The organism is Arsukibacterium sp. (assembly GCF_018402695.1).
Taxonomy (GTDB): domain Bacteria; phylum Pseudomonadota; class Gammaproteobacteria; order Enterobacterales; family Alteromonadaceae; genus Alishewanella.
In genome coordinates, this window is record NZ_JAGYIM010000008.1 from 115344 (window position 1) to 173014 (window position 57671).

The following is a 57671-nucleotide window of genomic DNA, read 5'->3' on the forward strand; positions in this document are numbered from 1 at the left end:
AGCAAGCGGAAGTCTTTACAGGCCAGCTCCCTCGCACCACTGTCAGAACAAGGGTCTACCCTATTTCCACTTAGCGGGTTTGTGTAAGCACCTTCCTGATCTGCGACAGCGAAATCGTAATAATACATAAACCGGGTAAATAAACCCACGTTATCACCGCTTACGGACAGCTCATGTAAGCCTTTAAACATACTGCTGAACATATCACCACGGTCATAGTTCAGGTTACCGGCATCACCGTTACTTGAATACGCTCCTGGCTGATCCCATATCTGAGAATTAGCATATACGCTATTGAAATTTGGGTTTCCATTACCATCCAGAACATAGCCATAGCCAGTCCAGTCAAACCGTGGATGATTTACTTTTGAAATGGTATTCCAGTCGCGGTCTTCAGTACGAATACTGCCACCGTAAGAAAAGGTTGAGTCAAATACAACCTGGAAATTGCCAACATTAAAGGTTGCTGCTTGTGCAGGCACAACGGACAATGCCAGCAATGCAGATGCAACCCCCAAGGCTAACGGACTTTTATAAAAAGTATTAGGCCTTCTATTCATCTTGTGATCTCCCCCCTGTCCCTGCAGGTATGTTTTGTGTCTTTTTAATTATTATGCTGAACCAACTGCTCGGAGCTCAGCTTGCATCACAGAAATAATTACATCATTTTAGGGTGTTAGCAAGGCTTCTTCTTGCGTAAATCTGTTGATTTTTATTCAATTTTTACTAATTACAGCGCCAGCTATATCAGATAAACACCGTTTCAGTTTAATCAATGTCTGAAGCGTGCGACAGCCATTTCATAAGCCAATGAAATTAAAGGTCAAACCAGATGAAACTGCAAGGCTTTGTTTTAATTCACCGTTTAAAGTAAATGCTCTAATTAATTTGTTCCAGGCTGCTAAAAGCCCCATTTTCAGTTAATGTCAGTCTGAATCGGCCGCGCAGGCCCAATGAAGAAAAATAAGGCTGAAAATGCCTTAAACCGAGTTGGATCCGCTCACCGGAGTCCGCTGTAACGACCACATAGCGGATTGTTCCCTGGTAATAGAGCAAACATTTCTCTCTTGCCAGGTAAGCGCTAAATAAATACTGACGTTTCATGACAAGCTTTTACTGATTTTCTCATACAAATCATTGCTTAAACTTGATTTAGCTTCCAGTTTCTTTAGTTCAGCAAGCATGTGTTCACGACGTTCATCGTTAAAACGCTGCCAGGCAAGTAAAGGCGTAATTAAGCGGGCAGCAACTTGTGGGTTTATTTCGTCCATTCGGGCGATGACTTCAGCCAGACAACGATAACCCCGGCCATCGGCACGATGAAACTGCTGAGGATTCCGCATACTAAAAGCACCAAATAAAGCCCGAACCCGATTCGGGTTTTTCCAGCTGAATAGCGGGTGCTTAGTAAGGTCAGTTAGACTGGTAAAAACCTCGTCGGCTGGATTGCTTGCCTGCAATGAAAAGTATTTGTCCATAACCTGGACCTCATGCTGCCATTTATTAGCAAAGTCAGCGGCAAATGCGTTAAAAACTGGCGACGCTGCATATTGCGCCGCCGCCAGCGCAGCCAGGGTGTCGGTCATATTGTCCGAGCATTGATAATGCTGTGTCAGATGCTCCGTCCCTTGCTTGGCGAGTGCCAGATAGCTTAAACAACGATTACGCAGCGCCCGGGCTCCTACGGCATTTTCACTGTAGTGATAGGTGGATATCTCGATTGACTGATAACAAAGCTGCCAGTCCTGCTCCAGCAATACAGCCAACTGTTGTCTGATAGTATGTAAACCACTGAGAATCGCATCCACCGGAATATGCTGGTGTTGCTCCGCCAGGGTGTCAAAATCTGGCAGGGTTAACAACTCGGCAGTCAACGCCTTATCAGCCAATGGCTGTCTTAGCCAATGCTGCATTAACACTAATAGCTCATCTGGAAGCTTGAGCGGGCGCTGCGGTTGTTCTGCGTGTTGACGTATAACATTCGACCAGAAAACCTGCATCGCATCCCATCTGGCAAAACCGTTGTCCGCTTTCTCTGCTATCAGCAATAATTGGGATAACTGATAATCTTGTTGTAGTTTTACCGGCGCTGAAAAATTCTCCCAGACCACTACCGGCTCACTTTGCACATCAGAAAAACTAAAATTGTCTTTAAACTGGCTTAGCGTAATCAGGTGCTGCTGGTCTACCCGCCCGTCGCTGCTGAGCAACTGAATCTGTAGCGGAATAAGCAGTGCTTGCTTGTCAGGTTGGCCAGCCGTTGCTGAGTGATGCTGGCATATTTCAAGGTGCAACATGGCTTGCTTGGCATCATAGCGCTGATTTAACGTTACTACCGGTGTGCCTGCCTGGCTATACCACAAACGAAACTGACTTAAATCAACATCGTTGGCCTCTTCCATTGCACTGACAAAGTGATCACAGGTAACCGCCTGGCCATCATAACGTTGCAGATAATGGGCTAAGCCACTGTTGAAACCGGGTTTCCCCAGTATGGTCTGCAACATTCTGATAACCTCTGCGCCTTTGTCATATACTGTGACAGTGTAGAAATTATTCATTTCCAACACGTGCTCTGGCCGGATTGGGTGCGCCATCGGACCGGCATCTTCAGCAAACTGCGCCGTACGGATGAGCTTGACTGCATCTATCCGGTTTAAGGTCGCTGAGCCCATATCAGCGCTGAACTCCTGATCCCGGAATACCGTTAGGCCCTCCTTCAGACTGAGTTGAAACCAGTCCCGGCAGGTTACCCGGTTGCCGGTCCAGTTATGAAAATACTCATGACCGATAATTGACTCGATATTAAAATAATCTTTATCGGTAGCAATGCTGTCATCTGCCAGCACATACTTACTGTTAAAAACATTCAACCCTTTGTTTTCCATTGCGCCCATGTTAAAAAAGTCAACGGCCACGATCATATAAATATCCAGATCATACTCCAGATTGTATCGGGTCTCATCCCAGCGCATCGCCCGTTTAAGTGCCGATATGGCAAAATGGCCTTTATCCTGCTGACCAGGTTCCACAAACAATTGCAGATTTACGACTCTGCCACTTTGCGTCGTAAAACTATCACGCAAACAATCAAAATTACCGGCTACTAAAGCAAACAAATAACAGGGCTTGGCAAAAGGATCATGCCAACTTACTCGGGTTCTGCCATCTGCTAAGGTTTCGGATGCGACTTTGTTGCCGTTGGCTAATAGATAAGGGTAGCGGTTCTGATCAGCAATGATATGAGTGGTATATACCGACAACACATCAGGCCGGTCGGGGAAATACATGATCCGGCGAAAGCCTTCAGCTTCACATTGGGTACAGAACACATCATTAGCCAGGTACAATCCTTCTAAAGCTGTGTTACCGGCGGGGTTCACCCCTGTCGTTATCTGCAAACTGAATTCTGCGGGGACCCTGGCAATAATCAGTTGTTCATCAGTAATCTGATATTGCTCAGCCTGAAGTTCCACACCATCTAACGCGATGTAATACAAATCCAGATGCTGGCCATCCAAGATCAGAGCTGCATCTTCAGTTTGCCGTTCTACTTGCATCAATGCGGTTACCCGGGTCGCTTCAGCGTCTAATTCAAAGCTCAACTCAATTTCCGGAATTAAAAAGTCCGGTTGCCGGTAATCGGCAAGCCGACGGCTACTGCGTGCTGAATTACTGCTCATATAGGCTCCTTGGTACCACTAAAATATTCTGGCTCTGAGAAAAAAGCCTGAAATTATTCAGGCCATTTATATTTCATTAATTTTTAACCACCTGGTTTTTTTGTAATCCGTCAGGGGGGGACAGCCGCAGAATTTTAATTCCTAAATAAGCATAGACAATAGACAACAGCGGGTTAATTAAGTTGAAAAAGGCGTAGAAGGCATAATCCAGTGGACTCACCCCAAGGACGCCATGCATGTAGGCACCACAGGTATTCCAGGGGATTAATGGGCTGGTAATAGTGCCACCATCTTCCAGTGAGCGCGATAAATTAACCGGCGCCAGGCCGCGACGTTCATATTCCTCTTTAAACATCCGGCCGGGCATAACAATTGACATATATTGATCGGCTGTCAGTAAATTGGTTACAAAGCAGGTTGCGATAGTGCTGGTGATTAACGAGCCAGTGCTGCGGGCAAAGAATAAAATAGACTCTACAAACTTGCGCAGCAAACCTATTTTTTCAATAGTGGCGCCAAACATCATGGCACAAAATACCAGCCAGATCGTATTAAGCATACTTGCCATACCGCCGCCGCTTAATAAATCATTAAGATTGCTGTCCCCTGTTTCCACCGCAAAACCGGCGTAAAAGGTATGCCAGACTAATTTGACGATGCCGACGACAGCTGACAGGTTTTGATCGACCAGTTGCGCCAGCAAGTCTTGCTGAAAAAAAACCGCCCAGACAGCACCCAGCACTGCGCCGATAAAAACGGTTGGAAAAGCTGGTACTTTTTTAATTGCCATCGCCAGTAAAACCAGCAGCGGTACCAAAGATACCAGACTGATTGCAAAATGCTGCTGCAATACGGTGCTAATTTGCTCAATCCGGGCAAAATCAGCGGATATATCACTGTTAAAGCCAATTATCGTAAATAGTATCAAAGCGAGAATATAACTGGGAACGGTCGTCCACAACATATGCCGGATATGTTCGAATAACTCGGCACCAGCCACTGCCGGTGCCAGATTGGTTGTTTCGCTTAGCGGCGAAAGCTTATCGCCAAAATAGGCACCAGAGACTATTGCGCCAGCTGTAATCGCGGGCGACAACCCCAGACCAGAAGCAACGCCAATCAAGGCAACCCCAATGGTCGCAGCTGTCGTCCAGGAGCTACCAATACTCATTGCCACGATACCGCATAGCAGACAACTGGCAGCATAAAACCAGGTCGGGTTTAATAATTGTAAACCGTAGTAAATCAACGTTGGTACTGTCCCCGACAACATCCAGGTGCCAATTAAAGCGCCCACTGAAAGTAATATCAGTACCGCGCCAAGCGACAGTGAAATACCGTTAACCATGGCCTGTTCCATTGCTTGCCACTGGTAACCGTTCTTCAGGCCGACAATAACAGCTACTGCTGTCGCGACAAACAACGCTATCTGGTTTGGACCATAGGATGAATCACTCCCGAACAGATACACTGAGGCCGACAGTAAAACGATCAGCACAATAAGGGGTAAGGCAGCATCCAGAAAACTGGGATGTTTTTCAGTCATTAATGTTGCTCCATGAGGCAAAGGCGCCTGCAGCGCCTATTATTGTTATTATTAATGGATAATTGTTGTTGCGGACACTTATAACGACCGATAAAACATCAGTAGAATAATCACCGGACAGACGAATTTGACATACCAGGGCCAGATCCGCCAGAACCAACTATGTTCAGCCGCAGAATCGCCTTTTTTCAGCTCAGCTAAAATGCTATTTCTATGCCATATCCAACCCGCAAAAATACACAACATCAAACCGAGTAATGGTTGACTATAGCGGGTAGTTAAAGCAATAACGAAACCAAAAAGCGTTTCAAAATTCAACAAGATAAGCACACTTATTGAAAATATAATGCCAGCAATAATCCATACCGCCTTATTGCGGGCAACTTTACGGTTCTCAACAACATAGGAAACCGGCACCTCAAGCATCGAAATTGATGATGTCAGTGCAGCTATAGACATTAACAGGAAAAATGCACACGCAACCACCAGACCCACGGCCCCCATAGTGGTAAACAGCGACGGTAAAACGGTAAAAATCAATGTATCTTCAGCGAGTAACTGGCCATTTTCGCCAAATATTTCAACTCCGTTGTGCAAAGCGACATACATTGACGGAATTATCAGTAAACCTGCCAGTACGGCCACGCCAATATCCACCAGCGCTACCGACGCACCTAACCTGGGCAGGTTCTCTTTATGGCTGACGTAGGAGCCATAAATTAACATCGTGCCCACCCCAAGTGACATAGAGAAAAAGGCCTGCCCCATCGCGCTTATTAATAAATCAGGATTGAGCGCTTGTGAGAAATCGGGAAGTAAGTAAACTCTCAGGCCGTCCATTGCACCATCCTGCGTCATCACATAACCGAACAACAGGAACATTAATGCAAATAAGGTTGGCATTAACCGTACTGACCAACGTTCAATACCATTAACGACGCCGCCGCTGACAATACCGACGGTTAGCAGCATAAACAATCCGCAAAACAGAATATTACGCGACAAGGAGGACGATATTAACCAGTTCGCCAGTTGATCCAATCCTGCCAGACTGGCCAGTGCTTCCAGGGTATAAGATAGCATCCAGCCGCCAACAATACCGTAAAAAGCCAGGATCAAGGATACAGTGGCAATCCCCCACATCCCAACGACTCTGCCTGCCCGGCCACGGGATATTTTCCCTAATGCATCAACAACATTCGATTCAGTTGCCCTGCCAATCAATAATTCAGCCATCAATACCGGATAGGCCAGCACAAAAGCCAGAATTAAATACATCAAAACAAAAGCGGCACCGCCATTACTGGCAACCTGAGACGGAAAGCCCCAGACATTCCCCAGCCCTACTGCAGAACCAGAAGCTGCAAGAATAAAGCCCAGCCTTGATGAAAATACACCCCGTGAAGTCATAGTTAACCTTTATAATTATTATTTATACCCGTTATCCTTGAAGTTGCAGCGGTGTTGGCTATGTGCACTCAACCCAATCGCATAGAACGCTATGCTCATGGGGCCGCACTGGCGTCCCAGTTCACTCACTTGCCGCCTACCTGCAACTTCAATGATTTTGGGCGTATTTGTTTTAGCCTAACAAAAAGCGGTATTCAATACCGCTTTTTGTTACATAACATCAACGCTTTATTATTTTTTAGCCAGTCGACTCACCATCAGTAAATCAGCAGTAATACTGGCAGCCTCTTCCAAAAATGGGTCCAGCTCTTCGATAAGCTCTGGCGCATCATCTACAGTTTCAACTTTTTCAAGCTCAAATCTGACTAACCGCTCATTAAGTCTGGCTAGTTGTTCTGCTTTTTCTTTATCACGCTCACTTACTCGAACGGCTTCTTTTAAAGAAACGGTCTTTTCATCCTGGCGCTCCTGATACTCCTCTATATCAGACAGCAGATAAGCAAACTCCTGCTCTTTGCTGATCCGCCTCTGATGTTTTTCCAACAGAACCGGTACCAGAGCCTGAATATCATTTACACTGGCATAGTTAGCCGGCGGTATAGAATCCCAGGGCAAAGCATGCTGCTCTTTACTTTCGCCCCATTCTGCCGGATCAATGGCCGTTGGAAAATGAATGTCTGGGATCACCCCTTGATGTTGAGTGCTGCCACCATTAATCCGGTAAAACTTGGCAATAGTGTACTGCACGCTACCCAAAGGCTCTTCAAACATATCGTATATCCGACCCAAACCACGGTGTTGCTGCACGGTACCTTTGCCAAAGGTTTGCTCACCCACTATTAAGGCACGTCCATAATCCTGTAAAGCGGCAGCAAAAATTTCAGACGCAGAGGCACTGTAGCGGTCAACTAACACAGTTAACGGGCCTTCATAGTAACTAACGCCGTCAGTATCGGGAGATTCAGTGACTTTACCGTCGCCTTGTCTGATTTGCACCACGGGGCCGCGGTCAATAAACAGACCAGTAAGCAAGGTAGCCTCCTGCAGAGAACCGCCACCATTACCGCGCAGATCAACAACAATGCCATCTACTTTCTGCTCTTTCAGTTCGACCAGAAGTTTCTTAACATCTTCAGCAAGATTATTATAAAAACCAGGGATACTGATAACGCCGATATTTTGTTCAAGCTCGTATAGTTTCGGGTTTAGCACTTCTGCTTTGGCGGCACGATCTTCCAGCCGGATTTTATCCCGAACTATTGTCACCACGTCTGCTTTGTTGGCTGCGATATCACTACCACTCAGCACCTGCAGCCTTACCGTGCTACCTTTCGGGCCTTTAATTAAATCAACGACATCATCCAGCCGCCAGCCGATAACATCAACAAATTCCTTGGCATCCTGTGCAACACCAATAATTTTGTCTTTTGGCTTCAACTTCTGAGTCTGGTCGGCCGGGCCACCAGGCACCAGGCTTTGAATAACAGTATAATCTTCGTCGGCACGCAATACCGCACCAATGCCTTCCAACGATAAATTCATTTCCTGTTGAAAGCGATCAGCATTACGCGGTGACAAATATGAGGTGTGAGCTTCAATAGCCCTGCCAAACGAATTCATAACCAACTGAAATACATCTTCGCTATTAGTCTGACTCAGCCGTTTTTGACTGTTGCGATAACGCTTAGTCAGGATCTCTCTGACTTCATCGTCAGTTTTACCGGTCAGCGTTAAATTTAATGCATCAAACTTGACCCGCTGGCGCCAGAGCTCATCCAATTCTGCCTGATCTGCGGGCCATTGGGCATCTTCCCGATCATACTGATAACTATCGTCTTTACTGAAATCAAAATCCTGGGACAATAAGTTAATAGCGAAATCAAATCGCTCAGCACGCCGCTCCAAGGTCTGATTAAACATATCGAATGCAAAATTCAAATTACCTTTGTTTAATCCGTCGTCAAACTCGTCACGATAACGTGAAAATGCCTCGACATCAGATTCCAATAAAACATTGCGGTAATAATCCAAATTCTTCAGATACATGTCAAAAATACGGCCAGACAACTCATCATTAAGTTGCACGGGCACATAATGGCTACGGGTAAACAGCGCTGTTATCCTTTTACTGGCCGTTGCATGATGAGAAGCCTGCGCCATCACAGGCAGTATCAAATTCTCTTCAGATTTTTCAGACTCGGCATGAACAGCCAAAGCCATCATCAAACTTGCCGCTAAAATGGATAATTTTTTCATAAGCTACTCTGCGTTTATCAGGCCTGGTACAAACTGTCCCGACGGGTTTTCACCACCATTCCAGACGTCAGCTGCACGGTTACATCGTCTTTATGCACTTCCAGTATGGTCGCTGTCATCGGTGACTGGCCTAACTTAACCAAAACACCAGCGCCTACCTTCAGATGCTCGTTAGCTATAGCCTGTAAAGCAGGCGCTTTTACCGCCGGGCTGACAGTTCCACTTACTGCTTTACTACTTAGCTTAGTGTCATTAGAGACCTTACTAGTCGTTTTGTTCGGCTTTTTTTTGTAAGCAGGTTTGTCGGAAGTTGGTTTGGCTTTCGCTTTCTGCTCAGCTATTCGTGCTTTACGCACCTCCGCCGCTTTCTGTTTGCTCTCTGTAAGAGTGCTAAGTGCATGATCAGCTTGCTGTTGATCAATCTGTTCACCTGCTTCTCCTTCAAGGTTTACGCGGGCAACGCCGGGCTGGATTGCTTCCAGATATCGCCAGCTTGACGTGTAGACCCGTAAAGCCTGTCTTAATTGCGTCTTACTAACCAGACTGTCCTGCTCCAACTTAGCAGCAAGATCCTGAAAAATACCAATTTTTAGTGGTTTAGCTTCACCTTTAACACTAAAGCACAAAGGAAATTGCTGAGCCAGATAAGCCAATACTTCTTTTACATTCGCCAGTTTACTGACTTCACTCTGGGTGGCCGGCGTTTCCTGCTCTGACGCAGTAGTTTCGGCCGTGGTTAAAGCTTCAGTGGAGGTTGTCATCAAAAGTTCACTCTTCTTCATCGTCTGCAATGACATCAGCATCACCTGCATTTGCAGTTTCTGCGTCATCAATGCCCAGTTCAATTTGTTGCCGCATATACACCAATGCCCAACCGGTTAATTCATGCTCATCGACATCAAGCAACACGGTGTCACCAGCTAATTGCTGCCAAAATTGCGGCATTATCCGTTCTATTTGTTCAGTTGCCAGATCCTCTGGTAAGGCGTCCCAGACCGCGTGAATAATGCTGTTAATTTTATCAGTGACCAGCTCTTCTTCACCATCCCAGTCACCAACTTCAGATTCATTTAACAAGTAGTCCTGAACGGTCAGCGCGTCTTTCATAATGGTCCGGCTAATCGCTGCTCAAACAGTTTGACCAGTGCGACTAAGTACTGCTGGTCAACATCGTCAAAACGCGCTAACTTAGGACTGTCTATATCAAGAACCGCAACAATTTCATTACCATATCTTACCGGTATCACAATTTCCGAATTGCTGGCAGCATCACAGGCTATGTGGCCGGCAAACTGGTGCACATCGGCAACCAACTGTACTTCGCCGCTGGCAACTGCCGTTCCGCAGACACCTTTACCCACCGGGATCCGCACACAGGCGACTTGCCCCTGAAACGGTCCCAATACTAATTCACCCGCACGCATAATGTAGAAACCTGCCCAGTTTAAGTCTGGCAGGCTGTTGTATAACAGAGCACTTAGGTTGGCCATATTGGCTATAACATCGGGTTCGTCGGCGATGAGGGCCTGCGCTTGCTGCAGCAGCAAGTCGTATTGAGTATGTTTTTCGCTAGACATCGGTTTACGGTTTCAACTTACCTAGTATCAAAGGCACTACATTACTTGGTTTGCCAGCTAATTTAAACCTTTTTAGTGTGAAAGACTGCCTGGACCAGTAGGAATTTTGTCCAGAATTTATGAAACTGGTTAGAAAACATCCAAACGATGATTTCAGGGCTTAAATTGCAGTGGGTTTGGCGGATAGTAGCACGCGCTGGTTTGCCGTTGATGCTCAAAAAAACGGGTGTCTTTATAGGGTAATTTCATAAAGCCACCTACTCCTTCCCCGCTAATCAAAGTTACTTTCGCCAGAATACTTTGCAGCAGCGCTGAAAATTCAGGCTCGGCAGTATTATCCAGCAAGCGATAATAACTATGTACTTTCATATATAGCGGAGTCACTTCAAAAATAATGCAACCGGTATGGCGAATGAGATTAAGCTTGGCAATATCATCCATAATGGCTTCAGGTAACACTAACTGTTCGTCGGGATCTTTGCCATCTTCAAAGTATGAATGTTGTTTGCTGGCTTCTTCCTGACTCAGTACCGGTGCTGCCTGATAAAGTATTTTTGCATCAGCCGGAACGACAAAGGGCTGATCAATCGTTTCCCGGCTAATATGGATGGTGTTTCGGGCATCAAACAAACACGCTTTAAAAACCCCCAACTTGCCTATCGCCCGACCAAGGTTCACTACATTATTAACCGCATGGCTAAAGGCTATCTTAAGGCTGGCATTATAAAGGTTTAAACTAGAGTCGATATACACCCCGCCAGCCTGCCAATGAATGGCTAAGCCACCCACAACCGGATAACGCGCTAACCGCCCCACCGCAGCAATGAATGCTTTCTCTGTCTCTCCCATCCCTTCCAGGTAATTCTTGTAATAGCGCTCCAACTGCACATCATCGACATAATGTAAGTCGGCGTCTTCCTGATGCTCCCGTAAAAACGATTTCCGAGACGAATAAACAACCGTATCAAGTTCCTGCACCTGGTCACTGCACCATACAGGTAGCATCGCAGCGTCTGGTAATAAACTGAGCGGCGGCAATACCAGTTGATTCAGGGTTGGCATTCTGCTGATAAAATAGTCACCTGCCTGCTGACGCAACGTCTGATCGTCGGCCAGCATACTATCGAGCATGGTGGCAAACTCAACTGGCAGGCCGAGACTTCGCGCCGGTATAGCCTGGCGGCCAAAACGGCACGACTGAGCTGACGCCAGTGCATACAGGGTGCTGGCTACCCCCTGCTCATCAAAGCGAGGACTGGACAACGCCCCGGCCCGCTGTTCTGGCCCGATAAAATAAACATCACCCATTCTTGCGTTAGAATGCTGTAAATCTGCGGACATCAGTTGCATTACATTGTTGGCCAGATACTGGCCCTGACTGTCCAGCTGGGCATGCACTGAAGAGCCCCAGTCGATCAGACTTATTTTGCCGGTTTGTTCATCAAAAACCAGGTTGGATGGCTTGATATCGCCATGAACTATCGGAGCACTATCGCCGTTAATCTGTTGCTGGCGCAAAAACAACAACAGCTCAGCTAACTGTAGCGCAATGTCGATAATTAACCTGACCGGCAACCGACCTACTTTCAGACTGTATTGCTCCAGATCTACGCCCTTAGCCCGGCCCATCATTAAAATGCCCTGTTTTTTTATCACCTGATAGGTAATGTACGATGGTATGGCGGGATGCTTCACCAGCGATAACATATAGGCTTCGTCAGCAAGGCGTTCCTGAATATGCTGGGCTAAATTAATTCTGGAGAATTTAAACACATAAGACACGCCATCCTGGCCAAAACCGGCAAAAGCGAAGCCATAGGCTCCTTTGCCAATAAGTTCTATCTGGCGATAACCTAGCTTTTCCAGCTCTTCAATGCATAGCGCTACCCAATCTTTGAGCTTTTTGGCATCATTGGCATTGAGTAAGTATACCGACTGCTCTTCCGGGATATAAAAATTACGTAATGCGCTCTTGTCAGATTTATCCGGCATAATTTTCCGTTAGAAAGCTGTCCGTTAAATAGCTGTACTGCAATCTGCAGCAAACGCTAAACATCAGGCGATAACACAACGCTGGTTTGCCCAGTGTCTGAGGCTGGCGACCCGCTCAGCCATCACCACTGACAGCGGTTGAGTTTCAGCCAGTTCGGCCAATAGGTGGTGCAAACTGAAACCGGCCCCGTCACTGTGCATCCGGTAACTGGCACTGACTACCGCCTGCTCCAGTTCGGCCCCGGAAAAGCCCTGAGCCAGGGCAGCACACTGGTCAAGTTCGGCATCGTTCAGGCTTAAGTTGCGACGGTGCAGATGCAGGCTCAACAGCGCTTTAATTTGCGGTTCATCAGGTAAATCAACAAAGAATATTTCGTCAAACCGGCCCTTTCGTAGTAGCTCCGGTGCCAGTTCTTCAATGTTATTGGCGGTGGCCACCAGAAAAACCGGTTTATCCCGTTCAGCCATCCAGGTCAGTAAGCTTCCCAATATTCGTCGGGTAACCCCGTTGTCATTGTCGCCACCGGCCAACCCTTTTTCAATTTCATCAATCCACAATACACAAGGCGCCATGGCATCTGCCTGGGACAGTGCCTGATTCAGATTTTTCTCTGTTTCACCAATGTATTTGTTATATAAAGCCGCCATGTCCAACCGCAGCAGCGGTATGCCCCAGTCACCGGCTATCGCTTTTGCGGTCAGACTTTTGCCAGTACCCTGTACACCGGTTAACAACATGCCTTTGGGGGTATCCTGACCATTATGTCTGAAAGCCTGTTGCCGCTGGTTTAACCAGCGTTTTAAATTTGGCAGACCAACCACTTCATCCAGGCTTTTCGTATCAAAGACCTGGCTTAAGGTACCGGCCGTTTGCAGCAAATTAAATTTGGCCCGATTAATTCTGGGAATATCAGCACGGGTAATAGCACCGTCATCTGCTATTGCCTTATAAGCTAAACGCTTAGCTTCATCAAACGTCAAGCCATGTAAATTTGTCACCAGAGCGCTGACGTCAGCCGGCGCCATTTCAGCCAATCGCCCATGCTCTCGGCTATATTTATCCGCCGCCTCACTAATCATCTGTCTAATTTGCTGCTCGCCCGGTAATGACAATTGAAAACGATAACTCAACCGCGCCAATTCCGGCGGTGTTTCCAACGCGTAACTCAGCAATATCAGGGTGTGTCCGAGACTGTCATGGGCCTGAGCGATCTCTTTAATAAAGCGAATATGCCGTGGTTCTGCCAAAAAGGGATGGAAGTCACATAGCACATAAATACCGGGAACACGGGTACCTTTAATCTGGGCCAGTAACTGCGCTGGCTCAGTATTGAATGCTTGCGGGCTGCTTTCCCGATCAGTTCGTTGCAAGCCATCTGTAATGGTCCATTGAAACACCGGCCGCATTAAATTCACCGCCAGGCGTTTTATTAACGCCAGAGCCCGCAGCTCTTCATAGGTTTCAATGATAATCAGCGGGCTTTTCGCCTGTACCAGTACTCTTAAATCTTCAAATTCGTACATCTTTCTTCCCTGTGCCGGCTGCACCGGCAACCATAAAAAAACCCACTACTATCGTGGGTTTTATCAGAAACAGTTAGGCTTGCCAACTGCTTAAATCATGTTAACCAGCATTGATGAAGGCTGCTCCAGATATTGCTTCCACAGATTAGTAAAGCGGGCAATGGTGCCACCATCGATAATCCGGTGATCACCTGACCAGCTTATCTGCATCAGTTGTCTGGCTTCCACTTCACCGTTGGCATTAAAGCGTGGCAAGTTTTGCACTTTACCCAGTGCCACTATTGCCACTTCCGGCTTATTAATAATCGGGGTGGCGACAGTACCGCCGATTGCACCAATATTAGAGATGGTAATAGTGCCGCCTTTCAAGTCAGCCGGGCTAACTCGGCCTTCACGGGCTGATTCTGTTAAACGGCCAAGCTCGCGGGCAATGTCCACAATCGATTTAGCCTGACAGCCTTTCACATTCGGCACCAGTAAACCGACTTTAGAATCGACCGCTACCCCAATATTATGCTCACTGAAATAGCGCAATTCAGTACAATCACTGTTTGGCTGGCTGTTCATTACCGGATAATCTTTAATTGCCAGCGACATTGCTTTCATGAAAAACGGCATCATGGTCAGCTTAACACCTTGTTTGGCATAACTGTCTTTCAGGCTTAAACGCAACGCAATTAACTCAGTTAAGTCAATCTCCTCACAATAGGTAAAATGCGGAATAGTCGCGACTGAATCGGCCATTTGCCGCGCCATTGCCGCCTTAATACCTTTAATAGGTTCAACTCTGTCTGCAGCCGCCAGCTGAGTGGACGATGCAGCCTGGGTTTCCGTTGTGGTAGCAGATTTCGATTTGCCAGCTTGTGCAGCAGAGCCATTGGCATAGGCCTTAACATCATCTTTATAAACCCGGCCTTTGTCACCCGAGCCCTGAACCTTCGACAGGTCGATACTTAGCTCACGGGCTAACCTGCGGACAGCCGGGCTGGCTAATGCCTTTCCGCTACTGATTACCGTATTATTATCGGACTTCGTCAGCGCGGTTTTGCTTTGTTCTGCACTTTCCGCCTGCGGCGCGGCAGCCGTTGCTTCGCCGTTTAACTGCATGGCAAATAACGGGGAGTGCACTTTGGCGATCTCGCCTTTGGCGTAATACAGTTTACTGACGACTCCGGAGTATTTGGCCGGAATTTGCACCAGGGCTTTGTCAGTCATCACATCACAAACCGGCTGATCTTCAGTGATGGTATCGCCTTCTGCCACCAGCCAGTCAACAATCTCACATTCAACAATACCTTCGCCAATATCCGGCAAAATAAAATCTTCGCTACGCGAAGCGGTAGCCGACTGAGAGCTTGAAGCGCTTTGGGCAGGCGCAGCTTGTGCTTTGTCAGCAGTGGGCTTGGCTTCATTCGCCGGCGTTGCGCCGTCGCTAATTTCCATCTCAAATAACGGCGCATGCACTTTGGCTATCTCACCTTTAGCGTAATACAGTTTGCTTACCACGCCGTTGTGCACAGCTGGAATTTGCACCAGGGCTTTGTCGGTCATCACATCACACACCGGCTGGTCTTCTTTGATGGTGTCACCTTCACTGACCAACCACTCGACAATTTCGCACTCGACAATACCTTCGCCAATATCCGGCAGTATAAAATCCTGTTTCATGCCATCTCCTTAGAAGTTAACCGAGCGCATAATGGCTTCGTAGGTTTTAAGATGATCGGCAACATATTCTTTTTCCAGTGCCAGCGGATACGGCGTATCTAAGCCACACACCCGCTCAATCGGGCTTTCCAGATACAGGAAACACATTTTCTGAATAGTGGCAGCAATTTCACCGGCAAAACCACCGGTTAACGGTGCTTCATGGTTAATCACCAACCGGCCGGTTTTCTGCACAGAAGCAGCAACAGTGTCAGCATCCCACGGCAAAATGCTGCGTAAGTCGATAACTTCACACGATACGCCCTGCTCTTTGGCCATTGCTACCGCCTTGTCAACTATTTCCATCTGCGCACCCCAGGCCAGCACGGTCACATCGTTGCCCTGCTGCACAACTTCAGCCTTACCCAGCTCAATTTCATAGTAATCTTCAGGCACTTCACCGGTTGATGCGCGATATAGTTTTTTCGGTTCAAAGAAAATAACCGGATCAGGGCTGGCTATCGACGCCAGCAACAAACCCTTAGCCTGATAGGGATCGCGCGGGATCACTACTTTCAGGCCCGGGGTATGGGCAAAATACGCTTCCGGCGACTGGCTATGGTAATGGCCACCGGCAATACCACCGCCATAAGGGCTGCGAAACACGATACCGCCCACATTAAACTCATTGCCTGAACGGTAGCGGAATTTGGCCGTTTCGTTGACGATTTGATCAAAGGCCGGAAAGATATAATCAGCAAACTGAATTTCAGCTACCGGTTTCATACCCTGAGCAGCCATACCGTTAGCAAAACCGGCAATACCCTGTTCAGTTAACGGTGTATTAAAACAGCGGGCTTTGCCATATTTTTCCTGTAGTTTGCTGGTAGCCCGGAATACGCCACCAAAATGGCCCACATCTTCGCCAAAACACACTACACTGTCATCTTTAGCCATGGCGATATCAAGCGCATTATTAATCGCTTGCAGCATATTCATTTTTGCCATTAGTCCATTCTCCCCGACGTCACCGGATACGCATCCGGGTACTTTCTGATATGTTGTTTTAATTCATCTAACTGTTGCTGCAATGCCGGGATCGGCTGTTGATACACATCAGAAATTAAATGTTCAATACCTGGCTTCGCCACTTTCTCTGCCACTTTCAGGGCATCAAGTATTTCAGTACGCAGCTGGTCTGTTTTGGCTTTATCTGCATCTTCATCAAGCCAGCCCTGTTTAACCAGCCATAAGCGGTAACGCGAAATAGGATCTGTTTTGCGCCACAGCTCTTCTTCTTCTTTTGAGCGGTAGCCGCTGGGATCATCTGAAGACGAGTGAGCACCTAACCGATAAGCCATTGCTTCAATTAATACCGGTTCGTTATGCTTAAGCGCATGTTCACGGGCTATTTTTGTAGCGTGATACACTGCCAGAATATCAGCTCCATCTACCCGGATTGCTTTCATGCCGTAACCTACCGCCCGACAAGCGATGCCATCGCCGACAAATTGCTCGTTGGCCGGGGTAGATATGGCGTAGCCATTGTTACGACAGAAAAACAGCACCGGGGCTTTATGCACAGCTGCCATATTTAAACCAGCATGAAAATCGCCTTCTGACGCAGCGCCCTCACCGAAATAACAAATAGTGGTGTTATTCAAACCTCGCAGCTTCTGGGCATAGGCATAGCCACTAGCCTGTGGGATTTGGGTGCCCAGAGGTGACGATATGGTCATATAGTAAATATCTTTACTACCATAATGTACCGGCATCTGGCGGCCTTTACCCAAGTCTTTCTCGTTGGAAAACAGCTGATTCATAAACTGTTCCAGGGTAAAACCACGGTAACGTAATGCGCCTTGTTCACGATATTGCGCCATGATCATATCCTGCTCGTCCAGTGCCGCAGCACTGCCAACCGTGGTCGCCTCTTCTCCCAGACATTGCATATAAAAGCTAATACGACCCTGGCGCTGCGCCGCCAGCATGCGTTCGTCCAGCACCCGGGTAAACACCATAGTGTCGTACATTTTCAGCGCAGTTTCTTTATCGAGGCTTGGTTTATCGGCACCGTCGTAAAGGTTGCCATCATCTTGCAAAATACGCAGAGTAGGGATTTTTAACGCATCACCGGCAGTAAAAGCTGCAGTATGCACCGTGGTGATGGTGGCGTTATTAGGGTTTGTCATAGCAATCTCTTGGGTTGTGGACACGTTGTGGACACGCTGTCGATTATCATTATTTGCGGGGAACTTTACCTTTACGTAAACTGCATTGCAACCGTGGCCAGGTACAAAAAAACCTGACCGCCGGCTAAGCTGTCAGGTTATATTTACTGTCTGTCAGCCCTGCATTGACGGGCAACACTGTCATTTACAGCAAATTATCAGCAACAGACGCCGGGACTACCATCAACATCGCTCGCTGGCCTATTGCGACGTTGGCATTAGGGAAAATAAGTGCCTCACCCTCCTGCTCTACCCGGTATTCAATATCACCATCAGTGGCTAGTAACGTGCCCGGCGGGTAACTGGTGAAATTTTCAATATCATCGGCAAAGTGTAATTTGAAGTCCTGAGTTTGCTTAACTATCGAGCGATACACCTTATACATGTTGAATTGTTCGTCATGATACGTGCCCGCTTTAACCGGCTCATTACGAATTAACGCCCTTAAACTGGTGTCTGCCTTTGCAAAACGTGCCCTGTCATTCTGACCAAACGGTTTTACCTTACCCAATTCAATGGTAAAGGAATTGGCACCGTGTTCATTCGACGCATAGTAGCTAAAAGTGGTTGCAGGTGTTTGCATTAATAACACAGTGTGAACATCACAGGCTGCCAGAAATGCAAACTCTGTTTTTTGCCAGGGCTTATCGTGCAAAAAAGGACACACCGCAAACTTCTCGAATCTCGAGCCGCGAATAGCGGTATGTAAATCATATAAACTACGGTTACGCGTATCAACTTTGGTTACGCGTTCCCCATGATAGAACTGGCTGACATACTGCTCCAACGCTTTAGCACGGCGCCGTTCAGCATTAATCATGCCCGCCCCTTTGCTATGATGACCAGAAAATAGCCGGTTCAGATTTTCAGCTATTTCGCGTGAGCCGGCATTAATAGCCGGCGGGTTTCCAAACAACACTAACAACCGTACTGATGGAGCTAAACGCCCTGTCAGAATGTCATGGACAATAGCAGCACAAATTTCTATAGGTGCAGTTTCATTGCCATGCACACCACATGATAAAACCACATCTTCATTTGTTGTTTCGGACGGTTCGAAATAAATTACCCCAGTGTCCCATACCTGTACTGTCGTTCCATTAGCCAGCTCGCACTGAAATGGCGCTAAACCATCCGGGTTTTCCAGGGTGAGTTTAAGAAAATCTGCAGCAGGTATAAGTTGCTGTATCATAGATGACTACTCCATGCGCTTGGCAAATAAAAACCTTTAATAGCGACGCCACTTTGCTCAAGGTTCTGATTGCTGATATTCGACGACCAGATTACGGCCTTTGGCTTTGGCCTGATACATTGCTTTGTCTGCATCAGCCAGTAATTGTTTTAAATCATAGCCACTTAATTCACTACCACTAACACCAAAACTGGCGCTCAGGCTGAACTGATGCTCATTGCTGCTAGACTCAATACTGACGATAGCATCCCGGCATATTTCAGCCAGCAAGGTGGCTTTATCAAGCTCACAACCGGGCATCATGATAACAAACTCCTCGCCACCAATTCGGCCAAATATATCATTTGAACGCATAAACTGCTTACAGGCCTGGACTATTTGCTGTAACGCCCAATCCCCGGTAGCGTGGCCAAATTGGTCATTAATCGCCTTAAAATGATCTAAATCGAACAATATCAATGCCACAGGTACTCGTTTAGCCTGGCAGTACTTCAGCGCCTGTTTCGCCTGGTTATTAAAATGGTAGCGGTTACTAATGCCGGTTAAATGATCGTATTCTGCCATAAGTTTAAAACGCTTGCGGCCGGTTAATCCCCGATAGGCCAGTATTAAGGTAATAAAGCCAAGCAGGGCAACCAATATTAACCATAGGCGACTGTTCTTCGCCTCTTCCTGATAAATACTTTGTTGTAAAAATAGCAGCTCGTTATCCCGATCTAGTAAGTTAATTCTTTGATTTTTCAATTCAATTTCTGATCTGACGGTGTGATATGCTGCTTGTTGAGACGCCTTGCCAGCATTAAATTCATTTTCAATTTCATGCTTTTTTTCGAGGTAGCTCAAAGCCATTTGGTATTTCTGCTCGGCTTTAGAAATTTTGTAAAGCGCATCATAAGCCTCTACTAAGGCAATGTTGTTTGGACTGCTTTGTGCTAGCTGCAGGGCATCGTTCGCCAACTGTAATGCCTGGTGATAGTTTTCATTTTGGTAATACGCTAATGCTGCAAGCGATTTCACTCTGGAAATCAAAATGGGGTAATTAGTTTGCTCAATTTCTTTGATATGTTGGTTATAAATTGCGAGCGTTGTATCGGTATCGTTATTGTTTATTAAGTCACGCATTTGTTCTGTTCTGACTAAGTTTGCCGGTATTGTTTCTCTGGCTTCAATACAAAGGTTTATGACTTCCAGTGACTCAGTCTCACTGACCGCGATATCAGGTTGTAAATATTTAGCGTCGAGGGCGGTAACTCTGATCCGACAAGCCAGTTTTGCTGGAATTGCCTGATAGTTGATGTAGCGTTCATAAAGTAACGTAAGGTCAAATCGTTCCAACTGATTGTAGGTGAACATTGCCAAAGCTATAACCTGCGCCAATAATTCGGGATCAGAAATAGAAGGTATACTGTTGACGAGCTTATCAAAGTAAGAAAATGCTAAAGTATGATTATTGGAAAGTAGCGAAACATTAACGGCTAAAATACGGGCTCTGATAATGTGTTCTGCATTCTCTGTGCTATCCAGTAATGGAATAAGTGTTGGAAGAACTTTGTCATATTGACCTTGTAAAGCGTGTTCGTAAGCTGTCAATAAGGTAAGGTATTCAATATCCGCTGTCTGGCTTAGCGGTAACAGCTTAATTTTTGCCAGCTCAGCTTTAAAGCGAGGTTGATCTTCCAGTTTTATTTTATCCAATTTCAACAACTGCTGACGTATTGTCAAATGCTGCTGGTCCCCGCTATCGTCCTCTGACGTGTTCAAATACTGCTCGCTAGCGAATGCAACAGTAGTTGACGCCAGTAGTATAAAAATTAAGTTGGTTAAAAATATCCTCACCCGTTCAGCCCTGACACACTTCACTACCCCTCTGTCTATACCGCCAGTTTTATATCAGTCTCTGTCGGCTCTGGCTCGTCCCCGGGTTGTTTAGATGGGTTTTCTGCAGGTTGTTCTGAAGGAGAAGGCTCTTCGGCAGGTAAAATCATACACACTATTTTGTTATTCGCGTGGAGCAATTGCGCCAGCTTAATGTCGTCTTGCTGAGTTATTGCTTGTTGCACCGCGGGGTCGAGATTTAGCGGGTTTAGCACTTTTTCTAACTGGGTATTGGCAAGATAACGCATCGCTGCGTCCTCACCTAAGCTTTGCAACAGCTGCAATACATTATTCATGCTGATCTTCCTGTAACCGTAATTTAATTGTTATTTTGCAATTTATAGCAATTACCCTGCTTACAATACACAAAGCCCAAAGCCGTAACCAGCTTTTTTACCGCCAGATTATTTGTCGCAATGTTACAGACAATATCATTGACTATTGCCACTCGCTGCAATTTTTGGCACAAGCCAGCAAAAGCAGCGTTGGCAAGCCCCAGACGCTGGGCAAACGGCAACAGCATAATGCCAATTTCAGCATCAAAACATCCTGACCATGGTGATGCGTTAATTGCGTTAAAGGTAACCGCCATTAATCCCTGTTTCACGTCAGATGGCGGGTCTTCAATAACCAGAAATAGCCGGCTACTATGCGCCAGTTCAGTTACTGCAGAGTTATTATGTTTTAGCGCCGCAGCAAAACTGGCATTAACCTGCACCTCAGTTAATGGCTCACCAATCCATTGCATCACTTGTTGATTACAAAAAAGCGATTGATAAAGCGCCTGATCAGCAGCTGCCAGTAAACGTACGCTAAAATTTGCTGTACTAAAACAAAGGTTTTTACTATTCAGGTCGTTGATAATGGTCATCTTCTGCTTGTAGCGCAGCCAGTTTATCCAGCATTTGCTGGTTGGCAATCATTGGGGTCGCTGGCGGGATCACCAGAGTGGTTTTAGGGTCCATCTCGGCACTAACCAGCTCAGACAGTGCAAGTCTGCTGATCCGTGGTTGTTGAATGGGTAAAGTTACCGCTTCGTACAAAATAACCTGATGGTTTAACGGGTAGTATTCAGCTAACACCTCAATAAGCAATTGCCGATAGCGGGCATCAGTGCTGCGCTTGGCGAGGCTGCGATCACCTGCTACCCCCACCTGCCATAAAATCAGGAAAGCTGCAGTATCAATACTACGTTTGTAAAACATAAACTGGCTGGTTTCAAAATGCTGGCAACCATAGCTGCCAGGGTCTATGGCTAGATCCGCTATCAGACAATCTTCGGCTGAAATCCCGGGCTCCATATGGGCGGCAAACCCTTCAGCTTTAGCCTCGGCAATCGCTTTATGTGGTACCCAGGCAAATACTCCGGGGTGGCCATAAAAAGCACCCACTACTTTTTTATTTTGTCTTACTTCGGCAAGTATAGCTGCCACCATCTGCAGATAACTGAGCATCCGCGATACGCCGCTCTGGTAATAGGGCTGCAAAGAGCGCACATCACTGTTCATCTGCGCCACCCATTGCTCGGTAATACCATCTGCTACCAGCAAAAACACCACATCTGCCTGCTCAATATAACTGCGGCTTAGTGGACTAATATGTGAGCCTAACGTGATGCCGGTACCCACACAAACTAAACTTCCCTGCTGTTCCAATTACTACTCCACTGTGTTTATTTTTCACGAATATAACCGTTATTTTTGCTCGGTTGTCTCACCATCAAATACCTGCAGCCACTGTTGGTTAAAGTAGTCATAGTCGTCGCTGTTGCTAAGGCCGTTACTATGCCATAACTGCAGTACCTCTGATAACTCCGGATCCGTTCGTATTTTCTTAATCACCTTGTTTATTTCAGTAATTTTACTTTTACCCCAATCTGTATTGGCACAACCAATTGCACCTGCTACCGGCTGCTGGTTATTCTCAGTAATTTCCAGGGTTACCATACTACGGTTATAAAGCAGCTGAAAATAATTGGCGACTATCGGATAGTCGATGGTGTAATCCAGGCGGCCGGAACTAATCATGTGCAAGATGGCAACAGCACCACCTGTTCCTGCTCTGGCAAGATAAGGGTCGTGATCATTTAGTAACGGTTGCAAGACACCATAACGACGGCCAACCGGATAACCTAGCCGGAAACGGGGGTCGTCAAGTAACTTTGCCAGAGAAACCGGCTCTCCGTATAGCGCCCGCAACGTTTTGGCTGTGGCCTCACTTGTTATAATATGATGAGGGTAGTAAACGTGCGTAGGTAAACTATAAAGGGCCCTCGGTTCACCGGCCGGTTTGTATATCATACAGGGGAAACAGACGGGTTCTTGATTGTCCAGCGCCTGAGCGATTCTCGGCTGCGGCATTTGCAAATAACTGGCTTGTTGTTCTGGCAGGTAACGATGTACCACTCTGGTTAAAACATCACAAATCCCCTGACGTTGATACTCACCGTGTAATACATGAAAAGGTGGCGCATCATTAATTGCCCAATGAATTAATGTATTCTCAACGTTATTTTGCCGATCTACTGAAATTACGCCCGTTTCACTGTGCTGTTGCGCCGCCAGGCATGCGCTAAAAAGCACCAGTAAAATTGCATTGCATCGTCTGAATAATAACCTCATCAGCGTAGACCTCGCATGAGTCATTGTTACTATCAGCGTAACGGTCAGCGGGCAGAATTGCCAATTAACAACCAATAAAAAACCCATCCTGAGATGGGCTTTAACCTTTAATAAGCCTATACAGCAGGCCTAGTTTGCTATTTTACAGGGCTTTAAATGCCAGACCCGGCTAACATAATCCTCAATTGAACGGTCAGAGGTAAACTTGCCTACTAACGCCGTGTTTAAAATGGCTTTTCTGGCCCAGCCAGCCTTATCACGATACCAACTGTCTATCTGAAGTTGTGCTTTGGCATAGGAGTCAAAGTCAGCCAGTACCAGATAAGGGTCACCTCCTTCGAGCAAGCTGTGCTTAATCGCCGCCAGTTCGCCGGGTTTACCAGGGGTAAAATAATCGGTCTCCAGCCAGTCTAATATGGCTTTAATTTCCGGATTATTGTGATAGTAGTCGTAGCTATGATACCCCTTAGCATGCAGTACTTTTACTTCATCCACCGTTAAACCAAAAATCGCAATATTGTCATTGCCGACTTCTTCCGCGATTTCAATATTGGCGCCATCAAGGGTTCCTACTGTCACGGCGCCGTTTAACGCCAGTTTCATATTACCGGTACCTGACGCCTCTTTACCTGCAGTAGATATCTGCTCAGACACATCTGCCGCCGGGATCATTTTCTCAGCCAGCGTGACCCGGTAATTTGGCATAAACACCACTTTTATCCGGTTTTTAACCCGCTTATCATTATTGATTTTGTCAGCAATTTTATTGATGGCATAGATAATTTCTTTTGCCAGTTTATAGCCAGGTGCAGCTTTCGCGCCGAAAATAAATACCCGGGGCACCATGTCATAATCCGGGTTTTGCAAAATACGTCGGTACAACGCCAGAATATGCAGTAAGTTAAGATGTTGGCGTTTATATTCATGCAAACGTTTAATCTGGATATCAAATATGGCCGCCGGGTCAATATCAATTTTAGTTAACTTCTTAACTTCTTTAGCAAAATCAGCTTTGTTCTGCTGCTTGATCGCCATAAAGTTATCCTGAACCTGCGCATCGTCGGCAAATTCAGCCAGTTTGCTAAGTAATTTCAGGTTTACCGGCCAGCCATCGCCCACTTTCTCATCCAGCAATTTCGACAATCGTGGATTACAGGCTTTAAGCCAACGTCGCGGTGTTACACCATTAGTTACATTGGTAAACTTGTCCGGCCACAGCGCGACCATTTCCGGAAATAAATCGGATTGCACCAGTTTAGAGTGGATCTCTGCCACACCGTTAACTTTAAACGACCCGACCACTGACAGATGGCCCATTCTGACCATCGGCTCATCGCCTTCTTCAATGATAGAAAGCTTGCGTTTTTTGGCGTTGTCACCCGGCCACAGCACGTCGACCTGCTCCACCAGAAAGCGGCGGTTGATTTCGTATATAATTTCAATGTGCCGCGGCAACACTTTTTCAAACAAGCGTACCGGCCATCTTTCCAGCGCTTCTGGCAGCAAAGTGTGGTTGGTGTAAGCAAATACCTGCTGGCACAGCGCCCAGGCGTCGTCCCAACTCATGTCAGCCCGATCAATTAAAATTCGCATCAACTCCGGAATCGCGACAGCCGGATGGGTATCGTTCAGCTGAATAACCACTTGCTCTGGAAATTTACTCCAGTCATCGCCATGGGCTCTTTTGTAACGGCGAATAATGTCTTTTAACGAGCAGGAACAGAAAAAATATTGCTGAATAAGCCGCAGCTCTTTACCCGCATCGGTTTCGTCGTTCGGATACAGCACTTTAGATATGGTTTCAGCTTCAATGTTCTGTCGCGCTGCATCAATATAACCACCGGAATTAAACACATCCCAGTTAAAAAAGTCACTGGCCCGGCTTTCCCATAAACGCAGCACATTAACTGAACTGCCATTGTAACCAACGACCGGAATATCCCAGGGCACGCCTTTGATGATCCGGCCCGGGTGCCAGACTTTTTTCATGGTACCTTGCAGATCATAAACTGTTTCAACATAGCCATAAACAGAGACTTCCTGCACTGACTCCGGCCGGCAAATTTCCCACGGATTACCATATTCGCGCCAGCTATCAGGCCGCTCTATCTGACGACCATCCTGAAAACTTTGCTTAAACAGGCCATGTTCGTAGTGAATGCCATAGCCAATTGCCGGATAATTCAAGGTTGCAAGTGAATCGATAAAACATGCTGCCAGGCGGCCAAGACCACCATTGCCTAATGCCATATCTTCTTCCTGATCTTCTAAATCAGCAATGTTCATTCCGAGCTCTGCCAGGGCTTGTTTCGCCTGATCATATAAACCAAGATTATGCAGGTTATTGCTGAACAAGCGGCCCATCAGGTATTCAAGACTAAAATAATGCAGCGCCCGGGTATCCTGTTGGTAGTGGGTGCGCTGTGTATTACGCAAGCCATCAAAAACCTGCTCGTTTACCGCAGCACAGGTAGCACGCCACCAGGCCTGACTACTGGCTTTATTTACGTCGGTCCCCAAACTGGAATGCAGGTGTTTAATTATATTTTGTTTAAGTTGTTCGGTAGATGCACCGCCAACAGCGGACTTAGGTGAGGTTGCTTTCTTCATTGCCAATCCTGAAATTTACTGAGCATATTATTTAAGCTAATCAACGCAGCTGAATCAGCTACTACTATTGATAAATGTAGAAATATTACGAAAACGATACCTCAATTTGCATCATTTGGCAAAATAAAGGCCTCCTATGTAATTAAATTACACAAATATGGCGGCCTTTTTAATCGTCAAATAGCGCTGAAAACCTTGTCAACAAAGGCTTTGGCATCTAGCTCCAGCTTTTGTAAGTGCGGCTGATCAACAAAACTCTCCAGATAAATTTTATACGCATTTTCAGTGCCGGAAGGCCGGGCAGCAAACCAGCCATTGCAGGTAACCACTTTTACACCGCCAATATCAGCCTGGTTGCCCGGTGCCTGGGTTAACACTGCCAGTATCGGGTCACCTGCCAGTTCAGTCTGCGTAACACTGGCCACATCCAGTGATTTAAGCGCTGTTTTCTGCTCCGCCGACGCCGGTGCATCCAACCGACGGTATAAGGGTGAGCCCAGTTCTCTGGTTAGGGCCTGATATTGTTTATATGGATCAACGCCGGTTTTTGCCAGCATTTCAGCGGCCAGCAATCCTAAAATGATACCGTCTTTATCGGTAGACCAAACTTTGCCGTCTAGCCTTAAAAAACTGGCCCCAGCGCTCTCTTCGCCACCAAAAGCAAGCGTGCCTTTATATAAACCCTCAACGAACCATTTAAAGCCTACGGGCACTTCACACAACTTACGGCCCCGTGCTGCCACCACTCTGTCTATCAAAGCGCTGGATACCAGGGTTTTGCCAATGGCCAGGCTGGCTGGCCAGTCTGGCCGGTTAGACAACAAGTAATTAATTGCCACAGCAAGATAGTGATTGGGGTTCATTAACCCGCCGCTACGGGTAACAATACCGTGACGGTCAAAGTCAGGGTCGTTACCAATGGCGATATCAAACTGGTCTTTTAACTGAATTAAATTAGCCATCGCACACGCCGAGGAGCAATCCATCCGGATCTGGCCGTCTTTATCCAGCGGCATAAAAGCAAAAGCCGGGTCAACTTTGTCATTAACAACAGTAATATCCAGACCATACTTTTCAGCGATTCGCGGCCAGTAACCAATTCCAGAGCCGCCGAGTGGATCAACGCCAATCCGGATCCCAGCTTTAGCAATAGCCGCCATGTCAATAACGTTCTCTAAATCATCGACATAATGCTGAATGTAATCAATGTGCTGACAGTAGCCTGACTGAATAGCCAGACTATAGGGCATCATTTTCACGCCATCTAAGTCTTTAGCCAGTAACTCGTTGGCGCGTTGCTCAATCCAGTTGGTTACATCAGTGTCTGCTGGCCCGCCATGAGGCGGGTTATATTTAATGCCGCCATCTTCCGGCGGATTGTGTGATGGGGTAATAACAATACCATCAGCGAGTTTACCTTCAGCACCGTCGTTCTGGGTAAGAATGGCATGCGAAATAACCGGTGTTGGTGTGTAACCTAAATCTTGCTGAATACATACCTGGATTTTATTAGCAATTAATACTTCCAGCGCCGACGCAAACGCTGCTTCCGACAAGGCGTGTGTATCTTTGCCAAGAAACAACGGGCCGTTAATGCTATTCGCTTTGCGATAGTCGGCAATAGCCTGACAAATTGCCAGTACATGAGGTTCATTAAACGAACATTTTAGCGCACTTCCCCGGTGACCAGACGTACCAAAGCTAACTTTATGCTCGGGGTGCTGATGCACATCGGGCTCAAGTACGTAGTAAGCCGTCATTAACCGACTGATGTTGGGAATTCGATTGTTAGGCACTTGTTGGCCCGCCAGGGGATGTAAAGACATATTCATTCCTTATAATAAATCGCGGATCCGCTCAGCGTCCTGCTCACTATACCCCAGTTTGATGGCAGTTTCGGTAAGCATCATTTTTTTTCTGGTGGTATTGGAATTTGTAATCACCCAGAAACCGGTATTTGGAATTTGTTTCGGATTGGTGCTACTGCCGGCTTCGGACAACGCTTCAGCGGATGTCGCAAAATACAGGCGGTTGCGACCTTTAATATCCAGTACCTTAGTAAATTGCTTCTTGTGGACTCGGGCTAATACCGACAATAAATATAAAAAGCGCCCCACTACACTGGATTCTGCCTGTAGATCCTGGCGGCTGACTAAGTCGAATATCGTACCGGGTGTACTACTGTCTTTCTGTTCTGAGGCTGGCGCCGATGCAACAGCTTCGGGTTTGCTGCTATCCACTGAAGTTGGGCTTGGCTGTGGCTCACCCAGCAGTAAGCGACGTAAAATATCAGAGGCACTTTCGCCAATCTGGCGGGTTTGTGCAGCGATGTAGTGATATAAATCGTCATCTATTTCAATGGTTTTCATAGGTTTTTCCGTCAACTGAAAGTTGTCCCATTATATAAAGGCTTTGCCACTGACGCCAGTCGCTTAATTTGATAAAATACGGCCTCAGCCTTTTCAGTGAGTTAGCGATGATTTTACATTCCCACAGTACAGGTTCCGGCGAACCGCTGGTGCTAATCCATGGTCTGTTTGGCAGCTATGAAAACTTAGCGGGTATTGCCCGGGCCCTAAGTGAGCAATGGCAGATTATCAGTATAGATTTACCAAACCATGGTCAATCACCCCACAGCAACCAAATGAGCTACAGCAGCATGGTAGCCGATTTAGCTGAAACCCTCGACAGCCTGAATATAGAACAATGCGCATTATTGGGACATTCCCTCGGCGGTAAACTGGCAATGGCATTTGCGCTTACCTATCCCAAACGGGTAAGCCAACTCATCGTCGCCGATATTGCCCCGGTACGCTACGAGCGCAGTCACCAGTCGGTATTTGCCGGTTTAAATGCAGTCACTCTGGCCACCATTAATAACCGTAGTGATGCAGATAAACAAATGGCCGCCCATATTACGGAACCTGGTGTGCGCCAGTTCTTGTTGAAAAGCCTGCATAAAACCGAGCAGGGTTTTCAGTGGCGCTTTAACTTAGCTGTTTTGTCAGAATGTTATGACGATTTACTTGGCGCACCTATTACCAAAGATAGCTATTCAGGCCCGGTGTTGTTTATTAAAGGTGCTGAATCAGACTATATTTTGCCGGAACACCGACCGCAAATTATGCAGCTTTTCCCTGCAGCTGAGGCAAAAATCATTAATGGTACCGGCCATTGGTTGCATGCTGAAAAACCTGTCGCGTTTGCGAAGTTGGTACGTGACTTTTTATTGAGCCAGCACACTAAAAAATAACTTTTTTTATGCTATAGTGCGGCCAATTTTTCCGGTATGGCCAGCATTGATGACCGTTGCACAATTTGAAACCGTTGGTTTATGGCTTGGTTTAGCCACTCTATACATTTTTATTGTGCTGGCGATTAATGATGTCCTGAAAAAGAGCCAGGCGCCACGATTTGGTCGTTTTTTTGTCTGGCTGGTGTTGTTTTTATCACCACTGGTATTTGTGATTAAAACTGTCGTACAACACTTTATCGAATAACAAGGTTGAGATTAATGGCCAAAATCGCCACTGATCGCACCACTATTGATTTGTTTGCGGCTGATAAGCGGCCGGGGCGGCCCAAAACCAATCCGCTACCGCGTGAAGAACAGCTTAAGTTAAATAAACGCAATCAAATCAAACGCGATCGTAATAACGGGTTAAAGCGTATTGAATTTAAGGTATCTGGCCAATTATATGCAGCATTGAGTCAGGCTGCCGAGCAGGCGAACACCACACGCAGTAACTTAATTGAACAACTTTTAGAGCAAGCTTTATCCAGGTAAGAAGGCAATAAACCATGGCAACTGTAGGAATATTTTTCGGTAGCGATACCGGCAACACTGAGCATATCGCGAAGATGATCCAAAAAGAGCTGGGCAAAAATCTGGTAGAGATCCGCGATATCGCCAAAAGCAGCAAAGAAGACATTGCCGGCTTTGACCTGTTACTACTGGGTATTCCAACCTGGTATTATGGTGAAGCCCAATGTGACTGGGACGACTTTTTCCCGGAGTTAGAGGGTATCGATTTTAATAATAAATTGGTCGCAATATTTGGTTGTGGTGATCAGGAAGATTATGCTGAATATTTTCTGGACGCGATGGGAACACTACGCGACATTATCGAACCAAAAGGGGCAATTATCGTAGGTCACTGGCCGACTGCAGGTTACAACTTTGTCGCTTCAAAGGCTCTGGCCGATGACAGCCATTTTATTGGTCTGGGCGTGGATGAAGATCGCCAGCCAGAATTGACCGAGCAGCGGGTAAAACAATGGTGTAAACAGGTTTATGAAGAAATGAGCCTGCAGGAATTTGCCAATCTGTAACCGGATGCTGCCGGAGGAAAAAATCCCGAAGCTATTCAGGAAAAGAGGCATAATGCCTCTTTTTTCTTGCCTTAAATGGCTATTAACCGGCTTATCGACAAATTAACTTAACGATATTTCGGCTTTTTCCGGATATACACTGTCCGGTTTACTTCACAGACAACATTGTTATCAGCATCTTTGATATGCACCAGAAACTGCGGAAAATACTTTTCGCCCTCTGCCGTATGCTGTTTGATATCGTCCACAGCTTCGTCTGTCAGTAAGAACTCTGCACTCAGTTTGCCGAAACCGGGTTTAATGTAGTCAATATCGGCTTGTTTATCCCAGACAATGTACTCTTTGCCAAGCGCACCCATTAACAACAATGGGTATATCGGATCAGTCATTGCAAACATTGAGCCGCCAAACTGGCTGTTATTAATATTCCGGGTCCATGGCCGGCTTTTCAATTCAACCCTGACATATCGATAATCGTCAGCAAGACTGGCAACTTTAATACCGCTGAACAAAAAGGGTGGCCAGAAATTCAGTAATTTTCGCATAACCTGCGGTTTAAACGCCCAACGCATAATCGCACCTGGTATGACCTGTTAAAAGGGCATTTTAACCTGTCAAAGTGAAAGTACAAGAGCATCAGAGCTAAATCAGCGGTAATCGGCCATTTCAATATTGTGCTAATGTCTTTATAATCGATGCAAATCCACCAGCAAGACAGAGTTTTTTATGTCAGATCATAATACTGAGCTACGTAAGGCCGGCCTGAAAGTTACCCTGCCGCGGGTGAAAATACTCGAAATTTTACAAGATCCGAACCATCAGCATATCAGTGCAGAGGACGTGTATAAAATTCTGTTAGAGTTGGGTGAGGACATTGGCCTGGCAACAGTATACCGGGTACTAAACCAGTTTGATGACGCCGGTATTTTAACCCGTCACCACTTTGAAGGTGGTAAATCAGTATTTGAACTGACTGGTAACAGTCACCACGATCATCTGGTGTGCTTAAAGTGTGGCAAAGTTATTGAGTTTGAAGATGAGATTATTGAGGCCAAGCAATTAGAAATTGCTGAAAAAAATGGCATTAAGTTAACTCACCACAGCCTGTATTTATATGGTGAGTGTACTGATACCGATCAGTGTCAGAAAAACGCTGACGCTCATTAATAATGACTTGTTATTAACGACGGCACCTACGGGTGCCGTTTTAATTTGTCGTTGCAATCTGTCAACATGATTCGTGTCAACTGTTCCCGGTATTAATCCGCGCCATTGCCAGCGCGCTGACATAATTACCATACTGAAAAGCAAAATCAGCCAGTTCAGCTTCTATTTCAAAACCGAAACGTTCATATAACGCTACTGCGACTTCATTGCTGCTGTAAACCGTCAACTCCATCCGCCGGATATTCAACCAATTGTCTGCCATTTCCAGCGCTGCCCGCAATAACGCCGAACCTACCCCCTGCCCCTGATGCTCTTCCAGCACCCCCATACCCAACTCTGCTACATGCCGGCGTCTGGGGTTCTGACAAACCTGCAGACCAAGTTGGCCGACAACCTGACCTTCAACTTCTGCGACCAGATTATAAAAGCCGGCACCGGCATTATAAAGTTTCTGCCAGCTGGCAACGGGTTGATATGGCAGCTGCAAGGTATTTGAGAATACGGTGGGTTGATCATATATCGCTTTAATCGCTTCGATATCAACAGGTTCTGCATGGCGAATTATTACAGGCATGGTTTCGGCGTCCTTGGCAAATAAGACGGTTATCTTAAGACGGAACTTGTAGCGGCAACAAGTTATAAAATGCAAAAAGCCAGCAAAAGCTGGCTTTTAACTAACGCTAGTGACTTTTCAGAGCTGTTGTTCCAGTTCAGGCAGTACTGTAAACAAATCTGCCACTAAACCGTAGTCGGCCACCTGAAAAATCGGGGCTTCTGCGTCCTTGTTTATTGCCACTATGACTTTTGAATCTTTCATACCGGCTAAATGCTGAATCGCGCCCGATATACCCACAGCGATATAGAGATCCGGCGCGACGATTTTGCCGGTCTGCCCTACCTGCATATCATTGGGTACAAAACCGGCATCTACTGCGGCACGTGAGGCACCAATAGCGGCATTGAGCTTGTCAGCAATGCCATTTAACATGGCAAAGTTTTCACCATTTTGCATACCGCGGCCGCCTGAAATAATCACTTTCGCACCGGTAAGCTCTGGCCGCGCTGATTTGGTTAGCTCTTCACCGACAAAGTTCGATACCTGTAAATCTTTAACAATATCCAGTTTTTCAATTGATGCGCTATTACCCTCAGCCGCTGCTGCAAACGCTGAACCGCGGACCGTCAGCACCTTAATAGCGTCGACGGACTGCACAGTCGCAATAGCATTGCCTGCATAAATCGGTCGGACAAAGGTATCAGCACTTTCAATGGCAATAACATCTGACAATTGGGCAACATCCAGTAGTGCGGCTACCCGGGGTAACATATTTTTACCGGTAGTCGTCGCTGCTGCCAAAATATGGCTGTAATCTTTACCAATTTCTGCTACCAGGGCGGCAACGTTTTCGGCCAGCTGATGACCATAAGCACTGGCATCAGCGACCAATACTTTTGAAACGCCGGCAATAGCTGCTGCGGCCGTTGCCGCATTATCACAATTTTCACCTGCAACCAGCAAATGAATATCACCACCAATGCTAGTTGCCGCCTGAACTACCTTGTGGGTATCGGCTTTAAGGGCATCATTACTATGCTCTGCAATTACTAAAATTGTCATCAGATCACCTTCGCTTCATGCTTTAATTTTTCAACCAGTTCCGCTACCGACTCAACAATTACGCCACCCTGTCGGGTTGGCGGTGCGGTGACTTTCAGCGTCGTAACGTTAGAGCTCAGGCTCACACCCAGGCTGTCTGCAGCTTTGACGTCCAGTGGTTTTTTCTTAGCTTTCATAATGTTAGGCAATGACGCATAGCGGGGTTCATTTAACCGTAAATCAGTTGACACTACGGCTGGTAACGTCAGTTCAACGGTTTGCAGGCCGCCGTCAATTTCACGGGTCACCTTAACTTTATCACCATCAACCACAACTTTAGATGCGAAAGTACCCTGGCCCATACCGGTCAGTGCCGCGAGCATCTGGCCAGTTTGGTTGTTGTCTGAATCGATTGCCTGCTTACCCAGAATAACCAGTTGTGGCTGTTCTTCTGCAACCAGCTTTGCCAGCAGTTTGGCTACCTGCAACGAATCGAGATTAAGATCAGTTTCCAGATGAATTGCCCGGTCGGCGCCTAATGCCAACGCTGTGCGCAGTTGCTCCTGTACAGCTTTGCCGCCAATAGACACTGCGATCACTTCTGTTGCCACGCCGGCTTCTTTTAAACGTACCGCTTCCTCAACCGCAATTTCACAAAACGGATTAAGTGCCATCTTTACATTGGCTAAATCGACACCGGTCTGGTCTGCTTTTACCCGGACTTTGACGTTGTAATCGATAACCCGTTTAACCGGAACTAATATCTTCATATAATCCTCTTCGATTGCATGCAATTGCTTGCCTGACAGCAGGTTTACGTTAAGGTAAACATATCTATGTGTAGTGCTGCACAATCTACTTCCTGTTGACGTTAACGTCAACCTGCAATACCCTTATCAGCACAATAAACACAGTGAATACTGTAAATATAAGCATCCAAGAGGTAACCATCGTGGAAAGAGAAGCAATGGAGTTCGATGTCGTAATCGTTGGCGCCGGGCCAGCGGGCTTATCGGCCGCGATCCGGTTGATGCAACAGGCGCAGCAGGCCGGCAAAGAAATTACCGTATGTGTAGTCGAAAAAGGCTCTGAAGTCGGCGCTCATATTCTGTCTGGCGCAGTTTTTGAACCAAGGGCATTAAATGAACTACTGCCCGACTGGCAGCAAACAGGTGCACCCTTATCTACGCCGGTCACCCACGATGATATTTATCTGTTTAACGGTGCAAAAAGCAGCCGCAAGTTGCCAGGCTTTGCTGTACCAAAAACCATGCACAATAGCGGCAACTACATTGTCTCGATGGCGAATTTATGTCGCTGGCTGGCAGAACAGGCTGAAACTCTGGGTGTGGAAATTTTTCCGGGCTTTGCCGCCAGTGAATTGCTGCTTGACGATAATGTAGTTAAAGGTATTGTAATTGGTGATATGGGGCTGGACCGCGACGGCAAGCCCAAAGCCAGCTTTACCCCGGGGATGGAATTGCGAGCGAAGTACACCCTATTTGCTGAAGGGTGTCGCGGCCATCTCGGCAAGCAACTTATCAATCACTATCAATTGGATAAAAATGTTTCGCCCCAGCATTACGCCATTGGCTTTAAAGAAATCTGGGATGTCCCTGCCAACAATCATCATCAGGGGTTAGTCGTGCATTCTGCGGGTTGGCCTCTGGCTGATGAAGCGTCAGGTGGTGGTTATCTATACCATGCTGAAAGCCAGCAGATTGTCGTTGGTCTGATAATCGATTTAAATTACAGCAATCCGCATCTGGACCCATTTGCTGAGTTTCAGCGCTATAAACAGCATCCTGTTATAAAGCAGTATCTGACAGACGGCAAGCGGGTAAGTTACGGTGCTCGGGCCATTGCCAAAGGCGGCTTGAACAGCCTACCCAAAATGAGTTTTGCCGGTGGTTTACTGCTGGGCTGCGATGCCGGCACCTTAAATTTTGCTAAAATTAAAGGCAACCATACAGCAATGAAATCGGGGATTCTGGCTGCTGAGACGGTGTTTGCTGCATTGCAAAATGACGATGACGGCGGTAAGGATTTAATTGAGTATGCTGATGCAGTTAAGCAAAGCTGGTTATATGAAGAATTACACAGCTCACGTAATTTTGGCCCGGCCATGCATAAGTTCGGTACTTTTTGGGGCGGTGTATTCAATACCATTGAACAAAACTGGTTCGGTGGCAAGCTGCCCTTCACCATTAAAGATGATAACCGGGATTATGCACAGCTGAAACTGGCTGCTGACGCCGAAAAAATTGTATATCCAAAACCAGACAATGTGATTAGTTTCGACCGGCTAACGTCGGTTTATTTATCGAATACCAATCATGAAGAAGAACAGCCCTGCCATTTAAAACTTGCCGACCCCAGCATACCTATTGAAGTAAACCTGGTGAAATATGATGAACCTGCCCAGCGGTATTGTCCTGCTGGCGTCTATGAGGTGATTAATGAAGATGGTCAGCAGCCACGCTTTCAGATTAACGCGCAAAACTGTATTCATTGTAAAACCTGCGATATAAAAGATCCGAGTCAGAATATTACCTGGGTAACCCCGGAAGGTGGTGGCGGTCCCAACTATCCGAATATGTAGCAGCAATATTATTAGTTATTAAAAAAAGCAGTGGCCCAGCCGCTGCTTTTTTTATAGCCAGAATTGTATTCAGCTTGAATCCAGACTACGTTTAAACCTGAGTTTTTGCTTTGAACTGGCATATAGGTATTAACCGGAGTGCGTGTTATGGCTAATAAAATAATAACTAAACAACCGAATATAATGAACGCAAGCAGCAATAATTCTCAGGGTGCTCAGCTAGCAGCGGACCGTCAGGATGATACTACTGTAGCCTTTGCCAGTGAAGGATATCTATACTTTACTGAACGCGATTTAAGCCGTATTCTGGCTAATCTCGATGCACTTCGCAGCAGCGTATTTCCTCAGGTACAAACCGATAACGAACTTGAAAATCGGAAACAACAACATTTTCCGTCTGTATGCCTGATCGGGCTTGGCCGCTGTGGCTCTAATATTGCGCTGGATGTTGCTTCGCTGGTTTACAATGCCCGCAACTTCTATTTAAATGAATTTAATAATGAAGAAAAACAAAGCCGCGAGCAAGAATACCGGCCCATGCGCTGGATTAAACGCAGCCTGCACTTAACGCCAAACAATAGTCTGAAACCGGTATTCTTAATTGAGCCTTTAGTTATGCTGGGCGATTTAGATAAAGATATCGAAGGCCGCATCCGTTTCTCGCACAAAGGTGAAAAAAGCGGCTTCCTGCACGACTATACCAAAATGAAAATAATGGATTTATCTGAAGTACATGCCGGCGGTGCCGGTAATGCCCCTATTCTGGGCCAGTATCTGGCAAAGATGATACTCAATAAAGATACCCAACGTTTTTCCAATGCAGAGTGGAAGTTTATTCATTCTTACCTGATCGACTCCTGTGGTATTAAAGCGAATCAGTCACGGCTGTACTTTTATATTTTCAGCGCCGGAGGGGGCACCGGTTCAGGTATGGCCTCAGAGTTCGGTCTGGCCCAGCAATATGCCTATATGAGCAAAACTTTTGAGACTCGTCCGGCACCTGAAAGCGAAGAAAACCGCGGCCACTCATTTGTATTTGAACCGATTTTTACCAGTGGCATCTGTATCCTGCCCAATATCTCAGATCACGGCGTCGAGATGTCAGAGGCCTTACATATTAATGCCGGCCGTTTGCTGTGTAAGTATCTGGCAGAGGAATGGGATTTCTCCTACAACTTTGACAACGAAGACAGCAGTGAATCCAGCGTAATGCACCGCATTCGTCCATGGAATGCGATGATGTTAATTTCCAATGATATTATGCGCTACGCTGAAGAGACGGATGATGGTGATATTCAGCATATCGATGTCAATGCCATGGAGAAATATGCCAATCAGTACATCTCGCAGCAAATATTTAATATTCTGACAGCACAGGCGGTCACTACTGATTATGACGAGAACTATTTCCGGCGCGCAGGTATTGATATTGGTGAAACTATCCGGCTTGATGCCAACGACTTATTTATGAGCCTGGCGGGCCCTGTTGCAGTGGCATATGCCGAATCAGTTATACCAGCCAGCCAGCGGGATAATGCCGAAAAAAGCAAAGTATCTGATAAAAATGGTTTAAACATCGATGACTTATTTTTCCGCTCTATCGATTTACCGCATTTTAACAAAGTCACCCAGGCGATTGAAGGTATCAGCTTACTGCCAATTGAATCTGGCCGTTACCGGCAAACCCTGGCCAGCTATGTTAAAAATGGCTACAACGCGGCAGAGTTAAATGACCTGCATTTTTTCAAAAACTGTTCGTCCGTTGTCTCGATTGTCTCCCTGCCAAAAGACTATAAGCTGTCTTATATGGATCTGAACCGCTTAAAATCGCACCTGAATAATTTATTTCCCAACACCACTTTAAAGCGCTACGCTTTGGTTATCGGTGCTTCAGCCAATATTTCCCTGACCACATTAATTGTAAAAAGCCCATGCTTAAGTGACGACTTCTTAACGTTAATTGTCGCCTTTATTAAGCGTTGCTTTGCCAAAGACAGCTACCGTTTCGATGAGAAGCTGGATCAAGCCATGCTCGATTTTATCCGCAGTGATGAATTTGATGAGCAGAAAGTCGATGCTATGTTGAATGAATTTGAAAACCCGGCAAAAATTCTTGATACCAACTGGTATGCCATAAAGCCAATGTACGAGAAAAAATACCGTGAGCTTATTCACAATAAAGATAAATTTATCTCAATTAATGACATCCGGCTTAGTCGTGACAGTGTGAAAAAAGCCATTAAATACCTGCGGGAAATTTACCGGCATAAAATCAGCAAAACCAAGGTAATTTCATTGAATAGTCCGGCCGTAAAAAAATCTGCGGCGGCTGATTAAGCCGAAGGCTTGCCGCACGCTTAGTAAGCCCCTAAACTAGGGGTTGTTTTTTTACGACTCAAGAATCCAATGACAGATCCTACCCAGTATCGTTTGAATAAATTTATCAGTGACACCGGATTTTGCTCGCGTCGTCAGGCCGACAAATATATTGAACAAGGTTTGGTTACGGTAAACGGCCAGATAGCACCTGTAGGCTTAAAAGTGTCTGCCAGCGATGATGTCAGGGTCGAGGGCAAGCCGCTGAAAGATAAACCGGCAAGAATTTACCTGGCGTATCACAAACCTGTCGGCATTACCTGCACCACCGAACGGCACATTAAAGGCAATATCATTGATGCCATTGGCTATCCGGAGCGGATCTTTCCGATTGGTCGGCTGGATAAGCCCTCAGAAGGGCTGATATTCCTGACTAATGACGGTGATATTGTTAACAAGGTTCTTCGCGCCGGCAATGCCCATGAAAAAGAATATACCGTTACAGTTAATAAACCAATTACCGCCAATTTCATTAGTAAAATGGCCAATGGCGTGCCTATTCTTGATACTGTTACCCTACCCTGCACCGTTACCCAGGTGTCTAAAAATACCTTTAGAATTATATTAACCCAGGGCCTTAACCGGCAAATTCGCCGAATGGCCGAGTACCTTGGATATGAAGTCATTAAATTAAAACGTACCCGAATTATGCACGTTCGGCTGGCTGAACTGCGCGCTGGCCAGTGGCGGTTATTAGACAAGTACGAATTAGCACAACTGGAGCAGTTACTGCAGCATTCCAGCAAAACGGTAAACGATTGCAATGACAACGTGCAGGACGACGAGGAATAACAATTACCATGAACCGGCTTAGCTCAGGTTATTTGCTACCACTGTTTGCCGGGCCGGCAGTATTTGTCATGGTACTGCTAAATGAGCCACTGTTCAGTGGGATGTCGCACGCAGCCTGGTTGCTAAGTGGTCTGACGGCCTGGATGGCAATATGGTGGATAACTGAAAGCGTTCCTATTCCTGCAACTTCACTGCTACCCATTGTGGTCGTGCCGTTACTGAACCTGGATACCGTCGGTAATGTCACTACCCCTTATGCTGACCCATTGATTTTCCTGTTTCTTGGCGGCTTTATACTGTCTATCGCCATGGAACGCTGGAACCTGCACAAACGGGTAGCCTTGTTAACGATGCTGATGGTAGGTAGTAAACCCAGCCAGCAAATCGCTGGCATGATGCTGGTCACGGCTTTCCTGTCGATGTGGATGTCCAATACCGCGACCGCCGTCATGATGTTGCCAATTGCTTTATCGATCATCGGTATGCAGGACGATATAAGCGATAAATTTGCCAAAGCTATGTTGTTGTCTATTGCCTATGCCGCCAGTATCGGCGGTGTGGCAACGTTAATCGGCACACCACCTAATGCGTTACTGGCGGGTTATTTACGCAATCAGTACCAGTTAGACGTTGGTTTTGCTGAATGGATGCTTCTGGGAGTGCCAGTTGCACTAACCATGTTGTTTGCAACCTGGTACTGGCTTACGCAATGGCATTTTCGGTTTGACCACAATGATCTGCAGGTAAGCCGTCAGCTATATCTGGATAAACTCAGCGCGCTGGGGCCGATGCAACGGGCTGAAAAAATAGTGTTGGCTGTGTTTGTACTGGCAGCCAACTTATGGGTACTGAGGCCATGGCTAGCTAAACTTACCGGTTTGCCGCTAAACGATACCTTAACCGCAATTTTTTGTGCCAGCCTGCTATTTGTTATCCCGGTAAGCATTAAAACCGGCCAGCGGGTACTGGTTTGGGAAGATTGCGCCAAATTACCCTGGGGCATTTTAATTTTATTTGGCGGCGGTTTAACCCTTGCGGCCCAAATTCAACAATCCGGACTGGCAGACTTTATCGCCAGTCAGGTTGGTGCACTCGGCGCTATCAATTTGTTACTATTGATAGTTCTGGTTACCAGTATAATTATCTTTTTAACAGAGATAACCAGTAACACCGCTACCGCCGCCGCTTTTCTGCCATTATTAGGACCCGTAGCGGTATCACTGAATACCAGCGCCTCAATGCTGGTGATCCCGGCAGCCATTGCCGCCAGTTGTGCCTTTATGATGCCGGTGGCTACGCCGCCGAATGCTATCGTTTTTGGCTCTGGCAAGCTGAAAATTGCTGATATGGTGAAAGCTGGCTTTGTGTTAAACCTGTTGGCAATAGTCGTAATAACCGTTGCGGTCTGGTTTATCAGTCCCTACCTCTTTGATTTCTAAACGCAAACGTTACAAAGTAAATCGCAGAAAGCAAAAAAGCAGCCTGAAGGCTGCTTTTTTTAATGTGGAGCGAGTAACGAGGTTCGAACTCGTGACCTCGACCTTGGCAAGGTCGCGCTCTACCAGCTGAGCTATACTCGCGATGCTTATGGCCATGTGCCTTAACACGTGACGCATTCTACTGTTTTAATTAAGCCAGTCAATAACAAATTAGCAGTTTTACAACTGACTGCTTAATTTTTAACTGACTTGCGCTAATTATCTACAGTCAGCCTACTGCTGTGATAAATCATGCCAGGCAGCAGTCAGATACTGATACATCGACCACAACGTTAATACCGTAGCAAGGTACAGCATGGCATAGCCAACCGGGGTAAACCAGGCCAGCAAGCTGAACTGCGGCTGCCAAATCAGGCCAATTAATGCCAGCATCTGGGCGATAGTTTTATACTTGCCAAGGTTAGAAACGGCTACATTAGCTCTTTTACCAATTTCGGCCATCCATTCGCGTAGTGCGGAAATCGCAATCTCCCGACTAATAATAATAATTGCCGGAATACTAAACCACAGCGATTGTTCATGAATTGCCAGTACCACCAGCGCAACGGCAACCATTACTTTATCAGCTACCGGGTCTAAAAACGCACCAAATGGGGTCGACTGCTCCAGTTTTCGTGCCAGATAGCCATCCAAAGCGTCGGTAATTGCTGCCAGACAAAATACTAATGCAGCCCAAAACCGGTAGTATTCCCAGCCAGAATAAAAGCAAAATATAAATACAGGGATCAGCAATAGTCTGAACATTGTCAACAGATTGGGAATATTCCACATATAACAGTTCTCACAAACACAATGTCGCTATGCTACTTGTTATGACACGCCTGGTAAATCTTTTCTGCTTGCTGTCTGGAAATACCGGGCACTGAACTAAGCTCGTTTACCGTTGCTTTCATCACTCCCTGTAAGCCACCGAGGTACTGCAACAGGGCCTGCCGCCGCTTTTCACCGATACCGGCAATATTCTCCAGCGGGCTTTTCGTCATACTTTTACCCCGTTTGCTGCGATGGCCGGTAATCGCAAAACGGTGTGCCTCATCCCGGATTTGCTGAATTAAATGCAGTGCCGGGCTGTCACCGGGTAAATGCAACTGCCGGCCACTGTCTCCAAGGATCAGCGTTTCCAAACCAGGCTTACGACTTACCCCCTTAGCAATACCAACCAGCAACGGCTTTTTCTGGTGCGGCCAAGTGGTGAACTGGGCCAGCGCAATATTTAACTGGCCCTGGCCACCATCGATAAAAATAATATCGGGAATTTTGGTTGTATCAGTTAGCCGGCTATATCGCTTATCCAATGCAAACTGCATGGCAGCATAATCATCACCACCCGTTATACCAGTGACGTTATAACGTCGATACTCCTGCTTATAAGGGCCTTCACCATCAAACACGACACAGGAAGCAATCGTCGCCTGGCCCATGGTATGGCTTATATCAAAGCATTCCATCCGATTGATATTATCATTAAGCCCCAACAGCAATTGTAGCGCAGAGTAACGTAATTGCATTTTCTGACCAGCCGATTGCCGGCTGTCACATGCTAATTCAGCATTTTTTTGTGCCAGGCTCAGATACTGAGATTTTTCGCCACGTTTTGCCGCAATAATTCTTATCTTGCGTCCTGCGGCTTCGCTGACAGCTTCTGCCAGTGACTCTGCATCATCCAGACCCAGCGGTACCACAATTTCGGGCGGTATTTGCTGTCCTCCTCCGCCGCTAAGATAAAACTGCAGTAAAAAGGCACTAAGCACTTCTTCCGGCTCGGTATTGGCGGGCACCTTTGGATAATATGATTTTGAACCCAATATCTTTTGCTGGCGCACAAACAGCACATGTACTACTGCCAGCTGGCCTGATTTGGCAAAACCGATAATATCCAGTTCAGCGTGTTCGCCACTGACATACTGTTGCTCCTGTACCTTGCGTAACGCGGTTATCTGATCACGAAAACTGGCCGCTTGTTCAAATGCAAGCTGCTCACTGGCAAAATTCATTTTCTGTACCAGTTGCTCAACTACCTGCTGGTTTTTACCACTGAGAAATAAACTGGCTAACTGCACCTGTTCTGCATAATCTTCATCGGATATCTTGCCCACACAGGGGGCGGAACACAGCTTTAACTGATATTGCAGACAGGGTCTGGTACGGGCCCGGTAAAAACCGTCCTCACACTGGCGAATGGGGAAAATTTTCTGCAAAGTTTTCAGACTTTGCCAAACCGCGCCGGCATTAGGATAAGGCCCGAAATACTGACCACTTTGTTTTCGCGGCCCACGGTGTGAACTGATCCGCGGATGTTTATGGCCGGAGATAAAGATATAAGGATAGGATTTATCGTCCCGCAATAACACATTGTACTTGGGCATGAACTGCTTGATCAGGTTATTTTCCAGGATCAGCGCTTCAGTTTCACTGTGGGTGGCGGTAATTTCGATACTGGCAATTTGCGCAACCAGTGCACGGGTTTTGATACTGTCGAGCTGTTGGCGAAAATAACTACTTAAGCGCTTCTTCAGGTCTTTGGCTTTACCAACATATATTACCTGCTCAGCCTGATTAAACATCCGATAGACGCCAGGCTGAGCAGGTACGGTAGCTAAAAATATTTTGGGGTCAAACATCAAATCAGGAAGATACCTTGGCAATATCAATCATGCCATGTCGTAAAGCTAAGTGGGTTAATTCAACATCGCCGCTGATAGCAAGTTTTTCAAACATACGGTAGCGATAAGAGTTAACGGTCTTAGCACTGACACTTAATTGTTCTGCAATATCATTGACTTTCTGGCCACGGGTTATCATCAGCATAATCTGCAATTCGCGATCTGACAGGCCTTCAAACGGGTTTTCACTATGATTGTTAACTTTAGCCAACGCCATTTTCTGGGCGACTTCATCTGAGATGTGTCGCACGCCGCTGTATACCTTGCGGATCGCTGATACCATCTCCTTAGGCGCTGAATTTTTTGAAATAAAGCCTGCAGCGCCCAACTGCATTACTTTAGTTGGCACCGGTTCTTCACAGGATACTGACAACGCCAGTACTTTTATGTCAGGACAAAAATGTAAAATTCGCTTAGTGGCCGTCATGCCACCCATGCCAGGCATATTCATATCCATCAGCACCACATCGGGTTCATTCTGACGGCAAAATTGCAGAGCTTCTTCACCGGACCCAGCTTCGCCTATCACCTTGATACCGCGCTCATCCATTAGTATGCGACTGATCCCAGTTCGTACAAGCTCGTGGTCATCAACTAACAGCACGTTAATCAACTTGGCTTCTCCGTCTCACTGGTTATTATTTTTATGCAGCTAGCATAGTAGAGCTTGAGCTTTTCTGCTAACTGGTTCGACACCAATATTATTGATCTTGGCTTTTCAGGAGTTAGTGTGCCAGAAAGGTAAATAATAGGAAACATTATTCCATAATTATTTAACCTGCAAAGGTTAGTATTAATACGCTGACAATAGATTTTAAAAAGCTCGAAGGGCACTAGCAAGAGAAGTGGCGGAGGGAGAGAGATTCGAACTCTCGGTGGGCTATTAACCCACGCCGGTTTTCAAGACCGGTGCATTAAACCGCTCTGCCATCCCTCCGCGCTATGGGGCGAATATTAAGAAGTCCCCCCTGCTTTGTAAAGCGCTTTTTTTCTACTTTTACCTGTTTGGTTATTAATCCGCCAACAACAAGGTGTTTTATAACATTATTACTGTAACTTCAGGCGATACGCACTGCCTAAAAAGCAAAAACCACCTTGCGGTGGTCTGCGTATATCAACACTGTAACATTTGGGTTAAGTGGCGGAGGGAGAGAGATTCGAACTCTCGGTGGGCTATTAACCCACGCCGGTTTTCAAGACCGGTGCATTAAACCGCTCTGCCATCCCTCCAGCGCTGCGTATACTAATCAGTTTGGCTGAGAAAAGAAAGCCAAAAGTTAAAAAAATTCAGCTGCAGCAGATTTTTATCTGATAACTACTGGAGCTACGGGAACTTAGTCAGTATGATAACGGCCAAAGAGACATAATATTCAGCTAACAGGAGACTGCATATGTCGTACAGAGAAACCAGTACTATCAACACCGTCAGTAGCGGTATTGAAATAAATAAAGTGCTACGTAATACCTACTTTTTACTTGGTCTCACCCTGGCATTCAGTGCGCTGACTGCCGTCATTGCTATGGCGATGAACCTGTCACCGCTGGCATCTATTGTCTGCTTCGTTGCCGGCTTTATAATGCTGTTTGTCGTTAATAAAAAGGCTGACTCAGCCAGCGGTATTTTCTGGGTATTTGGCTTTGCCGGCGCCATGGGTGCATCACTGGGGCCGCTACTTAATGCGTATGCCGGCCTGGCCAACGGTCCAAGCCTGATTATGCAAGCTCTGGGTGGCACCGCTGTTATTTTCTTTGCTTTGTCCGCTTATGTGTTAACAACCCGCAAAGACTTCTCTTTTATGGGTGGTTTTTTAATGGTGGGATTAATCGTCGCGTTTATCGCCATTATTGCTAATATATTTTTAAATATCGCGGCACTTAACCTGGCGATCAGTGCAGCAGTCATTCTGATCATGTCTGGTTTTATCCTGTTCGATACCAGCCGCATTATCCATGGTGGCGAGACTAATTATATCCGCGCAACTGTTGGCTTATATCTGAACATCTTTAATATCTTTGTTCATTTATTAAGCCTGCTGGGTATCATGGGCGACGAGTAACCCTTTGCCGCTTTGTTAAGTTCCGCTAGAATACCCCGTCCTGAACGGGGTATTTTTTTATGAGGTCGCACTTTTTATGAGGTTGCAGTGACTGCTTTTAGTCTGTTGTTAACCACCAGTCCGTTGGCCAGCCAGGACTTTGCCAGTGCGTTGCAGTTTGCCAGCGCCGCAGTGGCAGGTGGCTATAAGATAGAGCAGGTTTTTTTATATCAGGATGCCGTGCTGGCCGCTGCAGCCAATATCGACTTACCTGCAGATGAAGCAAACCTTAGCCAGCAGCTGGCCGACTTTTGTCTACTGCAGCAAATTCCGTTGCTATATTGTGTTACTGCTGCCGAGAAGCGTGGCTTAGCACCTGTTAAAAATGGTTTTATTGCCGCCGGGCTGGCTGAGTTTGCTATGCGGCTAACTAACAGCAAGTTGGTGCAGTTCTGATGCAAAACATCGCTATTATTCAGCGGCAAAGTCCTTTTAACAGCGGCGACGGACGTGAAGCGCTCGACTTAATTCTGGCACTTGCTGCCGTTGAGCATCAGCTTACCGTTATTTTCTGTGGCGATGCGGTATATCAGTTACTAACGGTTAATCAAACCAGCGATTTCCCCCTGAAACGATATCAACAAGGTTTTAAGTTGTTTGGCCTGTACGATATTGAGCAGATCTATGTCTGTCAGCAGTCATTGCAGCAACGTCAGCTGGGCAGCGCTGACATTGCTGTAGATGCAAAACAAGTAAGCCCTGCGCAGCTGCAACAACTGCTGGCCAGTCAGCAACAGATAGTGTGTATTTAAATGAAACTGATTAATCTGACTAACCCTGCTGTTGACCTTACCCAATTAGCGCGGCTGTGCGAACAGGCAGATACAGTGCTGTTAAGACAAGACGCAGTGTATCTTGCGCACCGCAATGACATCACCTGGCCTTGTAACAACATCATCGCCCTCGGTACTGATGTCAGAATACGGAATGTCAGCCCCATTGCCGCTATTGGCGTGATCAGCGCAGCAGAGTGGGTTGAACTAACTGTGACAGCAACACAGGTTTTATTATGGCGTTGAACTCGATTACAGTTGCAGGACAACAACTGGCGCTGGATAAACACGGCTACCTGGCCGATCTCAGCCTGTGGCAACCGGAAGTGGCTGAACGCTTTGCTGAGTTGGAGCAGCTAATCTTAACTGAAGCTCATTGGGAAGTGATTCAATTTGTCCGGAATTTTTATCAGGAATTTGGTACGTCACCTGCAATCAGGGTTTTAGTTAAAGCAATGGCTCAGCAACTTGGCCCCGATAAAGGCAACAGCAAGTATTTATTTATGTTATTTCCGCAAGGGCCTGCTAAACAAGCCACCCGGTTGGCCGGCTTACCAAAACCCGCCCGCTGCCTGTAACTTCCGCGCTCAGACACTGCTGCAGCAGTTAGCTGCAACAGTGCGGCTAAATACTTACTTCAGATGGGTTTGCCCTGCCATATAAGGCCGCAGTACTTCAGGTATTTCCACACTACCATCGGCTTGCTGATAATTCTCCAGAATAGCCACCAGGGTGCGGCCAACAGCCAGTCCCGAGCCATTTAAACTGTGCAGCAGTTCCGGTTTTTTCATCTCAGCGCTGCGATACCGCGCCTGCATCCGCCGGGTCTGAAAATCAGCCATGTTACTGCAGGATGAAATCTCCCGATAGGTATTCTGCGCGGGTAACCACACTTCCAAATCATAAGTTTTGCAGGCTCCAAAGCCCATATCACCGGTGCATAACAGCATCACCCGGTAAGGTAACCCCAATAACTGCAGTACTTTCTCTGCATGACTGGTTAACTGCTCCAGTGCCTGCATTGATTGCTCAGGCTGCACCAACTGCACTAGTTCAACCTTGTCAAACTGATGCTGACGAATAAGGCCACGGGTATCTCGACCATAAGAGCCGGCTTCACTGCGAAAACACGGCGTGTGGGCGGTAAATTTTAATGGCAGCTCGTTGGCATCAATAATGCTATCGCGTACCAGGTTAGTCACCGGTACCTCAGCGGTAGGAATTAATGCCAGGCCCTGCCCCTCTTCCGTTGCTGGCTGGGTGTGAAACAGATCTGCCCCAAACTTCGGCAACTGGCCGGTGCCGTATAAGCTGGTATGGTTTACCAGATAAGGCACATATAATTCGGTGTAGCCATGCTCGCCACTGTGTAAATCCAGCATAAACTGGGCTAGGGCCCGGTGCAGCCGCGCCATCTGACCTTTCATTACAATAAAGCGGGTACCGGACAATTTGACTCCGGCAGCAAAATCCAAGCCCTCGGCATAAGCTTCACCCAGCTCAACATGGTCTTTTACCGGAAAATCGAACTGGCGTGGTTCACCAACCTGGCGCACCAACTGATTTTCAGTCTCATCCAAACCCACCGGTACTGTCTCATCCGGTAGATTCGGAATGGTTAATGCTAACTGCTCGACTTCAGCTAAAACTTCATCCAACCTGCTTTTTGCTGCATCCAGTTCAGCGCCTAAACCATCAACTTCTTTAAGCAAAGGGGTAATATCCTCACCGCGGGCTTTGGCCTGGCCAATGCCCTTAGATTTGCTATTGCGCTGGTTCTGTAACTCCTGGGTTTGGATTTGGAGCACCCGACGTTGCTCTTCCAGCTGCGAGAACTTTTCAACATCAAGGGTAAAACCACGGCTGGCCAAACGCGTCGCCGTTGCCGCTAATTCAGTTCGTAAAAATTTTGGATCTAGCATAGTAATAAGTTCTTCTGTCGGCTGAAGCCAAAACTGGCAGACAAGGTTAAAAATAACAGCCACGAATATTAACCAGCTCGGGCTGAAATTGAAATGCTTTGCTTAAATAAAGGTTATTCTTTATAGCGTTGCTGCTGACTTTGCGAATCAAGCTGACGCAAATAACGCAGTTTTTCGGCCAGCTGTTTCTCCATGCCGCGCTCAGACGGCTGATAAAACTGTTTATCAGCTAATTCTGGCGGCAGGTAGCACTCGCCGGCGGCATAAGCACCGGGTTCATTATGGGCATAACGGTAGCTTTCGCCATGGCCAAGCTGCTTCTGCAGTTTACTGGGTGCATTGCGCAGGTGCAGCGGTACCGGGTAGTCTGGCAGCTCTTCTGCCAGCTTCCGCATCTGATTAAATGCGGTATAGACCGCGTTGCTTTTCGGTGCCAGCGCCAGATAAACCGCTGCCTGCGCTATTGCCCGCTCGCCTTCTGCCGGGCCCACCCGGCTAAAGGTATCCCAGGCATTTAGCGCCAGCGTTAATGCTCTTGGGTCGGCATTACCAATATCCTCACTGGCAATAGCCAACAGGCGCCTTGCAACATACAGCGGGTCACCGCCGCCCGCTAAGATGCGGCAATACCAGTATAACGCTGCATCAGGATCAGACCCCCGCACCGACTTATGAAAAGCGGATATCAGGTCGTAGAACATATCCCCCTGATTATCAAAACCGGGCAATTGGCGTGGCACAATCTGCTTAATAAGTGAGGCAGTAATTTGCGAACCGGAGGCGTTGGCCGGGTCAGCCAGACAGAGTTCAGCCGACTGCTCGAGAATATTCAGTAGTTTACGGGCGTCGCCATTTGCCAGTTGCAGCAATAACTGTTCAGCGTCAGTATCTATGCTTAGTTGTAGCGCGCCAAGACCAAGTTTCTGATCAGTCAACGCGCGCCGCATTACCTGATGTAAGTCAGCATCGGTCAGGGCTTTCAGGACACAAACCCTGGCCCGCGATAAAATAGCATTATTGAGCGCAAACGCCGGGTTTTCGGTGGTGGCACCGATAAAAATAATGGTGCCATCTTCAATGTAGGGTAAAAAGGCATCCTGCTGCGCTTTATTAAAGCGATGTACTTCATCGACGAACAGTAAAGTACGCTGCTGATATTGCAGTTGGCGTTGCTGGGCGTCAGTAATCGCCTGACGGATATCCTTGACACCACTGGTCACCGCTGACAGCTTCTGTATCTTAGCATCCGCATGGCTGGCAATCAGCTCTGCCAGGGTCGTTTTGCCGGTGCCAGGTGGCCCCCACAAAATCAGCGAGAACACCTTACCGGCCATTATTGCCTGATACAACGGTGTGCCAGGGCCAATTAAATGCTGCTGACCGACATAATCACTTAATGTGACGGGCCGCAGCCGGGCGGCCAATGGCCTGATATCATCACTGAAGTCCAACGATAAACTAGTCATGGCGGCTATTGCTGACGCTGATCATCAATATCAACGCCGTCCGGCACCGTAAACTGAAATTGTTTGTCGTCTATCTGCGGATTTAAGCGGGCATCGCTAAACCGGAACACACTTTGTTGCTGGTTAATATCAATAACCGTCATCTCACTGATGCCATGCTCATCAAATGCCAGCATCAGTTGCTGCACCGGGTTATTGCTATCCAGCGGATGAATAATAAACATCTCTTGCTGGGCAATGACCTGATACTGCTGCCATAATTCAGGATCAGTTGTGGTAAGCAATGCGAATGCAGTTTGCCCTACCTGTGCTTTCGCATCATAAATACTGACCTGCTCCAGCAGTTCATTATAAAACCACAGGTTTTCACCATCGCTCACTAACAATACCGGCTCCGGCTCTTCCCCTTCAAACCTGAACTGGGCAATTTTTTTCAGCAGTAATCTGCCCTGGCCCTGTTGCAACAGCTGTTGCTGATCATCAAACACCTGTTGCTGAAAGCGAGCTGAAAAACTGTCAATTTTAGCCAGTTCAGCCAGCAATTCAGCACTACCATCAGGCGCGCTCAACCGTTGTTGCTGCACCGGTTTTAAATGCGGGGCAAAATCAACAGCAGGTGCTTGTTGCGCCAGACTGAGACTACTGAACAATAATGCAACTAACGCCAGTTTTTTCATTTAGTACCCTTTAGGTTGTGCCGGCACCATGACCTCACGGTTGCCGTTATGGCCAGGACCACTGACCACCCCACTCATTTCCATTTGTTCTACCAGCCTTGCTGCCCGGTTATAACCAATCCGGAATTTACGCTGCACACCGGAAACCGACGCCCGGCGACTTTCAATAACATGGGCAACAGCCTGATCATACAGTGGGTCGGCCTCACCATCATCTCCCTCCAGTGTCTCACCGGGGAGCAAACTCTCTTCACTGGTTTCACCACTTAAAATTTCTGAAATATAATTCGGTTTACCACGTTTTTTCCAGTCGGCAACAACCGCATGCACTTCATGGTCATCAACAAAAGCACCGTGCACCCGGTTCGGCACTCCTGAGCCCGGCGGCAGGTATAACATGTCGCCCTGCCCCAGCAAACTTTCAGCGCCTTGCTGATCGAGAATGGTTCTCGAATCAATTTTTGATGACACCTGAAACGCAATCCGGGTTGGGATATTGGCTTTAATTAAGCCGGTAATCACATCTACCGAAGGCCGCTGCGTAGCCAGTATTAAGTGAATTCCTGCCGCCCGGGCTTTTTGAGCAATCCGGGCAATCAACTCTTCCACCTTTTTACCAACAATCATCATCATGTCGGCAAATTCATCAATGACTACGACTATTGCCGGGAGTTTTTCCAACAGGGGGACTTCGGTGCGCATATCATCTGATGGCTTCCATAGCGGGTCTTTTAACGGTTCACCCGCGGCTATCGCCTCTTTCACTTTAAGGTTGTAGCCTTTCAGATTGCGCACACCCAATGCCGACATCAGCTTATAACGCCGCTCCATTTCACCTACGCACCAGCGCAGGCCATTAGCGGCATCTTTCATATCGGTAACCACTTCCGTTAATAAATGCGGTATACCTTCGTAAATTGATAGCTCGAGCATTTTCGGGTCAATCATCAGAAACCGTACATCATCCGGGGTCGACTTATACAGTAAGCTACAGATCATAACATTAACGCCAACTGACTTACCGGAGCCTGTGGTACCGGCAACCAGTAAATGCGGCATTTTGGCTAAGTCAGCCACCACGGATTTCCCGGCGATATCTTTTCCCAGCACCATAGTTAATGCCGATTTTGAGTCGGTAAAAATCTCATCGCCAATCACCTCAGACAGCCGGACAATTTCCCGATGCTGATTAGGCAGCTCCAGGCCGATAAAGGACTTGCCCGGAATAACTTCTACTACCCGAACACTGATGGCCGATAAAGAGCGCGCTAAATCTTTAGCCAGGCCGGTAATTTTACTCACTTTTACCCCAGGGGCTAAATCCAGTTCAAAACGGGTAACCACCGGGCCAGGGTGCACGCCGACAACCCGGGCCTCGACATTGAAATCAAGCAACTTGGCTTCAACCAATCTTGACACCCGTTCTAAGTCGGCAGGATCAATTGGATTCTGCGCTTTATCCGGGCGGTCCAGCAATGCCAGTGATGGCAGCTCTTCCAATGTGTGCTGAACTTCCTCAGTATCATCCGTATCGTCTTCTTCGTCCGGGAACTGCATTAGCGGGTCTAACTGCTCCTGCGGCTCAAGCTGAGCCAGGGTTTTAGACACATGCTCGCGATTCAATGGCTCATCAACGGCACTAAACGACAGCTGTTCGTCAGCAAGTTGATCCATACTGTAATAGGATTTTGCTTCGGTTTGCGGATTCAGTGGTTTAATGGGCAGCGGTTCAGTAATTTTTGGCTCGTTAAATAATGCCGGTTCAGCACGCTGTTTTGTCAGGCGCTGCTGAGGCTGATTTAATGCCAGTGGTTCAGGGTCGTGTTGTTTGTCATCATCCTCAGGTGGTGCACTGCCAAAACGCTCGCTTAACCAGCCAGGAAGTGCAGCCAGCCATTGACCTGCCCGAAAGCAGGCGACGCCGAGATAGTCGGCAACAGTAAGCCATGAGATACCGGTCATCAGGGTAAGGCCGGTTGCAAAACCCGCCAGAAGCAGCAAGCTGGTACCGATAAAATTAAAGGACGGTAGCAAAACGCTCGTTGTGACATCCCCTACTGCCCCACCGGACGAAAAATAATAAATATCATTAAAATTCATGCTGCTGATGGCCGTAGCACTAACCAGGGTTAACAGCAGGCCAATCAGCCGCAGTCCCAGAATAAGATAATCCAGTGCAAACACATCGTGGTAGCGTTTAAACAATAAATAGCCAAATACCGCTATCAGAAATGGCACCAAATACGCCACCCAGCCAAAACTGAATAGCAGCATATCTGCCACCCGCGCGCCAATCGGACCCGCATAATTGTTGACGCTGGTTTGATAGCCGGTTTGTGACCAGCTTGGATCGGCCGGGTCAAACGAAAACAACGCCAGCAATAAAAACAAAGCCAGCGCCCAGAACAGGATCAATCCCACTTCGAGCAAGCGTTGCACGCCATTTAACGGAAATAATTGTTTGCTTTGCAAATGATGGGCCTCATTATTTTTATTCTGTCTGCGCAGACCTTACTACCATACCAGAGCCAGCTAAAAAGTGCATCAACCCCTTTGCACAGAGCGCTTGCAGCAGGGCTATACCCTGACAGCCATTAACCTAATACAACGAAGATTAACCGTAGCTTTACCCGTTTGGTTACAGGGACATTGCCACAAAACTGCTTTGTTTAACCTCTTCCATTACCACGTACGTCCGGCTTTCCCGCACACTGGGCAATCTGAGCAGGGTTTCTCCCAATAGTTCACGATAGGCCGCCATGTTGGCAACCCGGGTTTTCAGCAGAAAATCAAAACTCCCTGAGACCAGATGGCACTCCTGAATTTCAGCGAGCTTTTGCACCGCTTTACTGAATTCGTCAAAGTCTTCCGGTGACGTTTTGCTTAAGGTAATTTCAACAAATACCAGCAGCGCCGCGCCCACTTTATGTGGGTCTACCAGAGCGGTATAGCCTATAATATAACCTTCGGCTTCCAGCTTGCGTACCCGTTCCAGACAGGGTGTCGGACTTAACCCCACTCGCCTGGCTAATTCGACGTTGGCCAGACGGCCGTCGTGTTGCAGTTCAGTCAGTATTTTACGATCAATCCGGTCTAACTTCTTGATACTCTTACTTAAAGAATACATAGCAGTGAAAACCACCTATTTTAAAATTTAAACAGGATTTTGCACCAAGCCAGCACATCAAAACAAGCATTAATTCTGTATTTTACGCTGTATACTGCGCACAAATTTTATCTCTTACCTATAGGGCGGAACAATATGATCATCGGTATCCCAAAAGAAATTAAAAATCACGAGTACCGTGTCGGTATGACACCAGCCAGCGTCCGCGAGCTGATTGGCCATGGCCACAGTGTTTATGTTGAGCATAATGCGGGTATCGGCATAGGTTTTACTGACGAAGATTACACCGACACCGGTGCAGTGGTGTTAGCTACCGCAGCAGAAGTTTTCGCTAAGGCGGAAATGATTGTTAAAGTTAAAGAGCCACAAGCTGTTGAGCGCGCCATGTTGCGTGAAGGCCAAATCCTGTTTACCTACCTGCACCTGGCACCTGACTTACCACAGACTGAAGACTTAATTAAATCTAAAGCAGTGTGTATTGCTTATGAAACAGTAACCGATAATAAAGGTGGTTTACCGCTACTGGCGCCCATGTCTGAAGTTGCTGGCCGGATGTCAATTCAGGCTGGTGCCCGGGCGCTGGAAAAATCTTGTGGCGGGCGCGGTGTCTTGTTAGGTGGAGTACCCGGCGTAGCGCCGGCAAAAGTTGTAGTTATCGGCGGTGGCATGGTAGGTACCAATGCCGCACAAATGGCGGTAGGCCTGGGTGCCGATGTATCAGTTTTAGATCGCAATGTCGATGTACTGCGGCGGATTAATGCGCAGTTTAATGGCGCGGTAAAAGCAATTTATTCGACTGCTGCCGCATTAGAGCAAGAAGTGCTGGCAGCCGACTTAGTGATTGGTGGTGTGTTGGTACCAGGTGCTGCTGCGCCGAAGTTAATTACTGCAGAGCATATTAAACGGATGAAACCAGGTTCGGCCATTGTTGATGTAGCGATTGACCAGGGCGGCTGTGTAGAGACGTCCAGAGCGACCACCCATGCCGATCCCACTTATATCGTGGACGATGTAGTGCACTACTGTGTGGCAAACATGCCAGGCGCTGTACCACGTACGTCAACCTTCGCACTGAATAACGCCACCCTGCCTTTTATCATCCGTCTGGCGAATAAAGGTTATAAACAGGCGTTAACTGACGATAAACACTTACTGGCCGGCCTGAATGTATATCATGGCCAGGTGACGAACCAAAGTGTGGCTGAAGCACTGGGTTTTGCTTACGTTGCTCCTGAGCAGGCAATTGGCAATAAATAGCCTGACTGAATCACGCTAACGTCAATAAAAAACCGGCTACAAGCCGGTTTTTGCTATTTTCTTTAATTAATTTCAATAAATCAATAATAAAGCTATACATTCTGCCCAGACCTGTTAAAGTGACTCCCGGCCTGTAAAGCAGACCTATGTAACAACATGTTTTTGAAAACTTCGCTACACGCTTCATAGTAAGTCATGTCCCTGAAGATTCACGCACGTTTGCCCGCATAAGTAAATTTAACAGTCAGGCTAACAGCGCATTAAGCGTAATTTAGTTTCATTAAAATTTTTAGGAGTCATTCATGGCTAAAGTAACTGGTGTAGTAAAGTGGTTCAACGCAGATAAAGGTTTCGGTTTCATTACTCAGGATAACGGCGGCGCTGACGCGTTCGTTCACTTCCGTGCAATCATGACTGAAGGTTACAAAACCTTAGACGAAGGTCAACGCGTAACGTTCGAAATCGAACAAGGCCAGAAAGGCCCTCAAGCTGCTAACGTTACTGTTCTTTAATAGTACAGTTCGTTCAGTTTAAAAAGCCGGCTTTTAGCCGGTTTTTTTATTTTAGTAATTTTATTGTTTACAGAATAAAAACTATACATTCAATTCAGACCTGATATTATATGTCCCGGCCTGTAGATCAGACCTATGTAACAACATGTTTTTGAACACTTCGCTACACGCTTCATAGTAAGTCATGTCCCTGAAGATTCACGCACGTTTGGCCACATAAGTAACAGTCAGGCTATTAACGCATTAAGCGTAAATTATTATTTTTTTAAAATTTTTAGGAGTCATTCATGGCTAAAGTAACTGGTGTAGTAAAGTGGTTCAATGCAGATAAAGGTTTCGGTTTCATTACTCAGGATAATGGCGGCGCTGATGCGTTCGTTCACTTCCGTGCAATTCAGACTGAAGGTTACAAAACCTTAAACGAAGGTCAGCGCGTAGCTTTCGAAATTGAACAAGGCCAGAAGGGCCCGCAAGCTGCTAACGTAACTCTGCTGTAATAGCTAAGCACGTTCAGTTAGAGAAAGCGGCCGTTTTAACGGCCGTTTTTTATTGTCTGCAAATCAGTAATTCACTCATTTTTGCTAATAAAAACGCCGCAAATTGCGGCGTTCTTTCATCTAAATGTTCGGTTGATTAGTCTTTAGCAACGGGTAAAGTTGGATATTTGATGCCAGCCATGTCATTCATTACCCGGATCACCTGTGTGCTGTAACCAAACTCGTTATCATACCAAACGTAAAGCACACAACGGTCACCGTCAACTATCGTTGCTTGCGAGTCAACCACACCAGCATAACGTGAGCCCACTAAATCTGACGACACAATTTCAGTAGAACTGGTGTAATCAATCTGATCCTGCAGCTCTGAAAAAAGAGATGTGCGCTGTAAAAAGGCGTTAAGCTCTTCACGGCTGGTTTCTTTATTCAGGTTTAACGACAAAATTGCCATAGAGACGTTCGGCGTAGGTACCCGGATGGCATTGCCGGTAAGTTTACCTTTCAGCTCTGGTAATGCCTTGGCTACTGCACTGGCAGCGCCGGTAGAGGTAATAACCATATTCAAGGGTGCAGCCCTGCCGCGGCGTTCTGCTTTATGAAAGTTATCAATTAGATTCTGGTCGTTTGTATAAGAATGTACCGTTTCAACATGGCCATTCCGAATACCAAATTCATCGTTCAGTGCTTTTAATACCGGAGTAATAGCGTTAGTGGTACAACTTGCTGCTGAGACAAATTTATGCTCAGGCATAATCATGTGTTGGTTAACACCATACACGATATTCGGCACTTCGCCTTTTGCTGGTGCTGTTAACAGCACCCTGGCCGTACCTTTACTCTGGAAGTGAATAGCCAGTTCTTTATCGTCTTTCCAGATCCCGGTATTGTCTACCACCAGAGCGTTATTAATACCATAAGCCGTGTAATCAACAAGCTCAGGTGAGCTGGCGTATATCACTTTAATAAAAGTCCCGTTGGCTTTAATACCCTGATTTTCTTCATCGACGGTAATGCTGCCATTAAAAGGGCCATGGATCGAGTCACGACGCAACAGACTGGCACGCTTTTCCAAATCGCCTTTTTTGCCGCCGCGCACCACAATTGCCTTTAACCGTAATTTACTGCTTGGACCTGAGCGCTCCAACATCAGACGAGCCAATAAACGACCAATCCGGCCAAAACCGTACAGCACAACATCAGTCGGTTTAACTTTATCTTCATGATCAAGAATATCACTTAACTCACGCGCTAAATACTGCTCCAGGTTTAAACCGGCACCTGAGTTTTTAAATAAGAAGCCGTACGCCAACTTACCAATATCGACCCGGCCAGGTGCCAGGTTCATTTTGCTGATGGCTTCCAGAACCGGGAAGCTTTCGCGCAGCCGAAGCTTTTCGCCTTCAAAGCGTTCCACCGTTTTATGCGCTTTAATAATGTCGATAGTGGTGGCGTTAACCAGCGGCCGGCCGTAAACCACCACTTCAATTCCTTTGTTACGATATAGCCGGCCAATTATAGGCTGCATATTCTCGGCGTATTCCTGGCGTTCCTGCCAGCTTTTCTGGTACTGCTCTGCGTGTGATAGGGTCATGTGTCGGCCTTTTACTTCAAGAAGATGAATTAATCGGAGCCTTGTGCTGTTTTGTAGGGTACAGCTTATTTATCAAAGGCGGCACATTGTAATAGATATTGAAACCTTACCACAACCACTACAGGTTATTTTCAGGTTTTTGTCGCATGCTGAAAACGTAAACTTATTGAGTTGACACAATAGCGCTGTCCCGTGGGCGCCGGACCATCGTCAAACACATGGCCCAGATGTGCATCACAGTTACTGCATAAAATTTCGGTTCGCTGCATACCATGGCTGGTATCAGTATGGTACTTTACCCTGCCCTCCAGCGCCTGATAAAAACTGGGCCAACCACAACCTGCGTCAAATTTAGTGTCAGACGCAAACAACACCGCACCACAACAAATGCAGTGATAGGTACCATCTGCAGTGTGATGAAGTAATTTACCGGTAAAAGGATACTCAGTACCTTTTAGCCGGGTAACCCGATATTGCTCTTCAGTTAAACGTTGTTGCCATTGTTGCTCTGTTAACTTCATAATACTTTCCAGTTGACGACATTGCTTAAGCAGTAATACA

At 46.7% G+C, this 57671-nt stretch carries 54 protein-coding genes and 3 tRNA genes (1 of these 57 only partly in view); 17 read left to right on the forward strand and 40 right to left on the reverse strand.

The window, feature by feature from the left end:
- From KG631_RS01450 to seqA, 23 genes are all read right to left on the reverse strand, one after another.
- Positions 1 to 560, reverse strand: partial view of a DUF1302 domain-containing protein gene (locus KG631_RS01450; protein ID WP_213994900.1) — the start only. The gene continues 1597 nt to the left of window position 1, outside the view; 560 of the gene's 2157 nt are visible here — the first part of the coding sequence; it begins with the start codon at positions 558 to 560; the stop codon falls past the left edge of the window.
- Positions 561 to 879: 319 nt separating this feature from the next.
- Positions 880 to 1104: a DUF2835 family protein gene (locus KG631_RS01455; RefSeq protein WP_213994901.1), complete on the reverse strand. Its 225-nt coding sequence runs from the start codon at positions 1102 to 1104 to the stop codon at positions 880 to 882.
- A complete protein-coding gene (gene pepN, locus KG631_RS01460) occupies positions 1101 to 3683 on the reverse strand; it encodes an aminopeptidase N (protein ID WP_213994902.1) in 2583 nt (860 codons plus the stop codon). Before pepN ends, KG631_RS01455 begins: the two co-directional genes overlap by 4 nt.
- A gap of 76 nt (positions 3684 to 3759) precedes the next feature.
- Positions 3760 to 5229: a Na+/H+ antiporter NhaC gene (gene nhaC / locus KG631_RS01465; RefSeq protein ID WP_213994903.1), complete on the reverse strand. Its 1470-nt coding sequence runs from the start codon at positions 5227 to 5229 to the stop codon at positions 3760 to 3762.
- Between the two features lie 78 nt (positions 5230 to 5307).
- Positions 5308 to 6639, reverse strand: coding sequence for a sodium-dependent transporter (locus KG631_RS01470; RefSeq protein WP_213994904.1), 1332 nt, complete (start codon positions 6637 to 6639; stop codon positions 5308 to 5310).
- 231 nt (positions 6640 to 6870) lie between these two features.
- Positions 6871 to 8895, reverse strand: coding sequence for a carboxy terminal-processing peptidase (gene prc, locus KG631_RS01475; RefSeq protein WP_213994905.1), 2025 nt, complete (start codon positions 8893 to 8895; stop codon positions 6871 to 6873).
- A gap of 17 nt (positions 8896 to 8912) precedes the next feature.
- On the reverse strand, positions 8913 to 9656 hold the full coding sequence (proQ, locus tag KG631_RS01480; protein WP_301003530.1) for an RNA chaperone ProQ: 744 nt from the start codon (positions 9654 to 9656) through the stop codon (positions 8913 to 8915).
- Between the two features lie 7 nt (positions 9657 to 9663).
- Positions 9664 to 10002: a hypothetical protein gene (locus KG631_RS01485; protein WP_213994906.1), complete on the reverse strand. Its 339-nt coding sequence runs from the start codon at positions 10000 to 10002 to the stop codon at positions 9664 to 9666.
- On the reverse strand, positions 9999 to 10472 hold the full coding sequence (locus KG631_RS01490; protein ID WP_213994907.1) for a GAF domain-containing protein: 474 nt from the start codon (positions 10470 to 10472) through the stop codon (positions 9999 to 10001). The genes KG631_RS01485 and KG631_RS01490 overlap by 4 nt, the downstream gene beginning before the upstream one ends.
- A 153-nt stretch (positions 10473 to 10625) precedes the next feature.
- Positions 10626 to 12464 carry a protein kinase gene (locus KG631_RS01495; RefSeq protein WP_213994908.1) on the reverse strand — a complete coding sequence of 613 codons (1839 nt, stop codon included), beginning with the start codon at positions 12462 to 12464 and terminating at the stop codon, positions 10626 to 10628.
- Between the two features lie 63 nt (positions 12465 to 12527).
- Positions 12528 to 13988 carry an AAA family ATPase gene (locus KG631_RS01500; RefSeq protein WP_213994909.1) on the reverse strand — a complete coding sequence of 487 codons (1461 nt, stop codon included), beginning with the start codon at positions 13986 to 13988 and terminating at the stop codon, positions 12528 to 12530.
- A gap of 90 nt (positions 13989 to 14078) precedes the next feature.
- Positions 14079 to 15656, reverse strand: a complete 1578-nt coding sequence (locus tag KG631_RS01505; RefSeq protein ID WP_213994910.1) for a dihydrolipoyllysine-residue acetyltransferase — start codon at positions 15654 to 15656, stop codon at positions 14079 to 14081.
- Between the two features lie 9 nt (positions 15657 to 15665).
- Complete coding sequence (locus tag KG631_RS01510) at positions 15666 to 16643, reverse strand: transketolase C-terminal domain-containing protein (RefSeq protein ID WP_213994911.1); 978 nt, start codon at positions 16641 to 16643, stop codon at positions 15666 to 15668.
- Positions 16643 to 17827: a thiamine pyrophosphate-dependent dehydrogenase E1 component subunit alpha gene (locus tag KG631_RS01515; RefSeq protein WP_213994912.1), complete on the reverse strand. Its 1185-nt coding sequence runs from the start codon at positions 17825 to 17827 to the stop codon at positions 16643 to 16645. Before KG631_RS01515 ends, KG631_RS01510 begins: the two co-directional genes overlap by 1 nt.
- A 184-nt stretch (positions 17828 to 18011) precedes the next feature.
- Positions 18012 to 19058 (reverse strand): succinylglutamate desuccinylase, encoded by a 1047-nt coding sequence (gene astE / locus KG631_RS01520; RefSeq protein WP_213994913.1) that lies wholly within the window; start codon positions 19056 to 19058, stop codon positions 18012 to 18014.
- A gap of 57 nt (positions 19059 to 19115) precedes the next feature.
- Positions 19116 to 20753 carry a GGDEF domain-containing protein gene (locus KG631_RS01525; RefSeq protein ID WP_213994914.1) on the reverse strand — a complete coding sequence of 546 codons (1638 nt, stop codon included), beginning with the start codon at positions 20751 to 20753 and terminating at the stop codon, positions 19116 to 19118.
- A gap of 176 nt (positions 20754 to 20929) precedes the next feature.
- Entirely contained in the window at positions 20930 to 21229 is a 300-nt protein-coding gene (locus tag KG631_RS01530) for a hypothetical protein (protein WP_213994915.1), read from the reverse strand.
- A gap of 23 nt (positions 21230 to 21252) precedes the next feature.
- The gene (locus KG631_RS01535) at positions 21253 to 21804 is read right to left on the reverse strand and encodes a GNAT family N-acetyltransferase (protein WP_213994916.1); all 552 of its coding nucleotides are present in this window, start codon (positions 21802 to 21804) and stop codon (positions 21253 to 21255) included.
- On the reverse strand, positions 21779 to 22588 hold the full coding sequence (locus tag KG631_RS01540) for an SAM-dependent methyltransferase (RefSeq protein ID WP_213994917.1): 810 nt from the start codon (positions 22586 to 22588) through the stop codon (positions 21779 to 21781). The genes KG631_RS01535 and KG631_RS01540 overlap by 26 nt, the downstream gene beginning before the upstream one ends.
- 39 nt (positions 22589 to 22627) lie before the next feature.
- Positions 22628 to 23554: a hypothetical protein gene (locus KG631_RS01545; protein ID WP_213994918.1), complete on the reverse strand. Its 927-nt coding sequence runs from the start codon at positions 23552 to 23554 to the stop codon at positions 22628 to 22630.
- 129 nt (positions 23555 to 23683) lie between these two features.
- The gene (locus KG631_RS01550) at positions 23684 to 26164 is read right to left on the reverse strand and encodes a glycogen/starch/alpha-glucan phosphorylase (RefSeq protein WP_213994919.1); all 2481 of its coding nucleotides are present in this window, start codon (positions 26162 to 26164) and stop codon (positions 23684 to 23686) included.
- Positions 26165 to 26340: 176 nt separating this feature from the next.
- Positions 26341 to 27990, reverse strand: a complete 1650-nt coding sequence (pgm, locus tag KG631_RS01555) for a phosphoglucomutase (alpha-D-glucose-1,6-bisphosphate-dependent) (protein ID WP_213994920.1) — start codon at positions 27988 to 27990, stop codon at positions 26341 to 26343.
- A gap of 9 nt (positions 27991 to 27999) precedes the next feature.
- Positions 28000 to 28533: a replication initiation negative regulator SeqA gene (seqA, locus tag KG631_RS01560; protein ID WP_213994921.1), complete on the reverse strand. Its 534-nt coding sequence runs from the start codon at positions 28531 to 28533 to the stop codon at positions 28000 to 28002.
- 107 nt (positions 28534 to 28640) lie between these two features.
- Here seqA and KG631_RS01565 point away from each other — a divergent pair, with 107 nt between their 5' ends.
- The 4 genes from KG631_RS01565 to fldA are packed head-to-tail and all read left to right on the forward strand — an operon-like array spanning position 28641 to position 30496.
- The gene (locus KG631_RS01565) at positions 28641 to 29417 is read left to right on the forward strand and encodes an alpha/beta fold hydrolase (protein ID WP_213994922.1); all 777 of its coding nucleotides are present in this window, start codon (positions 28641 to 28643) and stop codon (positions 29415 to 29417) included.
- A gap of 49 nt (positions 29418 to 29466) precedes the next feature.
- Entirely contained in the window at positions 29467 to 29664 is a 198-nt protein-coding gene (locus KG631_RS01570) for a DUF2788 domain-containing protein (protein ID WP_213994923.1), read from the forward strand.
- 14 nt (positions 29665 to 29678) lie between these two features.
- Entirely contained in the window at positions 29679 to 29951 is a 273-nt protein-coding gene (gene ybfE, locus KG631_RS01575; protein ID WP_097109697.1) for a LexA regulated protein, read from the forward strand.
- A gap of 14 nt (positions 29952 to 29965) precedes the next feature.
- The gene (gene fldA, locus KG631_RS01580; protein WP_097109698.1) at positions 29966 to 30496 is read left to right on the forward strand and encodes a flavodoxin FldA; all 531 of its coding nucleotides are present in this window, start codon (positions 29966 to 29968) and stop codon (positions 30494 to 30496) included.
- A 107-nt stretch (positions 30497 to 30603) separates the two neighbouring features.
- Here fldA and KG631_RS01585 read toward each other — a convergent pair whose 3' ends face one another.
- Positions 30604 to 31068 carry a DUF4442 domain-containing protein gene (locus tag KG631_RS01585; RefSeq protein ID WP_213994924.1) on the reverse strand — a complete coding sequence of 155 codons (465 nt, stop codon included), beginning with the start codon at positions 31066 to 31068 and terminating at the stop codon, positions 30604 to 30606.
- Positions 31069 to 31222: 154 nt separating this feature from the next.
- Here KG631_RS01585 and fur point away from each other — a divergent pair, with 154 nt between their 5' ends.
- A complete protein-coding gene (gene fur / locus KG631_RS01590; protein ID WP_213994925.1) occupies positions 31223 to 31663 on the forward strand; it encodes a ferric iron uptake transcriptional regulator in 441 nt (146 codons plus the stop codon).
- Between the two features lie 76 nt (positions 31664 to 31739).
- Here the strand turns inward: fur and KG631_RS01595 are convergent, their stop codons facing one another.
- From KG631_RS01595 to KG631_RS01605, 3 genes are all read right to left on the reverse strand, one after another.
- Positions 31740 to 32237 carry a GNAT family N-acetyltransferase gene (locus KG631_RS01595; RefSeq protein ID WP_213994926.1) on the reverse strand — a complete coding sequence of 166 codons (498 nt, stop codon included), beginning with the start codon at positions 32235 to 32237 and terminating at the stop codon, positions 31740 to 31742.
- Between the two features lie 117 nt (positions 32238 to 32354).
- On the reverse strand, positions 32355 to 33281 hold the full coding sequence (locus KG631_RS01600; protein WP_213994927.1) for an FAD-binding protein: 927 nt from the start codon (positions 33279 to 33281) through the stop codon (positions 32355 to 32357).
- Positions 33281 to 34030 (reverse strand): electron transfer flavoprotein subunit beta/FixA family protein, encoded by a 750-nt coding sequence (locus KG631_RS01605; RefSeq protein WP_213994928.1) that lies wholly within the window; start codon positions 34028 to 34030, stop codon positions 33281 to 33283. The genes KG631_RS01600 and KG631_RS01605 overlap by 1 nt, the downstream gene beginning before the upstream one ends.
- Before the next feature lie 197 nt (positions 34031 to 34227).
- Between KG631_RS01605 and KG631_RS01610 the strand changes: the two genes are divergently transcribed.
- From KG631_RS01610 to KG631_RS01625, 4 genes are all read left to right on the forward strand, one after another.
- Positions 34228 to 35862: an electron transfer flavoprotein-ubiquinone oxidoreductase gene (locus tag KG631_RS01610; RefSeq protein ID WP_213995002.1), complete on the forward strand. Its 1635-nt coding sequence runs from the start codon at positions 34228 to 34230 to the stop codon at positions 35860 to 35862.
- 147 nt (positions 35863 to 36009) lie between these two features.
- Positions 36010 to 38199, forward strand: coding sequence for a hypothetical protein (locus KG631_RS01615; RefSeq protein ID WP_213994929.1), 2190 nt, complete (start codon positions 36010 to 36012; stop codon positions 38197 to 38199).
- A 69-nt stretch (positions 38200 to 38268) separates the two neighbouring features.
- Positions 38269 to 39030 carry a 23S rRNA pseudouridine(2604) synthase RluF gene (gene rluF, locus KG631_RS01620; RefSeq protein WP_213994930.1) on the forward strand — a complete coding sequence of 254 codons (762 nt, stop codon included), beginning with the start codon at positions 38269 to 38271 and terminating at the stop codon, positions 39028 to 39030.
- Positions 39031 to 39038: 8 nt separating this feature from the next.
- Positions 39039 to 40469 carry a DASS family sodium-coupled anion symporter gene (locus KG631_RS01625; protein ID WP_213994931.1) on the forward strand — a complete coding sequence of 477 codons (1431 nt, stop codon included), beginning with the start codon at positions 39039 to 39041 and terminating at the stop codon, positions 40467 to 40469.
- A gap of 65 nt (positions 40470 to 40534) precedes the next feature.
- Here KG631_RS01625 and KG631_RS01630 read toward each other — a convergent pair.
- From KG631_RS01630 to KG631_RS01655, 6 genes are all read right to left on the reverse strand, one after another.
- A tRNA-Gly gene (locus KG631_RS01630) sits at positions 40535 to 40610 on the reverse strand.
- Positions 40611 to 40742: 132 nt separating this feature from the next.
- The gene (gene pgsA / locus KG631_RS01635) at positions 40743 to 41300 is read right to left on the reverse strand and encodes a CDP-diacylglycerol--glycerol-3-phosphate 3-phosphatidyltransferase (RefSeq protein WP_213994932.1); all 558 of its coding nucleotides are present in this window, start codon (positions 41298 to 41300) and stop codon (positions 40743 to 40745) included.
- 32 nt (positions 41301 to 41332) lie between these two features.
- Positions 41333 to 43150, reverse strand: a complete 1818-nt coding sequence (uvrC, locus tag KG631_RS01640) for an excinuclease ABC subunit UvrC (protein WP_213995003.1) — start codon at positions 43148 to 43150, stop codon at positions 41333 to 41335.
- 4 nt (positions 43151 to 43154) lie between these two features.
- Entirely contained in the window at positions 43155 to 43805 is a 651-nt protein-coding gene (uvrY, locus tag KG631_RS01645) for a UvrY/SirA/GacA family response regulator transcription factor (protein WP_213994933.1), read from the reverse strand.
- Positions 43806 to 44038: 233 nt separating this feature from the next.
- Positions 44039 to 44129 (reverse strand) — tRNA-Ser (locus tag KG631_RS01650).
- A 202-nt stretch (positions 44130 to 44331) separates the two neighbouring features.
- Positions 44332 to 44422, reverse strand: a tRNA-Ser gene (locus tag KG631_RS01655).
- Positions 44423 to 44583: 161 nt separating this feature from the next.
- Between KG631_RS01655 and KG631_RS01660 the strand changes: the two genes are divergently transcribed.
- The 5 genes from KG631_RS01660 to KG631_RS01680 all read left to right on the forward strand — a co-directional run bounded on the left by KG631_RS01660 (position 44584) and on the right by KG631_RS01680 (position 46639).
- The gene (locus tag KG631_RS01660; protein ID WP_213994934.1) at positions 44584 to 45249 is read left to right on the forward strand and encodes a Bax inhibitor-1/YccA family protein; all 666 of its coding nucleotides are present in this window, start codon (positions 44584 to 44586) and stop codon (positions 45247 to 45249) included.
- Between the two features lie 87 nt (positions 45250 to 45336).
- Positions 45337 to 45684 carry a DsrE family protein gene (locus KG631_RS01665; protein WP_213994935.1) on the forward strand — a complete coding sequence of 116 codons (348 nt, stop codon included), beginning with the start codon at positions 45337 to 45339 and terminating at the stop codon, positions 45682 to 45684.
- Complete coding sequence (tusC, locus tag KG631_RS01670) at positions 45684 to 46040, forward strand: sulfurtransferase complex subunit TusC (protein ID WP_213994936.1); 357 nt, start codon at positions 45684 to 45686, stop codon at positions 46038 to 46040. The genes KG631_RS01665 and tusC overlap by 1 nt, the downstream gene beginning before the upstream one ends.
- A complete protein-coding gene (locus KG631_RS01675; RefSeq protein ID WP_213994937.1) occupies positions 46041 to 46307 on the forward strand; it encodes a DsrH/TusB family sulfur metabolism protein in 267 nt (88 codons plus the stop codon).
- Entirely contained in the window at positions 46298 to 46639 is a 342-nt protein-coding gene (locus KG631_RS01680) for a TusE/DsrC/DsvC family sulfur relay protein (RefSeq protein ID WP_213994938.1), read from the forward strand. The genes KG631_RS01675 and KG631_RS01680 overlap by 10 nt, the downstream gene beginning before the upstream one ends.
- A gap of 54 nt (positions 46640 to 46693) precedes the next feature.
- Here KG631_RS01680 and serS read toward each other — a convergent pair whose 3' ends face one another.
- From serS to lrp, 5 genes are all read right to left on the reverse strand, one after another.
- Positions 46694 to 47983 (reverse strand): serine--tRNA ligase, encoded by a 1290-nt coding sequence (gene serS, locus KG631_RS01685; RefSeq protein ID WP_213994939.1) that lies wholly within the window; start codon positions 47981 to 47983, stop codon positions 46694 to 46696.
- Between the two features lie 113 nt (positions 47984 to 48096).
- Positions 48097 to 49449 carry a replication-associated recombination protein A gene (locus tag KG631_RS01690; protein ID WP_213994940.1) on the reverse strand — a complete coding sequence of 451 codons (1353 nt, stop codon included), beginning with the start codon at positions 49447 to 49449 and terminating at the stop codon, positions 48097 to 48099.
- Between the two features lie 5 nt (positions 49450 to 49454).
- Entirely contained in the window at positions 49455 to 50126 is a 672-nt protein-coding gene (gene lolA / locus KG631_RS01695) for an outer membrane lipoprotein chaperone LolA (RefSeq protein WP_213994941.1), read from the reverse strand.
- Positions 50127 to 52598, reverse strand: coding sequence for a DNA translocase FtsK (locus tag KG631_RS01700; protein ID WP_213994942.1), 2472 nt, complete (start codon positions 52596 to 52598; stop codon positions 50127 to 50129).
- A 166-nt stretch (positions 52599 to 52764) separates the two neighbouring features.
- The gene (gene lrp / locus KG631_RS01705; protein ID WP_213994943.1) at positions 52765 to 53253 is read right to left on the reverse strand and encodes a leucine-responsive transcriptional regulator Lrp; all 489 of its coding nucleotides are present in this window, start codon (positions 53251 to 53253) and stop codon (positions 52765 to 52767) included.
- A gap of 135 nt (positions 53254 to 53388) precedes the next feature.
- On the opposite strand from lrp, the gene ald reads away from it, so the two are divergent.
- The 3 genes from ald (at position 53389) to KG631_RS01720 (ending at position 55519) form a co-directional block, all read left to right on the forward strand.
- A complete protein-coding gene (gene ald / locus KG631_RS01710) occupies positions 53389 to 54510 on the forward strand; it encodes an alanine dehydrogenase (RefSeq protein WP_213994944.1) in 1122 nt (373 codons plus the stop codon).
- 302 nt (positions 54511 to 54812) lie between these two features.
- Complete coding sequence (locus tag KG631_RS01715) at positions 54813 to 55022, forward strand: cold-shock protein (RefSeq protein ID WP_019674401.1); 210 nt, start codon at positions 54813 to 54815, stop codon at positions 55020 to 55022.
- Positions 55023 to 55309: 287 nt separating this feature from the next.
- Positions 55310 to 55519: a cold-shock protein gene (locus KG631_RS01720; protein WP_213994945.1), complete on the forward strand. Its 210-nt coding sequence runs from the start codon at positions 55310 to 55312 to the stop codon at positions 55517 to 55519.
- Positions 55520 to 55655: 136 nt separating this feature from the next.
- On the opposite strand, the gene KG631_RS01725 is transcribed toward KG631_RS01720, so the two are convergent.
- Together KG631_RS01725 and msrB are read right to left on the reverse strand one after the other, a co-directional pair.
- Positions 55656 to 57110 (reverse strand): glyceraldehyde-3-phosphate dehydrogenase, encoded by a 1455-nt coding sequence (locus KG631_RS01725; protein WP_213994946.1) that lies wholly within the window; start codon positions 57108 to 57110, stop codon positions 55656 to 55658.
- A 131-nt stretch (positions 57111 to 57241) separates the two neighbouring features.
- Positions 57242 to 57631, reverse strand: a complete 390-nt coding sequence (gene msrB, locus KG631_RS01730) for a peptide-methionine (R)-S-oxide reductase MsrB (protein WP_213994947.1) — start codon at positions 57629 to 57631, stop codon at positions 57242 to 57244.
- Between the last annotated feature and the right edge of the window lie 40 nt (positions 57632 to 57671).

What these genes read in the sequence shown, in the direction of transcription:
- KG631_RS01515 (WP_213994912.1), bottom strand. Translation starts at nt 17,827, where the DNA reads ATGACAAACCCTAATAACGCCACCATCACCACGGTGCATACTGCAGCT.
- tusC (WP_213994936.1), top strand. Translation starts at nt 45,684, where the DNA reads ATGCAAAACATCGCTATTATTCAGCGGCAAAGTCCTTTTAACAGCGGC.
- KG631_RS01725 (WP_213994946.1), bottom strand. Translation starts at nt 57,110, where the DNA reads ATGACCCTATCACACGCAGAGCAGTACCAGAAAAGCTGGCAGGAACGC.
- KG631_RS01535 (WP_213994916.1), bottom strand. Translation starts at nt 21,804, where the DNA reads ATGACCATTATCAACGACCTGAATAGTAAAAACCTTTGTTTTAGTACA.
- serS (WP_213994939.1), bottom strand. Translation starts at nt 47,983, where the DNA reads ATGCTAGATCCAAAATTTTTACGAACTGAATTAGCGGCAACGGCGACG.
- pgsA (WP_213994932.1), bottom strand. Translation starts at nt 41,300, where the DNA reads ATGTGGAATATTCCCAATCTGTTGACAATGTTCAGACTATTGCTGATC.
- KG631_RS01660 (WP_213994934.1), top strand. Translation starts at nt 44,584, where the DNA reads ATGTCGTACAGAGAAACCAGTACTATCAACACCGTCAGTAGCGGTATT.
- KG631_RS01490 (WP_213994907.1), bottom strand. Translation starts at nt 10,472, where the DNA reads ATGTCTAGCGAAAAACATACTCAATACGACTTGCTGCTGCAGCAAGCG.
- KG631_RS01550 (WP_213994919.1), bottom strand. Translation starts at nt 26,164, where the DNA reads ATGAAGAAAGCAACCTCACCTAAGTCCGCTGTTGGCGGTGCATCTACC.
- KG631_RS01720 (WP_213994945.1), top strand. Translation starts at nt 55,310, where the DNA reads ATGGCTAAAGTAACTGGTGTAGTAAAGTGGTTCAATGCAGATAAAGGT.
- KG631_RS01610 (WP_213995002.1), top strand. Translation starts at nt 34,228, where the DNA reads ATGGAGTTCGATGTCGTAATCGTTGGCGCCGGGCCAGCGGGCTTATCG.
- KG631_RS01545 (WP_213994918.1), bottom strand. Translation starts at nt 23,554, where the DNA reads ATGAGGTTATTATTCAGACGATGCAATGCAATTTTACTGGTGCTTTTT.
- KG631_RS01495 (WP_213994908.1), bottom strand. Translation starts at nt 12,464, where the DNA reads ATGCCGGATAAATCTGACAAGAGCGCATTACGTAATTTTTATATCCCG.
- seqA (WP_213994921.1), bottom strand. Translation starts at nt 28,533, where the DNA reads ATGAAAACCATTGAAATAGATGACGATTTATATCACTACATCGCTGCA.
- KG631_RS01505 (WP_213994910.1), bottom strand. Translation starts at nt 15,656, where the DNA reads ATGAAACAGGATTTTATACTGCCGGATATTGGCGAAGGTATTGTCGAG.
- astE (WP_213994913.1), bottom strand. Translation starts at nt 19,058, where the DNA reads ATGATACAGCAACTTATACCTGCTGCAGATTTTCTTAAACTCACCCTG.
- nhaC (WP_213994903.1), bottom strand. Translation starts at nt 5,229, where the DNA reads ATGACTGAAAAACATCCCAGTTTTCTGGATGCTGCCTTACCCCTTATT.
- msrB (WP_213994947.1), bottom strand. Translation starts at nt 57,631, where the DNA reads ATGAAGTTAACAGAGCAACAATGGCAACAACGTTTAACTGAAGAGCAA.
- lrp (WP_213994943.1), bottom strand. Translation starts at nt 53,253, where the DNA reads ATGTATTCTTTAAGTAAGAGTATCAAGAAGTTAGACCGGATTGATCGT.
- pgm (WP_213994920.1), bottom strand. Translation starts at nt 27,990, where the DNA reads ATGTCTTTACATCCCCTGGCGGGCCAACAAGTGCCTAACAATCGAATT.
- ald (WP_213994944.1), top strand. Translation starts at nt 53,389, where the DNA reads ATGATCATCGGTATCCCAAAAGAAATTAAAAATCACGAGTACCGTGTC.
- KG631_RS01470 (WP_213994904.1), bottom strand. Translation starts at nt 6,639, where the DNA reads ATGACTTCACGGGGTGTATTTTCATCAAGGCTGGGCTTTATTCTTGCA.
- KG631_RS01455 (WP_213994901.1), bottom strand. Translation starts at nt 1,104, where the DNA reads ATGAAACGTCAGTATTTATTTAGCGCTTACCTGGCAAGAGAGAAATGT.
- KG631_RS01675 (WP_213994937.1), top strand. Translation starts at nt 46,041, where the DNA reads ATGAAACTGATTAATCTGACTAACCCTGCTGTTGACCTTACCCAATTA.
- KG631_RS01485 (WP_213994906.1), bottom strand. Translation starts at nt 10,002, where the DNA reads ATGAAAGACGCGCTGACCGTTCAGGACTACTTGTTAAATGAATCTGAA.
- KG631_RS01565 (WP_213994922.1), top strand. Translation starts at nt 28,641, where the DNA reads ATGATTTTACATTCCCACAGTACAGGTTCCGGCGAACCGCTGGTGCTA.
- KG631_RS01615 (WP_213994929.1), top strand. Translation starts at nt 36,010, where the DNA reads ATGGCTAATAAAATAATAACTAAACAACCGAATATAATGAACGCAAGC.
- rluF (WP_213994930.1), top strand. Translation starts at nt 38,269, where the DNA reads ATGACAGATCCTACCCAGTATCGTTTGAATAAATTTATCAGTGACACC.
- KG631_RS01680 (WP_213994938.1), top strand. Translation starts at nt 46,298, where the DNA reads ATGGCGTTGAACTCGATTACAGTTGCAGGACAACAACTGGCGCTGGAT.
- fldA (WP_097109698.1), top strand. Translation starts at nt 29,966, where the DNA reads ATGGCAACTGTAGGAATATTTTTCGGTAGCGATACCGGCAACACTGAG.
- KG631_RS01570 (WP_213994923.1), top strand. Translation starts at nt 29,467, where the DNA reads ATGACCGTTGCACAATTTGAAACCGTTGGTTTATGGCTTGGTTTAGCC.
- KG631_RS01530 (WP_213994915.1), bottom strand. Translation starts at nt 21,229, where the DNA reads ATGAATAATGTATTGCAGCTGTTGCAAAGCTTAGGTGAGGACGCAGCG.
- KG631_RS01690 (WP_213994940.1), bottom strand. Translation starts at nt 49,449, where the DNA reads ATGACTAGTTTATCGTTGGACTTCAGTGATGATATCAGGCCATTGGCC.
- KG631_RS01625 (WP_213994931.1), top strand. Translation starts at nt 39,039, where the DNA reads ATGAACCGGCTTAGCTCAGGTTATTTGCTACCACTGTTTGCCGGGCCG.
- pepN (WP_213994902.1), bottom strand. Translation starts at nt 3,683, where the DNA reads ATGAGCAGTAATTCAGCACGCAGTAGCCGTCGGCTTGCCGATTACCGG.
- KG631_RS01595 (WP_213994926.1), bottom strand. Translation starts at nt 32,237, where the DNA reads ATGCCTGTAATAATTCGCCATGCAGAACCTGTTGATATCGAAGCGATT.
- lolA (WP_213994941.1), bottom strand. Translation starts at nt 50,126, where the DNA reads ATGAAAAAACTGGCGTTAGTTGCATTATTGTTCAGTAGTCTCAGTCTG.
- KG631_RS01715 (WP_019674401.1), top strand. Translation starts at nt 54,813, where the DNA reads ATGGCTAAAGTAACTGGTGTAGTAAAGTGGTTCAACGCAGATAAAGGT.
- proQ (WP_301003530.1), bottom strand. Translation starts at nt 9,656, where the DNA reads ATGACAACCTCCACTGAAGCTTTAACCACGGCCGAAACTACTGCGTCA.
- ybfE (WP_097109697.1), top strand. Translation starts at nt 29,679, where the DNA reads ATGGCCAAAATCGCCACTGATCGCACCACTATTGATTTGTTTGCGGCT.
- prc (WP_213994905.1), bottom strand. Translation starts at nt 8,895, where the DNA reads ATGAAAAAATTATCCATTTTAGCGGCAAGTTTGATGATGGCTTTGGCT.
- KG631_RS01600 (WP_213994927.1), bottom strand. Translation starts at nt 33,281, where the DNA reads ATGACAATTTTAGTAATTGCAGAGCATAGTAATGATGCCCTTAAAGCC.
- KG631_RS01605 (WP_213994928.1), bottom strand. Translation starts at nt 34,030, where the DNA reads ATGAAGATATTAGTTCCGGTTAAACGGGTTATCGATTACAACGTCAAA.
- KG631_RS01585 (WP_213994924.1), bottom strand. Translation starts at nt 31,068, where the DNA reads ATGCGTTGGGCGTTTAAACCGCAGGTTATGCGAAAATTACTGAATTTC.
- uvrC (WP_213995003.1), bottom strand. Translation starts at nt 43,150, where the DNA reads ATGTTTGACCCCAAAATATTTTTAGCTACCGTACCTGCTCAGCCTGGC.
- KG631_RS01500 (WP_213994909.1), bottom strand. Translation starts at nt 13,988, where the DNA reads ATGTACGAATTTGAAGATTTAAGAGTACTGGTACAGGCGAAAAGCCCG.
- KG631_RS01510 (WP_213994911.1), bottom strand. Translation starts at nt 16,643, where the DNA reads ATGGCAAAAATGAATATGCTGCAAGCGATTAATAATGCGCTTGATATC.
- fur (WP_213994925.1), top strand. Translation starts at nt 31,223, where the DNA reads ATGTCAGATCATAATACTGAGCTACGTAAGGCCGGCCTGAAAGTTACC.